This window comes from Cellulomonas phragmiteti, assembly GCF_016862775.1.
GTDB lineage: Bacteria > Actinomycetota > Actinomycetes > Actinomycetales > Cellulomonadaceae > Cellulomonas > Cellulomonas phragmiteti.
In genome coordinates this window covers 108,670-166,340 of the sequence record NZ_BONP01000004.1, presented here as the reverse complement: position 1 = coordinate 166,340, position 57,671 = coordinate 108,670, and the positions used below count along the sequence as shown (strand labels likewise).

Here is a 57,671-nt window from a genome sequence, read left to right as displayed (position 1 = left end):
ACTGACCGGTGCGGCCGGTGAACAGATCGAGGTCGGCCTGGACGTGGTCGGGGGTGAACGCCATGAACTCGACGACGGCGTCGAACTCGAGGTCGCCCAGTACGGACCGGACGGACTGCGGGTCGCGGACGTCGGCGTGCAGGACGCGCGCACCCTCGGGGACGGCCCGTGTCGAGGACCGTCCGCGGTTGAGCAGGGTGAGCTCGACGCCGTCGGCGACCGCCCGCCGGGCCGCCTCCGTGCTGATGATGCCGGTCCCACCGATGAACAGTGCGCGCAGTGCCATGACTCGCAGGATACGGAACGGCAGACCCGCGCCCCGAGACCGTCGAGCTGTGGCTGCCGCACAACGAGCTCGCGACGCTGGTCGAGCTCCGCGCCGACGCCCCGCGCGAGCCCGTCCCCGCCGACGGCCGACCCGTCTGGCTGGACCACGGCTCGTCGATCAGCCACGGGTCCAACGACTCTCGCACTCTCGGCAGCACGGTCAGGTCCGTCCACGCGTGGCCGGGGCAGGGTAGCCGCGCGCGGTCCCGACCTGACGAGCAGCACCTCGTCCACCTTCGCCGTGGCGCTTCCGTGTCCGCGCGCATCCTCGGCCCGCGTCCGGCGTCGCGTTCGGGTGGCGGCTCGTTGGCTCAGCTGAGCGAACCGGCCGCCCGAGCTGCCTCCTCGACCTTCGACCGGTGCGCGGCCCAACCGGCCTCGTCGAGTGCTGACGCGGTCGGCGTCCCCGCGCCGACGGCGCCGTCGATCTGCTCGCGCAGGATGTCTGCGTGCCCAGCGTGGCGGTTGGTCTCGGTCAGGACGTGCACCATCACGTTGAACAGCTTCGCGTCGGGCTGCGGCCACCACGGCACGGAGCAGGCGGCATCGATCGGCAGCGCGTCGATCGTGGCGTCGGCGTGGCGACAGGCCCGCTGGTACCCGTCGATGACCTCGGCGTACGACTCCTGCTCGGTCACCCACAGGGAGTCGCGGTTGGCGAAGTGCGGGTCGTCGAACCGAGGCACGCTCTGCGGGAAGGGCCGACCGAGGACGTCCCCGAGGTACCGCGCCTCTGAGACGGTGAGGTGCTTGACGAGACCGAGCAGGTTGGTACCTGTTCTCGTGAGCGGCCGTCGGCGGTCGTACTCCGACAGGCCCTCCACCTTGGCCAGGATCGAGCGACGCGCCCAGCGCAGGTCCTCGTGGAGGTAGGCCTTGGCGAAGTCGTCGATCATGCGCACCAGCGTGGCACGGCGCTGAACCGGTCACCGATCCCGGTAGACGCTGCCCTCCACGACCTGGGACACGTCCCGTCCTGGGGGCGTGTCGCGAACGCGCCGTCAGCCACGGGGGTCAGCACGCAGATGCCGAGGGCAGACCGTCGAGGAACACGCTGAGGTCGTGCGCAGTGCGGTAGAGGTGTCCGCTCATGCCCAGCGCGACCGCGGCGTGCACGTTCTCCGGGCTGTCATCGACGAAGGCACAGCCAGCCGGCGCCACGCCCAGGCTGGCGCAGGTGCGCCTGAAGACCTCCGGATCGGGCTTGGCGACGCCCAGCTCGGCGCTGGAGAAGACCGCGTCGACCTCTGAGTCAAGGCCGAGCAGGGCCAGGTCGGCGTGCAGGCGGGTGGTGGCGTTCGTCAGCACGGCGACTCGCCGCTGCTGCCGTTGCCGGCGCAGCAGGTGGAGCACCTCGGAGTCGACGCGTCCGCACGGCCGGGACCACTCCGCGACGGCACCGGTCGCGTCGACGCCGTGCTCGACGCTCAACCGCTGGGCGATCCGTGCGCGCCACTCCTCATCGCTGACGTGCCCGGTGAGGGCGGGACGGAGCAGGCCCGGGTCGAACGCCGCCGCGTGGATGGAGCCAAGGGCCAGCCCGTGCCGCTGCTCCGTCTGCGTGGCCAGCTCCGCACCCCAGTGCCGCAACACGCCATCCAGGTCCACGATCAGCACGCTCACCATGGGCGGGAGTTTGCCAGCCACCCCGCTGGACGACACCGTCGTGCTGCCGCGCACCGTCGGCTGAGCGCGGGTTCCGCAGGCCCCGGGGGGCGCGCGATGATGGCCGCCCACCCCGGGGGAGGAGCGGCATGGAGCTGGCGCTGTACATCGTGGCCGCCCTCGTCGGCGGCCTGCTCGCGTCGGCCGTCCGGCTGCCGCCGCTCGTCGGGTACCTCGCCGCAGGCTTCGCCCTCGGAGCGCTGGACGCCCCCGCGCCCGACGGTCTCGAGCACGTCGCCGAGATCGGCGTGGTCCTGCTGCTGTTCGCGATCGGTCTGAAGTTCGACGCGCGCACCCTCCTGCGCCGCGAGATCTGGCTCACCGCGTCCGTCCACATGGTGCTCTCGACGGCGGTCGGGCTCGGGTTCCTCGGCCTGCTCGCCGTGATCGGCCCGGCCCTCGTCGCCGGCGAGCCGCTGGGCGGCCTCGCGCTCGTGGGGTTCGCGCTGTCGTTCTCCTCGACGGTGCTCGTCGTCAAGGTCCTCGAGGACCGGTCGGACGCGACGTCGCTGTACGGCCGGATCGCCGTCGGGCTGCTCGTGGTGCAGGACGTCGCGGCCGTGGTCTTCATGGCGATCGCCGGCGGGAAGGTGCCGAGCCCGTGGGCATTCGCACTGGTCCTGCTCGTCCCGGCCGCACGACCACTGCACCGGGTGTGGGACCGCATCGGGCACGGCGAGCTCCAGGCCCTGTTCGGCGTGAGCGTCGCGGTGGCGGTGGGCTGGGGGCTGTTCGAGGCGGTCGGCGTGCACGGCGAGCTGGGCGCCCTCGTCATGGGCGTGCTCCTGGCCAAGAACCCCCGGGCGTCGGACCTCTCGCGGTCGCTCATGACCTTCAAGGACCTCTTGCTCGTCGCGTTCTTCCTGCAGATCGGCCTGCACGGGATCCCGGGGCTCGACGAGGTCCTCGTCGCACTCGCGCTGCTCGCCGTCCTGCCGGCCCAGGTCGCGTTCTACGCCGTGCTGCTGTGGGCGATGCGACTGCGCAGGCGCACGGCGTTCCTCGCCGCGCTCGTGCTCGCCAACTTCTCGGAGTTCGGGATCATCGTCGCGGCGGTCGGCGCGTCCGTCGGGCTGCTGGGTGACCGGTGGGTCGTGGTCATCTCGCTGGCCGTCGCCATGAGCTTCGCCGTCTCGGCCCTCCTCAACCGCCGCGGAGTGGAGCTGGCCGCCCGGATGGTCCGGCTCCTGCCGCACCACAGCACCGCCCAGCTCCACCCCGACGACCGGCTCGTCGACGTCGGCAGGGCCGACGCGCTCGTGCTCGGCCTCGGCCGCATCGGCGCAGCGACGTACGTCCGGCTGCGCGACGGGTACGGGCTGTCCGTCGTGGGCGTCGAGCACGACCCCGCCCGTGTCGCCGAGCTCGGTGAGCAGGGGTTCGAGGTGCTCCGCGCCGACGCGACCGACGTCGAGTTCTGGGGTCGCGTCGAACGAGCGGGGCAGGTGCAGGCCGTGGTGCTCGCGATGCCGTTCCACAACGCCAACCTCATCGCGCTGGCACGCCTGCACGCGGCCGGCTTCACGGGCAAGGTCGCTGCCGTCGCCCGGTACGACGACGACGTCGCGGAGCTGCGCCGGCACGGCGCGGACGCCGTCTTCCACCTGTACGGCTCGGCCGGCACCGCGCTCGCCGACCACGCGGCCGAGGTGCTCATGTTCCGCGAGGGGGCCCCGCACGCACCGGACCCGGACGCCACGCAGGGCCTGCCACCGGGCTGACCGCGGCGTCGGCGCGGTCAGGACAGGCACCTGCCGAACGACCCGAGGGTCATGACGTCAGACCGTGATGCCGAACAGCTTCTCAGCATTGCGGAACGCGATCTTCTCCTTGTCCTCACGCGGCAGATCGACCGCTCGGAACCAGTCGGTGCCCTCCTTGATGCCCGCGAAGGGGTAGTCCGTCGCGAACAGCACTCGATCAACACTGATGTACTTCAGCAGGAGATGGAGCAGGTCGTCCTGGAAGAACGCGCTGGTCGTGAACCAGAAGTTGTCCTGGAAGTACTGCTCGAAGGGCTTCTCGAGCGAGTCCTCGGTCGGCTCGCCCATGTCCTGGGCGATCCGCTCGTAGTAGAACGGAAGACCTTCGCCCATGTGGCCCACGATGATCTTCAGCTTGGGGAACCTGTCGAAGACCCCGTACGCGATCATCCGGATGCACTGGGTCAGCACCTCCTGGTGCCAGCCGTATCCGGATCCGCTGAAGATGTAGTCCTGGTACTCCTTCGTGTACTCCGAACGCGTCGTGCTGTAGTAGGTCTGGAAGACCTCGTCGGTCGGGTAGCCGGGATGCAGGTAGATCGGCACGTCGAGTGCCTCGGCACGCGCCAGGACGGGCTCGAACTCGGGATGGTCGAGGTACTTCTTCGCGATGTGCCCGTTGGTCAGTGCGCCCAGGAACCCGTCGTCCCGCACCGAGCGCTCCAGCTCGTCCGCCGCTGCCTCCGGGCTCTGCAACGGCAAGGTCGCGAAGGCCTGGAAGCGTCCGGGATAGCTGGCCATCGGCCCGTCCACGAGCCGCCGGTTGAGAAGATGGGCGAGGTCGATCCCCTCTTGCCCCGGGACGTTCTGCACCGACGGCGTGTGCGCAGACAGGATCTGGACGTTCAGCCCTCCCTCGTCCATGTCACCGATGCGGCGCTCGCCCAGATCTGCGAGGCCGATCTCCTCGAGGAACGCGATGTGGTCCTCGTTGATGGAGTTCAGCGTCAGCAGCTCGGGAGTCGTGAAGGTCTCCTCCGCACCGATGAACTTCAGGTCCTGGTCACGGAGCGAGATGTCCTGGCCCCTCGGGGCGGCGGTGCACGACGCGAGTGCCGTCGCGGACAGTCCGACGCCGGCGCCGAGTGCGACCGCGCCTGCGAGAAACCCGCGGCGCCCCATCGACGGTTGCGCTGGTCCTCGTTCGATCGGATTCATGTGTGCAGGTCCTCCCGTGGTGTGGTGTGCGGTGACCGTGAAGACCGACAACCGGGGTCCTCGCGTACCCGCCCGGGTCCGCGACGCTCACATCGACCGGCATGCGTCGTCAGCGTCGGATGACATCGCTCTCGCAGCTGCCGCTCGACAGCTGTGCAATCTGGACGACCAGGCACCAGAACTCCGATGACTGGGTGGTGTCCACCACGATGACGCCGGGCCGCGGTCGCCACGTACTCCTCCCGGAGTCGCCGCGTACTCCTCCCGGAGGTGACGCGTACTGCCGCGGGCGAGGCGACTTCTCCAGGGGCGGCCCTGTCCCAGGCCCGCGCGGTCGAGGGCTGGGACACGCACGCGCGTCGGCGCCGCGTCGGAGCGTGCGCGATACCGTCGGCCTCGTGCCTGACGTCGACGCAGGGTGGGTACGGCTGCTCGCGCTGGGGCAGGAGCTCGAGGACGCTGAGGTGGACGACGAGGCAGCGGCGCTGGTCGCACAGCTCCAGGTCGAGGCGGAGGAGTCCGTCCTCGAGCTGGCTCTGAGCGCGCTGTCGCACGACGACCCGTGGCACCGACAGGCCGCTGGGTGGGTCCTCGGACAGTTCGGGTACCCGCAGGGACGACCCCACGGCGCGCGCGTGCTCCCCGAGGTGCTGCGTGCGGCCCGCGCGGAGCGGGACGACGACGTCCGCGGGGACCTGGTCGGCGCCCTGGGCAAGGCGGAGGACGCCGCGTGGCTCGACGCGCTGCTGTCGTTCGCGGGGGACCCGGCTCCCGGCGTGCGGCTGGCGGTGGCGATGTCCGTGCCGGGCATGTCGTACGGCGACCGTCCGACCGAGCAGGGTCTCGGTGCCTTGATCACGCTCTCGTCGGACACCGACCCCCGGGTACGTGACTGGGCGACGTTCGGCCTCGGCTCTCCGTGGTCGCAGGACTCGCCCGCAATCCGTGCCGCCCTGATCGCGCGGCTGGACGACGAGGACCCCGAGACGGCAGCGGAAGCGCTGCTGGGGCTGGCCCGCCGGGCGTGTCCCCCGAGGCGCTGGTCCGAGTCCGGGCCCGGATCGAGGAGCCGGACCAGCCCGTCGAGCTGGTGGCGCTCGAGGCGGCGGCAGAGCTCGCGGACCCCGTGCTGCTGCCGGCGTTGGAGGCCCTGGCGCTGGCGTGGGAGGACGACGAGGACGAGTACACCCAGGCCGTCGCGTTGGCGATCGCCAGGTGCGACCCTGGGGCGGCTGAATCAGCGAGTCAGATCGAGCAGCAGCTCGTCACGGCGGTCGACGAACGCGTCGCCAGCACGGGAGGACGGCCAGGCACGTGAGCTTCATCGCCCGGGGTCACCCCCGGACCCCCCACCCGTCGCCGCGAGCAGTCGCTCACCGAGCCGGCGTGTCGTCTGGCGCAGCTCCGGCCCGCCGACGACCTCGAAGCCCACGGGGATGACCGTGAGCTGCTCGGCGTACCAGTACGGGTTGCCCGTGGTGCCGGTCAGCCGCGTCGCCGTCCCCCCGGACGGCTCCAGCCGCCCGAGGGACCGGGGCAGGTACTGCCGGACGGCATCGACCTCGGCATCGATGAGGACGTCCACGTCGTACTCCCACCCGACGGCGAGGTGCTCCTCGAGCATCCTCACCGGATCGAGGTCCGCGGGCGGGTCGAAGGTGTCGGGCAGCGTCGTCGTCGAGCGCACCCGGTCGACGCGCAGGGTGCGCACGGCGCCGCTGCGGTGCGACCAGCACAGCAGGTACCACCGCCCGTGCCGCACGACGACCGCCCAGGGGTCGGCGTCGAGGTCCCACTCCGATCCGGCGTCCGAGCGGTAGCGGAGCCGGACGCGTCGGCGCTCCGCGCACGCCTCCACGAGCGCTGCGGTCGTCGACGGGTCGGGACGGACGGCCGCCAGGTCGAGGGCCGGCGCCGCCGCCAGGCGCAGCGCCTCCACCTGGGTCGCGACGCCGTGCGGCAGGGCGCGGACGATCTTGCCGAGTGCGCCGGCGACCGGACCGGACCCGTCACGGACGTCGTGGTGACCGTCCAGCACGGCCATGACCAGGTGGAGCGCCTCGGTGGCGCTGAACATCAGTGGTGGCAGACGGACACCGCGTCCTGCCCGGTAGCCGCCGAACCGCCCGCGCAGCGACTCGACGGAGATGCCGGCCTCGCGGAGGACCGCCACGTAGCGCCGCGCCGCGCGCTCGGAGACGCCGAGCCGTGCCGCGAGCGCGTCGGCGGTGATGCCGGGACAGGCCTGGATCGCCTCCAGAGCCAGGAGCGCTCGGGCGGTGGGACTCGACTCGCGCGCCATCTCCTCATTCAACCCGGAAGGGCAACGTCCGGATACCGTCGTAGCCTCCCCGCATGACGCACAACCCGCCCGTGAGCACGACGATCGACGAGCCCGCAGACGACGCCGGGGAGGTCGAGATGATGCTGTTCGCCCTCCAGCGCAGCCGAGCCCAGTTCGCCTGGAAGGTGGGCGGGCTGGACCACGCCGCTCTCCATGCGGCCCAGCCACCGTCGGCGATGACTCTGGCCGGGCTGATCAAGCACCTGTCCCTGGTGGAGGCGCAGCGCACGGCCGAGTGCTTCGGCGGCCCCGGCTACGGGCGCCAGTGGGCCGGCTACGACGGCCCCGACTGGGAGTGGCGGTCGGCGGCCGACGACACCCCGGAGGAGCTCTACGCGCTCTGGGCCGACTGCGTCGCCCGCTCCACCGAGGCCTTGGACCGCATGCTCTCGGCCGGAGGCCTCGACCAGCCGACCAGGGCGGCCGACGGGCCCGGCCCGGGTGGCAACCTGCGCCGCGCCCTGGTCGACCTCCACGACGAGTACGCGCGGCACGTCGGGCACGCCGACCTGTTCCGTGAGGCGATCGACGGCCTGGTGGGCGAGGACCCACCGCTGCCGACGCGCCCTTCACGCACCACCCGGACGTGAGCCGGAGCCATCCCCGGTGCCCGCCGGCATGCCTGACGCCCGGAACAACCGGCAGCTGCCCAGCCACTCCACGTCCCACGCGCTGTAGCGCCGCCGACCGGCCGCATCCCGCCGGACCGGTCCGGTGAGCAGGCCCTCCCGCTCGTACAGACGCAGCGTGTGGATGCTGAGACCGCTCCGCCGGGCGACCTCGCCGATGCTCAACCCCTCAGGGACGCTCACCACGACACGACCGTACGGCACGTCCGGTGCCCGTTGACCTCGACCGCGGTCGAGGTCAAGGTCGAGGTCGAGGTCGAGGCGTCCGCGACATGACCTCCGACGCCCCCGCGCTGCCCACCACCCCAGGACGACCGACCGCACGCGAGGTGGTCGACGGCCTCGACCTCCGCGGCCGGCTCGCCGTCGTCACGGGCGGCTACTCCGGCCTCGGCTTGGAGACGACCCGCGCCCTGGCCGCGGCCGGTGCGGACGTCCTGGTTCCCGCCCGTCGGCCCGCCGTCGCCCGGGCCGCCCTGTCAGATCTCCCGGACGTCCAGGTGGACGAGATGGATCTGGCCGATCTGAGCAGCGTCGCGGCCTTCGCCGCCCGGGTCGTGCGCGCGGGGCGACCGGTCGACGTGGTCGTGGCCAACGCAGGGATCATGGCCTGCCCACTGACCCGGGTCGGCCCGGGCTGGGAAGCCCAGTTCGCCGTGAACCACCTCGGGCACGTCGCGCTCGTCCACCACCTGTGGCCGGTCATCACCGCCGCCCCCGGAGCGCGCGTGGTCATGGCGACGTCCGGCGTCTCGCGGATCCGCTGGGACGACATCCACCTCACCCGCGGGTATGACAAGTGGGAGGCCTACCTGCAGTCCAAGACCGCCAACCGGCTGTTCGCGGCCCAGCTCGACGCGCTCGGGTCACCCGTCGGCGTGCGTGCCTGCTCCGCGGCTCCGGGGTACATCCTCACTCCCCTGCAGCGGCATCTGACCAGCGCGGAGATGCGTGCGGCGGGGTGGGTCGGCGTCGTCGGCGCCCAGGTCCCGCTGCTCGACATCGTCGTCGGTCTGCCGGCTCGCCGGATCGAACCGGTCAGGAGCGCCCGTCGTCCGAGTCCGCAGGGACACCGTCGTTGGGGTGCCGACCCAGCCGGATCGCTGCCTCGTGATACGCGGCCAGGTCGGCGCGCTCGCCGACGGCGACGACCTCGGCAGCCAGCACCTGCAGGTTGTCCTCGCTGGTCACGTGGTACACGAGCCGGAAGCGCGGCTTGTCCTCACGCCCGGGGGCGTCGAAGTAGCACTTGCGACAGTCACGCAGGTCACCCGTTCCAGCGCGGTACTCCAGCGGCTTGCCCTCACGTCGGCCCTGACGGATCTGACTGATCGTGTCGATCGCGGCGCGTTGCGCAGCCTCGTTCGGCAGTGCCCGGATGTCGCTCACGACGTCCGGGTGCAGCTCCAGCTTCACCGGTGCGCTCAGAGGTCGAACTCAGAGCGATCGAACCCCAGCTCGTCGATGGCCTCCTCGAGCGCCACGCGCTCGCGGCCGTCGTGCATCCGCTCACGCAGCACAGGGGCAATCTGAGCGTCTTCGATCGCCGGCAGGACGGCCTCGTACAGCGCCCACGGCATGACCACCGCCTCGGCCCGGCGGTGGCTGCCGAAGACCAACGGGTCAGCGTGGAGCCCCTCGCGGCGGAAGCGCTTGAGGGTCTCGGAGAGCGCCGCGCGGGCAACGCTGGTGGGCTCGACCGGCTGGATGATCGACATGAAAGCAAGTCTGCGCGCGTCGCGCCGTCAGGTCAACTAGTTGAGCGAGACAGTGTACAACTTTCCGTACACGTGTCGGATGCGCACGTGGTCGCTCGTCGCGCGGCGCCCGCCTAGTCCCCGGGGCCGCGTCCGCCGGCCTCACCGGGGTCGAGCAGGCCGTGCTCGTGCGCGAGCACGACGACCTGCACCCGGTCCCGCAGGGCCAGCTTGCGCAGCACGGCACCGACGTGGGTCTTGACCGTCGACTCCGAGGCGAACACCAGCCGGGCGATCTCGGTGTTGGACATGCCGCGGGCGACCGCGTCGAACACCTCCCGCTCCCGCTCGGTGAGCGTGTCGAACCCCGGCGGCGGCGGCGCGGGCGCGCGGAACTGTCGGTCGAGCAGCGCCGACAGGTCGCGCGGGGCGAGCACGGCGTTGCCCGCGTGCACCGTCCGGATCGCGTCGCGCAGCATGGTCGGCGTCGTGTCCTTGAGCAGGAAGCCGCTCGCACCGTGCCGGATGGCCGTGGCGGCGCGGTCGTCGAGGTCGAACGTCGTGAGCACGATCACCCGCACCGGGGACGACCGCGCGGCGACCCGCGCCGGGGAGCAGATCTGCCGGGTCGCCTCCACGCCGTCCATCTCCGGCATGCGCACGTCCATGAGCACGACGTCCGGCGACAGCTCGTCGACCAGCCGGACCGCCTCGACGCCGTCACCGGCCGAGCCGACGACCCGCATGCCCTCCTGGGCGTCGACGATGACCCGGACGCCCTCGCGGAACAGCTCCTGGTCGTCCACCAGCAGCACCGAGATCTCCGTCACCCGTTCATCATGCCGTCCTCGCGCGCACCGGCACCCAGGCGGTGGCGATGAAGGTGCGACCCTCGGGCGACTCGCCGCGACCGACCTCCAGCCGCCCGCCGACCGACTCCAGACGACGCCGCATGCCGTCGATCCCCCGGCCGGCGCGCTCGGGTGCCGGGGCGTCCGGCGGGCTCCCGCCCTCGACGTTGCGGACCTCGATGCGCAGGTCCTGGCCCGCACCACCGTCGGGCCAGCGGCGCTCGACCACGACGGGCGCCTCCCGCGTCCCGTGCCGGATCGCGTTGGTGAGCATCTCCTGCAGCACGTGGAACGCGACGACCTCGAGCTCCGGCGGCATCGGGCGCGGGTCGCCGAGCTGCTGCGAGACCACCTCGTGGCCGCTGGCCCGCACGCCCTCGACCAGCTGGTCCAGCCCGCCCGGGCGCGCGACCGGTGGGCTCGTGGGACTCAGCACCCCGCGCACGTCCTGCAGCGACGCGCGGGCCGAGGTGGCGATCGTGGCCATCGTCGCCTTGAGCGCCGCGGGGTCGTCGGGCAGGAACTGCGCCGACTCCGCCTGGGCGAGGATGACCGCCAGCGAGTGGCCCACGACGTCGTGCACGTCGCGCGCCAGGCTCGCCTGGTCCTCGCGCAGCTGCGCGATCTCGCGCGCCTGCGCCGTCTCGCGCTGGGCACGCAGCGCGTCCTGTTCGGCCGCCGCCTGCGAGTCCTCGGACCGCCGGGCGCGCGCGACGGCGCGCAGCGTGAACCCCGCCAGCCACGGCAGCACGAGCAGGAGCACCCAGAGCAGCGCGATCCCCACGACGGTGTTGCCGACGCGGGAGGCGGACGCGACCAGGTCCCGCAGGATCCCGACGTCGCCGACGAAGCCGTACCACCCGCCTGCCAGCAGGATCCCCGCGAGCCCGGCCGCGGCGGGGATGGAGACGCCGCTGGCCACCACGGTGGCCCGCCCGCCCCAGCGGGCGCAGCCGAAGGCCACCACCGCGACCGCCACCTCGATCCCGAGCACCGGGACCGCGATCATCACGTGCGCGACGGCCACGACCCAGACGACCGCCAGCGACGCACCCGGGGCCCTGCGCACCAGCAGCACCGCGGCCGCCAGACCCAGGACGGGCAGCAGCGCGGCGGGCCGCGCGTCCTGGGCAGCCTGCAGGTCGCCCAGGAGCAGGACGGCGACCGCGCCGCCCCCCTCGGGGGCCCAGGCCCGCCAGCCGTCGGCGCTCACGCCGGCACCCGGCTGTGCGCCCGCGGCTGCAGCGCCCGCGGCTGCAACGGCCGCTCCACGAGGTGCCAGCTCAGCGCCGCCAGGCCGAGCGTGAGGACGAGGGCGAGCGCGCCCGCACCGTGCTCGACGTGCGGGCGCAGCCACACCGTCAGCGGGTAGTTCCACAGGTAGGCGCCGTACGACACGGTGCCGAGCGCGACGAGGGCGCGCAGGGCCGGTGGCCTCACCTCGGTCCAGGTGCGCCACGCCAGCAGCAGCACCGCGGTGAGCGCAGCGATGGCCGGACCTCCCGCCAGGTACGTGAGCGCGTGTCCTCTCAAGGGAACCACGCTGAGCACCGCCAGGGCGACGAGCGCCACCGGGACGGCCCAGACCGGCACGACGACGCGTTCCTGCAGCACGCGGGCAGCCGCGCCGACCACGAAGCAGATCGCCCAGCTGGTCGGCAGGCTGTAGGCCAGGTCCGGCTCCTCGGCCAGCCAGACGACGGTCGACACGCACGCGAGGGCGCACACGCCGGCGACGACCAGCAGCGTCACGCCGACGCGCCGCCGCGCGAACCCGAGGGCGAGCACGGCCGGCCAGAACAGGTAGAACTGCTCCTCGGTCGCGAGCGTCCACAGGTGGAACGTCGCGTCGCTCGCGTGACCGAAGGGCAGGTTGCCCGTCCACGTCAGGGCGACCGCGACGGTCTTCGGCAGCTCGTCGCGGTCACCGAGCGGGTCGAGCAGCAGGGTCACCAGCACCACGCCGGCGACGAGCGCGACCAGCGCCGGCACGAGCCGGCGCGCGCGGCGCCGGTAGAAGCGGCCCAGGTCGACGCGACCGGTGCGCTCCAGCTCGCCCAGCAGCACCCCTGTGATGAGGTAGCCGCTGAGGGTGAAGAACATGACGATCCCGACCACGCCGGCGCCCGCGAACGGCTCCGGGAAGGCGTGCCGCAGCAGGACGAGCGCGACGGCGATGCCGCGGAGCAGGTCGATCGCCTCGATGCGCCCGCTCATGCGAGCACGTCCCGCACCAGCAGGTCCAGCAGCTCGGGGTAGGACGTGCCGCCGGCCGCGAACATCCGGGGCACCTGCGAGTGCTCGGTGAACCCGGGCATGGTGTTGACCTCGTTGAGCACGGGGCCGTCGGCGGTGAGGAAGAAGTCGACCCGCGCGACGCCCGCGCAGCCGAGTGCGTCGTACACGGTGACCGCGGCGGTCCGCAGCGCGTCGCGCTCAGCGTCCGTCAGGGGCGCAGGCACCCGGAAGCACGCGGTGCCGTCGTACTTGGTCCCGAGGTCGAACAGCCCGTCGACCACCACCTCGAGCGCCGGCGGCACCACCCGGGAGCCGTCGGGGCGCCCGAGCACCGCGACGTCCACCTCGCGGCCGACGACGACGTCCTCGACGAGCACCCGGTCGTCCAGGGCCAGCGCGGCGGCCAGGGCAGGGGCCAGCTCGTCCGGCGTGCGGACCAGCGAGACCCCGTGGCTGGAGCCGGCGGCGACCGGCTTGACGACGACGGGGTGCGTCCAGGCGTGGTCGGCCGCCGTCGCGGCGGTGAGCAGGACACCGGGTGCGGTGGCGACGCCCACCGCCTCGGCGACGAGCTTGGTCACCCACTTGTCCATGGCCAGCGCTCCCGCCCCGACGCCCGAGCCCACGTACGGCAGGCCGGCGAGCTCGCACAGCGCAGCCACGGTGCCGTCCTCGCCCCGCGGGCCGTGCAGCGCGGGCACGACGACGTCGCACGTGCCGAGCACCTGCACGGCGCCGGCGAGGCCGAGCGGGCGGTCCTGCGCGTCACGCCACTCCCCGTCCCGGTCGATCGTCAGGGCGACCACCTCGTGGCCGACGGTCCGCAGCGCGGCGACGGCCGCGGCAGCGGACGCCAGGGAGACGTCGTGCTCGCAGTTCTGACCGCCGCCCACGACGGCCACGCGCGCGCCCATCACAGGCCCCTCGGGCCCGCGGGGCACACGGTACGCAGCAGCCGCGCACCGAGGCCCGTGACGACCTCGTGCTCGATCGTGCCGGACCAGGCCGCCCACTCCCGCACCGTGGGCTCGCCGTCGTTCCCCGGACCGAGCACGGTGACGACCTCACCCGCACCGGTGCCGTCGGCACCCAGGTCCACGACCGCCATGTCCATGGAGATCCGTCCCACGACGGGGCGGCGACGGCCGCGCACCAGAACCTCCGCACGCCCGGAGGCGGCCCGCGGCAGGCCGTCCGCGTAGCCGAGCGGGAGCAGGCCCAGGCGCGTCGCCACCGGGGCGCGCCACGTGTGGCCGTACCCGACGGGACACCCGGCGGGGACGTCACGCACGTCGACGAGAGGCGCCGTCAGCGTCAGCGGTGACCGCAACGCGGTCGTCCCGGACGGGTCGATGCCGACGAGCCCGGCCCCGACCCGGGACATCGTGTGGTGGCTGCGGGGGTCGAGGAGGGTGGCGGCCGTGGCGGCCAGGTGCCGGTCCACCGGCCGCAGCCCGGCTGCCCCGGCGGTCGTGACGGCCCAGGTGAAGCGGTCGCGCCCCGCGACGTTGGCCGGGTGCGCCGGCTGGTCCGCGCAGGCCAGGTGACCCATCACCCCCACGACGCGCAGCAGGCCGCGGCGCTCGGCCGCGCGCGCGGCCCGGCACAGGTCCGCCCACCGGCTCGGCTCGGCGCCGTCCCGTGCCATACCCGTGTCCACCTGCAGGTGCACCCGCGCGCCCGGCGCCGCGCGGACCACCGCGTCGAGGTGCTCGCGACCGGGCACCGCGACGTCCACCCCGAGCTCGAGCACCGCGGCCCAGTCGGCGTCGACCGGGTTGAGCCAGCTGAGCACCGGTGCGCGCAGTCCCGCCGCCCGCAGCCGCCCGGCCTCCTCCAGGCTGGTCACGCCCAGCCGGGTCGCACCGGCCGCGAGCGCCGTGCGGGCCACGTCGACCATGCCGTGCCCGAACCCGTCGGCCTTGACCACCGCCATCACCTCACCCGCCGCGCGCCCGACGAGGAGCGCGGTGTTGTCCGCGACCGCGCCGAGGTCGACGGTGAGCGTCGGGTGGCTGCCGGTCCGGGGCGTCGCGTACGCCAGCGCGCTCACGCGACGGCCCTCGCGAGGTCGACAGATCCGTGCAGCGCGGCGTCGGCGCCGGTCAGCAGGGCCCAGTACCGGTCCCCCCACGACCAGTGCCACCACTCGGTGGGGTAGTTGACGAGGCCCGCCGTGCCCAGCACGTCGCCCAGCAGGGCCCGGTGGGCCCTCGCCGCGGGGGAGATGTCGGGGGCCGCGGTGAAGCACCGCCCCTCGGACTGCTCGGGCGTCGCGTCCACCGGCGTGCCCATGTCGAGCTCCCGGCCCTGGTCGTCGACGAGCGTGAGGTCGACCGCGGAACCGGCCACGTGCGGCGCGACGGCGACCGGGGCGACGAACCGGCTCGTGAGCCGGGACAGCTCCGCGGGGGACAGCCCTGGCCGTGCGGCCGCCACCTCCGCGGAGTACCGCGCGATGATGGCGCGCTGGGACGCCACCGGCCGGTGCCCCTCGAGCACGCGCAGCCGCACGCCCACCGGCAACCGGGTCCGCGCGGCGGCGAGACGGAGCGCCACCCCCTCGCGCACCAGCGCACGGGCCGGACCGAAACCCGGGTCCAGGGCGACCAGCGGCTCGCCGTTGTCGTGGACGGGGACCGCGGCCACGCGCGGGTCCGACAGCAGGATCGTCATGAGAGCACCGTGCTCGGTCACGGGTGGCGCGAGCGTCCGCCGCAGGTGCCGGTCCGTCGTCCGCAGGTACCGGGATCCTGGCCGCGGGGTGGAGGTGCGCGTCGTCGGACCGGGCCAGGCTGGTGGTCATGATCGCGACGACCCCGCACCCCGACGCCCGCGAGACGGCCGCACGTCCTGCCGCCCCGGCGGTCTTTCCGGCGGTGCCGGCGGCCCGCGACTCCGCGGCGTCCCTACGGTCCACGGTGGCCGCCGCCGCGGTGGCGTTGGCCCTTGGCCTCGCGGTGGGTGTGGCGACGTCCTTCCTGCAGACGTGGCTGCCCACGCCGTTCACCGCACTGGCCAACGCCGTGGCCCCGTGGCTCGTGGCGCCCTTCCTCGTGGGGCTGCGGCTCGCGCGCGGCTGGTGGGGCGCCACGCTCCTCGGTCTTCTGGCCTGCCTCGCCCAGGTGCCCGGCTACTACCTGACGGCGGACCTGCGCGGCTTCCCCGTCGGCACCACCTTCGTGCTCGTGTGGACGGTCGCGGCCGTCGTCGGCGGGCCCGTGCTCGGCGCCGTCGGCCGGCTCCACCGGACGTCGACGGGACGGCTGGCCGGGCTGGCACCCGCGACCGTGGCGGCCGTGTGGTTGGCCGAGGCGGTCGTCACCTACGCGCTCGTGCTGGGCTACTACGGCGAGGCGGCCGTGCACGCGACCATCGGCGTCGTGCTGCTCGTGCTGCTCGCGCGGTCCCGGGGGCAGCTGCGTCCGGCGCTGGTGTGGGCGGTCCCGGTCCTGGCGCTGGGCGCGGTGGCGTTCCACGCGCTGACGGCCGTGACCGGCAGCGGGCTCCCGATCCTGTGACCGCCCGGTCGTGCGCCCCGACGCGCGCACCGGCGCGGGTGGCGCTAGCGTCCGGAGGACCGACGAGGGAGGAGGAGCCATGGGACTCGTCTCGACCCTGTTCAAGGGAGCCCTGCTGAAGCGCGTGCTCGACGCGCTCACCGGCCGCCGCCGCCGGGCCTGACGCCTACGGAGCACCACCGCCCGACGGACCGCGGCGGACGCACGACGTGAGCCCGTCACCCTCTCCCGGGTGACGGGCTCTCGCTCGTGAACGGGGCCGTGACGGACGGCTCAGGGACCCGGGGGCCGGTGCTCGGCGCGCCGACGTCGTCGCGCGCGGAACTCGTGCGCGGTCAGCAGCGCGAGCAGGAGCGCCGTCATCGGTGCCACGAACCACACCAGGGCCGTGCTGAGGACGGGCAGGGCGTCGTGGTCCGCCGCGGCGAGCAGGAGGTAGGCGATGTACGCGACGTAGTACGCCAGGAACGCCACGGCCTCCCACCGGCTGATCTGGGCCCCGGTGAACACGACCGGCAGCACCACCAGCGCGACGACGACCATGACGGGCAGGTCGAAGCGGATCGCGGCGTCCGCCACCGGCACGCCGTCGGGAGCGATGAGGGCCGTGAGCCCCAGCACGGCACCGATGTTGAAGATGTTGCTGCCCAGGACGTTGCCGATCGCCATCTCCCGCTCACCGCGGACCGCCGCGATGACGGACGTGGCCACCTCGGGCAGCGAGGTCCCGATCGCGACGACCGTCAGGCCGATGACCAGGTCGCTCAGACCGACGGCCTGCGCGATGGTGGTGGCCGAGCCCACGAGCAGCCGCGCCCCGAGGACCAGCAGGGCGACGCCGGCGAGCACGAGCCCCACGTCACGCAGGGGCCGCGGGCGTGGCGGCGCGTCGTCGTCCGTGGCCGGCGCCGCGGCGGCGTCGTCGACCGGCGCCTGCTCCCCGGGACGCCGCGCGATCCGCAGCGACATGACCACGTAGGCGACCAGGGCGGCGAGGAGCACCACCCCCTCCGGGCGGCTGACGGCGCCGTCCCACGCCGCGACCAGCGCCAGCACGGAGAAGACGACCATGACCGGCACGTCCACGCGCACGAGCTGGCTGCGCACGGCGATCGGCAGGACCAGGGCGGCGAGGCCGAGCACCAGCAGGATGTTCGAGATGTTGCTGCCGACGACGTTGCCCACCGCGATCCCCGGCGCCCCGGACACCGCGGCGTCGACGGAGACCGCGAGCTCGGGTGCGGAGGTGGCGAAGGCGACGACCGTCAGGCCGATGACGAGCGGCGAGAGCCCGACGGCGCGGCCGAGGCCGCTGCCCCCGCGCACCAGGAGCTCGCCGCCGACGACCAGGAGGACCAGCCCCAGGACCAGCAGGGCGACGGTGAGGATCACGCGGGGTCCATCCTCGGGAAGCCGGGACGCGAGGTCAGAGCGACGAGGGAACCGTCACCGCGACCGAGCTCGTGAGGTGCCATCGGGGCAGGATTCTTCCACGCGCGGATCGGGTGCGGCCACCGGGGACTGCCGCTCAGCCGCCCTCGACCGGCAGCCAGAGCTCGACCGTCGCGGTGCTGAGGTCGTCGGCCCGGTCGAGCACGGCGACGACCTCCGGGCCGGGCCGCAGACGCCACGGGTGGGAGGGGAACCACTCGGTCGCCGTGGCCGCCCACACCGCCTGGAGCGTCTGCGGGTAGGGGCCTGCCGCCCGGAAGACGGCCCACGAGCCGGGCGGCACGTCGATGACGTCGAGGTCCCGCGGGACCGTGACGTCGGGGGTGACGGCCACGCCGTGCAGGTACGTCAGCTCGGTGCCCTCGGTGCGGTCCGGGTCGATGTCGGTGCTGACGGCGAGCAACCCGTGCGGCTCGGAGTCGCCCAGAGCCTTGAGGCGACGGTGCTCCTGCGGGGCGAGGGCGGCGACGTGCTCCTGGATCGCCGGGTTGACCCCGTGGTGGACGAGCGGGACGCGGGTGGCGTGGCCCACGAGCCGGAACCCGGGCCGGGAGACGATGCGGACGTCCATGGGTGCTGCTCCTTCGACGGTGAGGCGGAAACGGAGGCGTGGCTGACTACGGAGGGGGCCGCCGTCGCGCCGGGCCTGGCCGGGGGTCACGCCGTGGACGGCACGGAACGCCCTGCCGAAGGCCTCGGCCGAGCCGTAGCCGTACTGCACGGCGATGCCCAGCAGGTCGCCGTTCCCCGAGACGACGTCCGCGGCGGCGACCGTCATGCGCCGGCGGCGCACGTACTCCGACAGCGGGAGTCCGGCCAACGTCGAGAACATCCGACGCAGGTGGTGCTTGGTGGTGCCGAGGGCGGCGGCGAGCCGGTCGACGTCGAGGTCCTCGGTGAGGTGCGCGTCGACGTGGTCGACGAGCCGGTTCAGCCAGGTGATCACGGTGCTCCCTTCCGGCTCCCACCCTGCCGCCCGGCAGGCGCGCGGGACCCGATCATCGCGGTCCGACGTGATCAGGCCACCGTCGCGCCTGACCGGGACATTCCTCGCAGAACTCGCGAACAGGCCCGGAAGAACCGGGACCTCGGTCCCAGCAGAACCGGTTGACGAAAGGTTTCTTGCCCTGCCTGCGCGGCTGCTCGACACATACGTTCGGACGCCCTGCCGTATCTGATCCGTCCCGGTCGAGGTGACCCCATGAGATCCACCGTTCTTCCTTCCGCCCCGCGCTCCGCCGCCTGGCGGGTGCTCCTGTCCGTCCTGGCGGCGCTGGCGGTGACCTTCGCGATGCTCACCGTCGCACCCGCCCCGTCCGCCCAGGCGCACGGGTGGATCTCCGACCCGCCCAGCCGGCAGGACCTCTGCTACACCGGCGCCATCACCAACTGCGGCCCCGTCCAGTACGAGCCGTGGAGCGTGGAGGCGCGCAAGGGCTCGATGCTCTGCTCCGGTGGAGGCCGCTTCACCGAGCTCGACAACGAGTCCCGGGCCTGGCCGCGCCAGAACCTGTCGACCAACCAGACGTTCACCTGGGACATCGTCGCGAACCACTCCACGTCGACGTGGGAGTACTTCGTGGACGGCCGCCTGCACACCACGATCAACGACAACGGGGCGCTGCCGCCCAAGCGGTTCACCCACACCATCAACAACCTGCCGACGGGCAACCACAAGATCTTCGTCCGGTGGAACATCGCCGACACGGTGAACGCGTTCTACCAGTGCATCGACGCGTACATCACGCCCGGCGGGACCCCGGGGCCGCAGCCCACCACGCCGGCACCCCAGCCCACGACCCCGGCCCCTCAGCCGACGACGCCGGCGCCGCAGCCGGGCACCGGTGCCTGCACCGCCACCGTGCGGGTCGCCAACTCCTGGGGCGGCGGCTTCCAGGGTGAGGTCGTCGTGACCGCGGGCAGCGCGGCGATCAACGGCTGGAAGGTCACCGTCAACGGTGCCACGATCACCCAGGCGTGGAACTCCACCGTCAGCGGCTCCACGCTGACCAACGCGGCCTGGAACGGGAACGTCGGCGCCGGCGGCTCGACCACGGCCGGCTTCATCGCCAACGGCACCGGGAGCGGCCTCAGCGCCACCTGCACCACGGCCTGACCGGGCCCGGCCGGCGCAAGCGGCGCAGCTGACGGCCGGCCGGGGCGAGGATGCCCCGGCCGGCCGTGTCACGCACCTTGTCGTTGTCGAGTTGAGCTCAGGAACTCACATTCCGAGCGTGTTCACAGCGTGGGTGGCCTGCTCGAGAGTGAACTGCGATCCGTACTCGCTCGTGAGCTGGTCGATGAGTCCCTGTCGCGACATGGGAAATACCTCCTGGTACGACTGTGCCGCCTCGACCGCCTCGGCCATCCAGTCGACACCGCCCTCGGCCTCCAGGCGGGCGACGCCGAACTCGGCGTCTTCGACCAGGAACTTCCCCCCGTACTCACTCGTGAGTTGCCTGAGCAGTCCAGCTCGGGAGAAGGGCATGCCGTCGACGTAGGCCTTGGCCTGGCGGTAGGCGTTCTGCTGGACCAACGTCCCCTGTCGAGCATCCTCGGCTGCCAGCGCCTCTTGTGCGGCGACGGCCTCGGCAATGCGCTGCTCCTCCTCGAGGCGCGCTTCCTCGGCCTCGGCTGCGGCCTCGGCTTCCACCTGGGCGGCGTCCTGCGTAGCCGTGCTGCTGTTCTCGCGGACCGACTCCGGCGTAGCTGTACTGCCCGCCACTGGGGAGCTCCCGTCAGTGTCCCCACCGCCGCCCAGCGCCCCGATCAGGATGATCAGCAGGACGAACGCTGCGGGGAGGGCGAAACGCTTCCTCTTGAACCACGGCCGTGGTGGCCGAGGCTCATCCGGCTGCGGAGGGAGCGAGGTCGGCGGCCCGGCCGGCAGAACCCTCGTCGACCCGGGCGCGCCCTCGACTCCGTGCGCGGGGTCGACTCGCTCGTCGATCCACAGCTGCCAGCCCTCCGGAACCGGCCCCCAGGACGGGTCAGGCGTCCAGCCGGGAGGCGGCGTCCACCCGAGCGGGGCAGCGGGCCAGTTCGGCGGAGGGTTAAATTGCGCAGCCATGAGCATGCTCCAGGACGACATTCTGACTTTCGCGGACATCATCCAGTCTTGCAGCACGACGGATCGACAAACCGAACAGAGGCTTCGACATCTGTTACCGAGCGGGTGAAACACTTCCCGATCGACGCCGATACCCCCTCTTTCCTCACAATCCTCGTTCGCACCCCCGTTCATGCGTCGCCGGCGCAGTCCTGGCCGACGCCTTGCTCCCTTCCTCGTGGCGCGCCACCCTGGAGCCCCGTCCGACCGGAGGAACTCATGGGCAAGCTGATCTACGCGGCCAACGTCTCGCTCGACGGCTACCTGGAGGACGAGACGGGTGCGTTCGACTTCTCGGTCCCGGACGAGGAGGTGCACGCGTTCTGGAACGAGCACGAGCGGGGCATCGGCACGTCGCTGTACGGGCGCCGCATGTACGAGACGATGCGCGTCTGGGAGGACGACGACTGGCTGGCCGACCAGCCCGCGGTCGTCCGCGAGTACGCGGGGATATGGCGCGACGCCGACAAGGTCGTCTACTCCACGACGCTCGAGGCCGTCTCGACGGCACGCACCCGGATCGAGCGGCGGTTCGACCCCGCGGCCGTGCGTCGACTCACGGAGGAGTCCGACGCGGACCTGAGCGTGGGCGGCGCGACGCTCGGCGCCGAGGCGTTCCGGCACGGACTCGTCGACGAGTGCGTGCTGCTGCTGTGTCCGGGCACCGTGGGTCGCGGCAAGCCGGCCCTGCCGCAGGACGTGCGGCTCGACCTGGAGCTGATCGACCACCGACGGTTCTCCGGCGGCGCCGTCCTCCTGCGTCACGCGGTGCGTCGAGCCGGCTGACCCCGCCGGGCGGCTCGGGCCGGCACGGCAGCGGACGTCAGGCCGGCGGCGGGAGGTGCCAGGTCCGCCACGGGGACGTCTGCGCGCCCCGCAGCGTCGTCGTCGCGAGCCGACGCACCGGGCCGACGCGCAGCGCGACGGCGAGCACGAGGTCCCGCGGCGGGCCGAGCGGCACGAGGCCGGACTGGAACGTCGGTGTGAGCAGCCGCGACCACCAGCGGGAGTAGCGCAGGTGGGCGCGGCGCTCGGTCGCGTACTCCGCGAGCGCCTGCGCGAGCGTCGGCTGCCGGTCCAGGGCCTGCGCGAGCGTCCACGCGTCCGCGAGGCCGAGGCTGGCCCCGGCACCGAGCTGCGGGCTCATCGCGTGGGCGGCGTCGCCGACGAGTGCGGCGCCGTCCGCGACGGGCGAGTCGACGACGACGTCGCGATAGCGCGCCGGGCGCAGACCGGCGGCCGCGACGCGGTGCACGAGCGGCGCCAACGGGCCGGCCAGCGGCGCGACGTGGTCGACGAAGGCCTCGGGTCCCGCCGCCAGCAGGGCGGGCATCCGCGAGACACGGGCCGACCAGAAGATCGACGCCTGGCCGACCCCGGTCGGCAGGACCCCCAGGGTCGTGCGGGTGTCGCGCCAGCGCTGGACGAGGGCGTCCCCGCTCAGGCCGTCCGGGTCGGGGACGATCGACCACAGCGCGCCCCACGGGTACGGGCGGTCCAGCCGGGTGCGGACGGTGTGGCGCCGCACGGTCGACGCCGCCCCGTCGGCGCCGACGAGCAGGCCCCGGCTCTCGTGGCGCCGTCCGGCGGCGTCCGTGACGACCCACCCGCCCTCGCGGCCGGGGCCGACGTCGGTGCGGCGCACGGCGGTCACGTCCCAGCCGGGTGCGATCCGGGCCCCCGCGTCGAGCGCGGCGGTCCGCAGCAGGTCGAACAGCGTCCCGCGGTGGACGCCCCACGCGGAGCTTCCGGGTGCCACCTCGTCGTAGGTGAGCTGCATGGTCCGCAGCCCGCCCACCGTGCGGCCGTCCACCCGCCGCACCGGCGCCGAGGACGCGCCCAGCGCCTGCCCGATCCCCAGCTCGTGGCACACCTCCTGCCCGAGGTGCTGCAGCAGGAGTCCGGCGCCGACCGGGCCGAGGTCCGTCGCCCGTTCCAGCACGGTGACCTCACGACCGGTCCGGGCCAGCAGGGCCGCGAGTGCCAGCCCGGTGATGCCGGCGCCGACGATCGTCACGGTGGGGGCGGTGGCCGGAGGCACGGCGCCAGCGTGCCACCTGACGGCTCACCCCGGCGACCACCGCGTCGACGCCGACGTCGCCGTTCGTCGCGCGCGGACGGCCCGGTCAGGGGCGCGCCGCGCGCCGCTGCTCCCACTGCTCGCGGGTGATCTCGTACCGGTGGCCGCCGAGCTCGGCGCCCTCCACGGCCAGCATGTCGTCCGGCGTCCCGAGGTGCTCCACGACGGCCATCCCGACCTTCTCCATGACGCGCTGCGACGGCGTGTTCAGCGCCATCGTCGCGCCCCAGACGGTGCGGACGTCGAGACCGGTGAATGCCTTCTCGAGCAGCGCCGCGCTGACCTCGGTGGCGTAGCCGTTGCCCCACGCGGCCTGCCGCAGCCGGTACCCGAGCTCGACCTCGTCCAGCGGCCCGCCCGGCTCCGGACGCAGGCAGAACCACCCGATGAACGCTCCGCCGTCCGTCTCGTGGGCCGCGAACACCCCGAACGCGCCGGACCACCGCTCGTAGCCGGTGAGGATGCTCGGCAGGATGCGCTCACGGACCACCTCGGGCGCGGTCGGCGCGCCCCCGGACAGGTACCGCACGACCGCGGGGTCGCTGTCGAGCTCGATCAGCAGGTCGGCGTCGTCGGCACCGAAGCGACGCAGCGTCACCCGGTCGGTCTGCAGGTACGTCTCCACGGGGCGCAGCATGGCGCAGGCAGTCCGGCGGGTCCCCTGAATATCCGCCGGGCCTGCGGCGTCGACGGCCGTCACCGCGGCGCGACGGCGGCGGGTGCCGGCCGTGCGGCGCGGGTGCATAGTGGCGCCATGCGCCCGCAGCCCGTGTCAGCGAGCCCGCCCGGGCTGACCGGCCGGGCCGTCATGCGGCAGTGGTGGCGCGACCTCACGTTCGTCCACTGGCGCGTCGAGCCGGAGGTCCTCGCACCGCTCATGCCGGCCGGCACGCGACCGGACGTCCACGACGGCTCGAGCTGGGTCGCCCTGGTGCCGTTCCGCATGGTCGGTGCAGGCGCGGCACGCGGGCCCGGCATCCCCTGGATCGGCACGTTCCCCGAGACCAACGTCCGCCTGTACTCGGTGGACGAGCAGGGTCGCCGGGGCGTCGTCTTCTTGACGCTCGAGGCGTCCCGCCTGGCGTTCGTCCTCGGCTCGCGGGCGGTGTTCGCGCTGCCCTACACCTGGTCGCGGATGCGCGTGACCGAGGCGGACGGCGTCCTCACCTACACGTCGCGGCGTCGCTGGCCCGGACCGCGCGACGCCACGACGCGCGTCGTCGTGCGGCCGGGCGAGCCGCTCGCGCCCGGCGACCCGCTGGCGGACTTCCTCACCGCGCGCTGGGGACTGCACACCCGCGCCTTCGGCCGCACGCTCTACGTGCCCAACGAGCACGAGCCCTGGCCGCTGCGCACGGCCGAGCTGCTCACGCTCGACGACCGCCTCGTCGCCGCGTGCGGGCTCCCGGGGATCGCGACCCGCCCCCCGGACTCGGTGCTGTTCTCCCGCGGAGTCCGCACGCGGTTCGGTGCACCGCTCGACGCCGGGCGGCCCGTGCCCGCCTGACGTCGGCCGCCCGCCGACGTGGTGGCCGCGACGACCGGGCCGGCCGTGGGGCCGACCCGCCGTCAGAGCGGACGCGCCGTCGACCGCGGCCCGGCGGAGCGTCGCCGCCCGGCGCCCCACGCCCCGAGGACGCCGAGGCCCGCGGACGCCGCGAGCACGCCGGCGACCAGCGGCGCCGTCGGGACGGCCTGCGCCGCCGGACCGGGTGGTGGGGCGGACAGCGTCGCGGCCGTGGCGACGAAGCTCGGCGCCGGGTGCTCGGAGGCCGGTGCGGTGTCCGCCCAGTCGTAGGAGCCGGTGGTGCACTCCTGCCGGGTGGGGAAGGTGAACGTCTGGCCGACGGTCCCGGTCACGCGCACGTCGAGGGTGTACTCGGCGCGCTGCCCGTCGGGGACGGGTGTGCCGTGCCAGCCGACCGTCCGCGCGGTGAGGTCGGCAGACCACCCCGGTGGCTGGTCGGCTGCGAGCGCCTCGACACCGTCGGGGAGCGTCACCGTCAGCGCCCGGGTCGGTGCCCCGTCGCAGCCGTGGTCGAACACGAGGGTCACGGTGGACGTGCCGTCGCCGTGGGGCTGGACGGACTCGATGAGGACGTGCGCCGCGGCGCCGGACGCACCGGCGAGGACACCGGCGGTCGCGACCAGCGCGACCAGGGCGGCGCGGCGCCCGTGGCGTCGTCGCGCCGCCGTGCGCGAGACGCGTGCGGGAGCGAGGGCGGGGGTCATGGGGTCACCTCGACGGGGATCCGGGCGATCGGGTTGTCGTACTTGGAGGTGCGCACGCTGACCTCGAGCTCCCAGGCGCCCGGCAGCGGCAGGTCGAGCGTGGCCTCGTAGCGGCCCGGCCCGGTCGCGGTGAGGGGACGCGTGAGCGGCCCGAGGCCCACCGCGGGCAGCGAGACCGCGACCTGCGGCGTCTCGACCGGCTCGATCGGTGCACCCTCGGCGTCGAGCACCTCCAGCTCGAGGGCGTTGACCCCGGCCCGGCCCGGGCTGACGCGCGCCCGCAGGGTCCCGTCGCCCAGCGGCACGGCCGTCTCGACCACCTGCGCCGCGGTGCCGGCGGCAGCCTGCGCCGACACTGCCGCTGCCGGCGGCTGCTGCGACACCAGGGCACCGGTCGCGGCCAGCACCAGCCCGAGCAGGGCGGCCTCGCCCGCGACCGTGCGGCGGAGCGTGCGCCGTGACGCGTCGGCCGTCGCACCGCGCACCGCTCCGGCCTCCGCGGCGGACCGGACCGCCGGGACCAGCCGGAACCGGTTGTACGCCGCGATGCCCACGATCACGACGGCCACGGCGACCTTGACCAGGAGCGTGCGCCCGTAGCCGGAGGTGACGAGTGCCTCGAGCGTCCCGACGACGCGCCACCCGAGGACGGTCCCGGTCAGGGCCAGTGCCGCGACGAGCCAGGCACCGAGCGCGGAGAACCGGGCGACGGTCGCCGCGGCGCGTCGCGGGTCGACACCCGCGGACCGCGACAGGGTCGCCACGAGGCCGACGACGCCGCCGAGCCACACGGCACCGGTGGCCACGTGCAGCGCGTCCGCGCCCAGGACGAGCCACCCGGGCCCGAAGGTGCGGGTGTGCCCGACGACGAGCAGGGAACCGAGCGCGGCCGCCGCGGAGGCCGTCGCCACGCCCGCGGGCCACGCCCGCCGCGCGTCGTGCCCCGCCCGGCGTGCCGCGACCGTCGCCACGACCACGCCGACCACGGCCAGCAAGGAGGCGACCGCGGTGTCGGACGTCAGGCCGCCGGTCCACGTCCCAGCCCGCGCGAGGGCGTCGAGTCCACCGCCGGCCTGCCACGCGACCGTCAGCGGGACCGTCAGCACCGCGGTCGCCGCGGCCAGCGCCGCACCGGCCGCACGGGTCACGTGCAGGCGCCGGCGCAGCACCGGCATGGCGCCCGGCGAGGCCTGCAGCACGAGCAGCTCGAACACCACCAGACCCGTGACCCCGAGCACCGCCACGTAGAGCAGCGCCTGGCCGGCGGCGCGCGCCACGACCAGCGCCGTCGTCGGCTCCGGGACGGACGCGGCGACGCTCGTGGCGCTCGGCTCACCGACGGAGAACGTGAACGCCCCGGCCACCGGGTGGGTGTCCAGCGAGATGACGCGCCAGCTCACGACGTAGGTGCCGTCGGCCAGCACCGACGCGGGCGTGAGCACGAGCGTGTCGTCGACAGCGGCGACCGCGACCTCGAGGGGCGTCCCGTCGGCCGCCAGGATCGTCGTGCCGTCCGGGACGCCGCGTACGGGCTCGTTGAAGGTCAGGACCAGCTCGGTGGGGGGCGCGTCGACGACGCTGCCGTCCTGCGGGTCGGTCCCCACCAGGACGGCGTGCGCCGCGGCCGGGCTGCTCGCAAGCACCACGAGGAGCAGCCCGACCACGGCGACGACGACACCCGCCCCCGCACGACGCAGCGCGTCGGGGTGGCGCACGGTGCCCTCAGGCCTGGCGGCGGCGCGTGCGCAGCAGCGCCAGGGCACCCAGCACGAGACCGCCCGCACCGAGGGCCAGCGCGGCCCAGGTCGCCGCCGGCGGAGCCGCGTCCGTCGTCGTCGCCGACGCCGAGGTCGACCCGGAGTCCGCCGACGCGGGGGCCGCGGCGGCTGCGTCGGAGACCGTCTCGGTGCTTGCGTCGTCCTCGGTGGCGGCGGTGATCTCGAACCTCGGGGCCGGGTACGGCAGCTCGGCGGAGTCGTCGCCGTCCGGCGGCAGCTGCGCCCAGGCGGTCTCACCCTCCTCGCACTCCTGGAGCGCGGGGAAGACCAGCTCCTCGCCGACGGCGTCCGGCAGCTTGAGCGACAGCACGAACGCGTCGCGGAACCCGTCGGGCAGGGGGGTCCTGGCGGTGTACACGATCTCCGCGACGCGCTCGGTCCGCTGGCCGCCGTGCCCGTCGTCGATCGGCACGTCGAGGTCCGCCATGACCTTCTCGACCTCCCAGCCGGGGTTGATCGACGGTGTCACCGACGTGATCAGCTCGGGGATCTGGATGGACACGCGGGTGGTGGGCGAGCCGTCGCAGCCGTGGGGCACGCCCACGGTGAGCAGGGTGTACGCGCCGGCGGTGGTGGTGCTGGGCTGCACGGTCACGTGGGCGGAGGCCGAGCCGGCGCCGAGCAGGACGAGACCGCCGGTGAGCGCGGCGGCGGCAGTGGCGCGCAGGGTGTGTCGCAGGTGGTGTCGCACGGTGGAGCCTTTCGAGGACATGAGGGGAGGAACGCGCGGCCCGGCAGGGCACGACGACGTGCCGCGGGCGCGCGGGGACGGCGCGGGCGCAGGGGCTCGCGCGTCGGGGTCAGACGAGGGCGGGCGGAGCGCGGGCGCGGACCGCGTCGCTGCGGTCCGCGGCGTGCGCATTCCAGAGATCGCCGTGCGCGCGCACGGCGGGCACCTCGAGCTGCACGGCGGGCACGTCGGTGAAGCGTCGCCTCGTCAGCCAGGCCCACATGGCCCACAGCAGCGCATCTCCGTGCCGCACGACCAGGGCGACGACCAGGGTGGTCGCCGCGTGCGCGGCGAGCATCCCGCCGTCGGACGCCGCGCCGTGGTGGTGGTGGACGGCGGTGGTCGGCGCGAGCGCGGCGAGGTGCCCGAACGCCACGTGCAGCCCCACCTGCCCGATGCCGAGGACTACCAGCAGGCGCGGCAGGCCGATCCTGCCCGCGGTCAGCGGGACGACGAGCGCGATCGTCAGGCCTGTGAGGACCAGCAGCGGCACCGCGGCGGGGCGGGTGCCGCCGGCCAGCTGGTGCGACACCACGGACAGGCCGACCAGGACGGCGGCCAGGGCGACCACGCGCACGGCGCGCAGCGATCCGACCCCGGGTGACGACACGTCCGCACCCTACGTCCCTGGTGTCGGCGTCATCGAGGTGGTACCGGGGCAAGGGGAAGACCGAAACGCTTCAGGCCCCGTGGACCCGGTCTCGACGCCGTCGCCGCCGGGCCGCGGACCGGATCCGCGGCACGGCGGCGGGCGACGTGGCCGTCAGTCGTCGTCGTGGCAGATCTGCGCCTCGACGCGGCCGTCGTCGACCTCGACCTCGAGGTCGAGGACCTCGTCGGCGCTGCGCCGGAAGTCGATCTCGACCTCGTCCGCGTCCTGGTCGTCGACCCGGGCGGTCCACCCGTCCGCGGCGGTGACCTCACCGAGCACGAGCGCGCCGTCCTCGAACGTCACGACGGCCGTCCCCGCGTCGTACACCGTGTAGATGCCGTCGTCCGGCACCGGGATGTCCACGCAGCTGTCGCGCTGGGGTCGCGGCGGCAGGCCGGACATGTCGTCCTGCATGGCGTCGTCGTCCGACGCCCCGGCGTCCGGTGACGGGTCGGGGGCGGGCTCGGTGGTTGCCGCGACCGGGGGCGGGGTGGCGTCGCCCTCACCCCCCGTGCACGCTGCCAGCACGAGGGCCGACGCTCCGACGAGCAGGGCGGTACGGGACGTCCGGATACGCAAGAAGCCTCCAGGGTTCGGCGGTGGCCTGCCGGGGCTCAGGTCGTGCGCCCGCGGCAGTACGGTCGGGCCGCCTCGGCGGCCCGTGCCAGTCTCACCTCCCCGCGGCGGGTCGGCACGCCGGGAGCGGCTCCCCCGTCAGGCCACGCAGACGACTCCCCGGTTGCCGTCCTGGTCCGCGATCACCGTGAGCGACGGCGCGTGGCTGTCGTCGACGACGGTCCCGCCGGCGGCGACCGCAGCGGCGACCCGCTGCTCGACGACCTCCTGCGGCACGTAGACCTCGACGTGGAACCGCTGCCCGGGCGCCGCCTGGCCGTCGAGGTCCCCGAACCACAGGTTCGGGACGCGTCCCGTCGCGTCCCGGACCTCGTCGCTGGGCGAGCCGCGTCCCTGCGACGCGGCGTCGCCCGTCAGCAGCGCCGCCCACACCGGGGCGATCGTCGCGGAGCGTGCCGTGTCGAGACCGAGCTCGACGACGCTGACGGAGCCCGGGTCGGCGGTGAGGCCGTGCTCGGCGGCGACCGCCGTGATGCGCCGGGCGAGGTCGACGTCCCGCTGCGTCACCCACTCGACGACGTGCGCGGTGCCCTCCCCGTCGCGGTAGACCGCGTCGGCGCTGACCAGCTCGAGGTCGACGTGCCCCGGGCCGATCATCACGGCGGGGTGGTGCCCCGCCGCGTCGCCCGCCTCACCGACGGCGGTCACGAACCGCGCCGCGGCACCGAAGTCGTCGACGAGGTAGCGGGCGTGCAGACCCTGCGCCAGCTTGCGCCAGTCGGTCAGCGCGGCCGCGGCGATCTCGTCGCCACCCAGCATGTCCATGCGTGTGCCCCCGTCGATCGTCGGCCCTTGTGCGACACCGTGCCGGGCGCGACCGCCGCCCCATCAGGCACGGTCGCAGAAACCCGTGAGAACACCGTAGACAAAAACTGGCCGCAGATGTTAGATGACGATTACTGAGGTATTAACTTCACTAGACACCTCGTGGCGAGGTGGATCCGGGGGGATCAGCTCATGGGCCAGGCCATCTTTTTCAACATGACCTCGATGCCACTCACGCTGGAGGTCAACGGGGCCCTCAACTCGCCCGAGACCATCGACCCGATGCCGTCGACCCAGCCGTACACGCCGAACCACTCCACCGGCGTCTACAAGCGCTACAACACGGACGACCCGCAGTCCGGGCAGTTCGGCACCACCAACACCGTCCTGTACGTCCTGGACAGCGGCGCCGGCGGCAAGGTCGGCGTCACGGTCGACGTGAGCTTCACGGCCTACTCGGCGAACCAGGACCTGCTGTTCTTCCTGTTCAAGGAGGCGTGCGTCGCGACCTGCCTGTCCGACAACAACGCCTACCTCGGCCACTCGGGCGACACGATCGTCATGAGCCCCACCGGGTCCGGCCTCCGTCTCTGATGGGCGGACCCGGGTCGACGGCCAGTGTCACGGCGGGTGCGTACAACTTCTCGACCGCCGTCCCGGGCCAGCAACCCTCCCTCGTCTACGCCCCAGCCGGTACCGGGACCACGCCGTTCGGCGTCGCCCTCTACCTCGACGACGTCTTCGCCACGGCACCCGAGGAGGCCGTGACCGCGGGGATGTTCACGCTCTGGAAGACCCCGGACGGCGACAAGCGCCCCGGGCTGCCGTGGAAGGTCGTCGTCTCGCCCGACGTCTGGACGTTCGACGACTCCCCGGTGCGCCCGGCGCTGCACGACGGGTTCCTCGACTTCCTCGTGGCCCTGGAGAACGCGGACGGGTCGGCCGGGACGCACGCGCTCAAGCCCGGCCGGCTGCGGCTCGTGCAGGCGTACCTGGCCCAGGCGCTGCCGCAGACCTTCGCCGAGTCCCTGTTCCTGCGGTACGGGCTGGACCCCGCCGCACGCTGCGTGGACCTGCTCCCGGGGACGCGGTTGCGGCTGGAGTACCAGGCGCACCAGGCACTGGACCCGCAGCAGAACCCCCTCAACGGGTTCGTCGGCTCCGGCAGCACGGTCGTCGACGTGGGACTCGTCGGCGGGACGGCCGACCTCACGCTCGGCCCGTACCTGGCGCTGCAGCAGGGCCTGTCGGTGGCACCCAACACGGGCGGCGCGGGGGGCACCGTCGACCTGGTGGGCGCCGCGTTCGCGTACCCGTACCTGCGTCTGGTGTACCCGCAGGACCTGCCGTCCAGCGACTCCGTGGGGTTCACCGGTCCCCAGCAGAACGCCACGATCATCGGCGCACCGACCTTCGCCGGTCTGGTCGCGGCGACCCTCGCCTACCGGCAGTCCGGCACGGTCGGGGTCGGTGCCGTCGCCACCTTCTTCCGCGGCCGTGCGGTCGCGGTCCCGCAGATCCCCGTGCTGGTGCAGGGGGTCCGCGAGTTCGTCCAGCTCGGGACGACGATCCGGGGGCTGCTCGCCGGCATCACCGCGGTCCCCTGGTTCGGGCCCGGCCAGGTGAGCGTGCCCTCCCAGTTCTACACGCGGCAGCGGACGAACCTGAGCGGCGGCACCACCCCGCCCACGTGGCTGTTCCAGCCGTCGCAGAGCGCCACGAGCCCACCCGTGACGCTCACGTCGCAGGACGGTGGCTACACCTCGTACGGGCCCACCCTCGACAGCTTCGACCTGCCCGTGCTCGGCGGCGACAGCCTGTCGATCTCGGTCCCGCAGTCGGCGTCCTGAAGGGAGCCCCGTGGCCCCGACCTTCACCCGGGTGGTCCCCGGGTACTACGCGCTGACCGTCGCCCTGCCCGACGGTGCCGCCGGCGCGCAGGTCGCCTTCGCCCCGACGGCGCCGGACGGGGCGCCGGACAGCCTCACCCTCGCGCAGACGTGGCAGGACCACCCGGGCACCTACCTGTTCCTCGCCCGGGCACCTGCCTCCCCCACGGGGTTCCTCGCCGAGCTCCGCACGTTCCTCTCGACCACCCCCGGCACGGCCGCCCTGTGGCTGCCCGACCCCGACGTGCCGGCGACCGCCTGGTCCGGCAGCCGGCTCGCCTGGTCCGGCACGGCCCCCGGCCCCCGGGCCACGACCGGGCTGTCGCAGGTCGCCCTGCGCAGCCTCGCCCTGTGGGTGCCCGGCGGGGCCGCGGTCGACCTGGCCCCGACTCAGGACGCCCTGGTCGTCACGCCGGGAGTGGCCAGGGCGACCCTGACCGCGGGGTACGGCGCCACCACGCTCCCGGTCGACGGGCCGGTCACCCTGCCGTTCACCGACCTCGTCGCCGGGACGCTCACGCTGGGGACCACGCTGGAGAACACGGGCGCCACCCACGCCCCCGACGTCGACCGGCTCGACCTCGGCATCCGGTACTCGACCCCGGGCGCCCCCGCGGTCGTCGGAGGCGTGCCGACATGGACCACCGCGTCGTACCGGTACCCCTTGCTGGTCCCGCCGCCGGCGACGCTGCCGCTGGCCGTCACCCTCGACCCGCTGCACCCGACCCTGGCGTCCCGGACCCTCTTCGCCCTGGCCGCGGGGACCGCCCTCACCTCGTCGCTGGTGACGACGACCGGGCGGGCGGTCACGCTGGTCGCCGGGGCCGACCCGGCGGCGCCCTGCGGGTTCGTCCCTGCGGTCCGCGCCCTGACGGTGCCCGCCCGCGACACCGACCCGTACACGCTCGTCCCGTCCGGGGCGTTCACCGTCGCGGACACCGCTGCGGGGGCCGGCTCACCGCCGCAGCTGATGTGCGGCGGGTCGGGCGTGGAGTACCTCACCACGACCGCGGTGCCCGGCAGCACGGTGCACTTCGTCCCGGGGCAGCCCGCCCACGCCGCATCCGGGCTCACCGCGGACGTGACGACGTCCTGGGTGTACGTCGTCGGCCCTGAGGCCTCCTCGGCCGTCTACCACGCCCAGGCCGACGCCGCGACGCTCTACCACCCGCCCGCGAGCGACGGGCGAGCTCCGGACGCGCGCACCGGCGCGACGGACCCGACGATCCTCGGCTACCTCGAGCTGGCGGGCACCGCGCTGCCCGCCGGGTTCGACCCGGCAGCCACACCGCCGACGCTCTTCCCGATGGTCGGGCTCACCGGGCTGACCGGCGACGACGGGACGGCCGCGCAGACCCTCGAGCAGCTCGCGATCTGCCCGGCGCGGCGACTGGCGATCAGCGCCGTCGCCGCAGCGCAGCCCGTCGGACCGGGCAGTCCTCACGGGCAGCGGCAGGGCGTCGCGCTCGCCGGCGCCGTCACCGCCGCGACCACCCCGCAGGGGCTGTACGCGACGTTCGACGACGCGGGGATGTCTCTGCTGCTCGGCCAGTCGCAGGCGGGGTCCCGCCGGCTCGTGCTCGGTGACCTGCAGCCGCCGCTCGTCGAGGCGTTCCAGTCGAGCCAGCTGTTCCTCGTCGCCACCGACCGTGAGGCGCTGGGCCGGCTGGCGACGCTCACCGAGGACGCCGGCAGGCTGACGATCGCGCTGAACGACTCCGACACCTGGACCTTCGACGTGCTCGCGGACGGCTGGGCCGCCCGCGGGACGGCCCTGATCCTCAAGTTCGCCGGACGCTCCCTGCTCGACCTGCTCCAGGACACCGGCGCGTGGGCCCTGGCCGAGACCCTCAACGGCGGCGACGCTGCGGCGCTGGCGGCCCAGCAGCAGCGGCTGCTCGATCTCGTCCGCGACGCCCTCACCCGCGCCGACCCCGCGGGAGGCGGCGACCCCGACCTCGCGCCGTTCGCCGCCCTCGCGACGGACCCCGCGTGGAACGGCGTCCTGGTCCTCGGCTGCAGGATCCCGCTCGACGGCCTGCCCGAGCAGATGAGCGGGATCGCCGCGGGCATCGACCCCGCGCGGTTCGTCGCGCACCACCTCGGCATGACGGTCACGCCGGTCCAGGCCGTCGGCGAGGCCCTCACCCCGCAGGACTCCTCCCTCTTCGGGCTCGTCGCCTACGACGACCCGGCGGACCTCGTGGGCACCGGGGCGGACTACCGGTTCAAGGTCAACACGCTCACCGTGCGGTTCGCGGCGTCGACGGTCGTCAGCTTCGCCAGCCGGATCGAGCTGCTCGTCAACGCCCTGTTCGGTGATCCGGTCACGCTCGTCGGCGGGGCGCACGGCAACAACGTGGTGCTCGACGGCGTCTACCTGCAGCAGGGGTCGACCAGCAGCTACGTCTTCTCGACGGCGGCCGACAGCCCGTTCACGGCGCCGACGAGCGCCGTCCTGGCCGGGGTCGACATCACGCGCGCGCAGTTCGTGACGGTCCTGCCCGCCGACCGGGCCGAGGCGCAGCACGTCCCGGCGCTCTCCCGGTTCCTGTTCTGGGGCACCTGCCGGTTCCGACCGGGGCCGTTCGACCTGTTCTCCTTCGGCGACGCCGCCGACGGATCAGCGGCGGGCGCCCTGACGTTCGCCGACGTCGCCGTCGACCTCAGCTACGACCCGAGCGACCCGGCCGCCAGCAGCGTCTACACCTTCGACGCCGGCCGGCTGACGTACGACCTCGCGGCCACCTCACCGCGACCGGGCAGCCTGTTCGAGGCGTTCCCCCTGACCCTCACCGGGTTCGTCCACGCCCTGCCGCCCGCCGCCGGCTCCCAGGACGCGGCGACCACACCGTCGGGCCTGGGGTTCCTGCCCGTCGACGTGCCGCTGAGCCAGGGCGCGATGACGGCACCGTGGTTCGGCATGGTCGCCGACCTCGCGCTCGGCACGCCCGGGGCGCTCGCCGCGCAGGCGGGGTTCACCGCGTCGCTCCTGGTGGCGTGGTCCCCGGGGGTGGGGACCGACGTCGCCGTCGGGCTGAAGCTGCCCGGCACCGGGGGGCCGCACCGGATGCTGAGCCTGCAGAGCGTGCTGCGCCTGAAGATCGCCGCCCTGGCGCTGCGCAAGGTCGGCGCCGCGTACGTCCTGGCGCTGCACGACATCTCGCTCAGCCTGCTGTCCCTGTCCTTCCCGCCGTCCGGGCAGACGGAGATCCTGCTGTTCGGTGACCCCGGCGGGCAGTCTCAACCGAGCCTCGGCTGGTACGGGGGCTACGCGCAGGACCCGCCGAAGCCACCGGCCCCGACGCTGCAGCAGGTCCCGGGGGCCGCGCCGTGAGGCCGCTCAACCGGGGCGCCCGCAACGCGTACCCGTACAACATCAACATGGCCAGCATGGCGACCCTGACCGGGTCGCTCCAGAACTACACGCTGGCCTACAACCAGGCGGCGGTGACGAACGTCATCGGCGCGAACCCGGACATGGAGGACCAGCTCGACTACGTCTGGCTCACCGTCACGAAGGCGGCCGCCGCCCAGATCGTCGCCCCGGCCAACCTGCCCGCCCGCACCGCTGCCAAGCCGCGGATCGTCGAGCGGAACGGGGACGAGTACCGACGCTCGGCCAACGACCTCATCGCCAACATGGGCCGGTTCTGCGCCTACTGCGAGAAGCCCAACCCCTCGCCGCTGGCCGTCGAGCACATGGTGCCGAAGGACAACTTCCCGCTCTTCTCGCTGTCCTGGACGAACTTCCTGCTCACGTGCACGGTCTGCAACACGGCCGGCACCGGCAAGGGGACAGGACCCTCGCGGGCCACCGTGGTCGGGTGGGGCGGGGGCGCGCCCGCCGACGAGCTCGGGTACTTCACCCGCTGCCGCAACCGGTACCTGTGGCCCGACATGCCCGCCGCCTACCAGGACCTGACCCCGCGCCTCGAGTACTTCAGCATCAGCACCAACGCCTGGCAGCCGGTCCCGGCCGCCGAGTCCGTGCGCTGGGGCATCGTCGAGCTGAGCAACACCTACGCGACGCGCGAGGTCCGCGCGAGCATCTTCCTGGACGCGACGGCCCAGCAGTACGCGCGGCGCGTGCGGGTCCGGTACGTGCCCGCGAACGCCGCGGCGACGCGGGCACAGACGTACTTCGGCCTCGACCAGCCCGGCGGTGGCGGGGCGAACCCGACCACGTCCGACGGCCGCGAGTTCGACCGCACGCGGGCCTGGCTGGCCGTGGTCGGCGACATCGGCGCGCTCACCGTGCTCCCCCTCGCGTCGTGGGCCAACTACTGGGCGTACCTGCCGACCCGGGCGGCGAACCTCGGCCACTTCTCCGTGTGGGTCCGGGTCCTCGACCAGCTCAACATGGTCGACCAGCAGAACCCGCCGCAGACGATCCTCGACCGGTTCCTCGCCACCTGCGTCGGCGCCACCGGGTTCCCGGGCACCGACCTGACCCAGGTGCCGTGACCGCCGTGCGCCCCTTCACCCGACCCGCCTGGGACCCCGCCTGGTCCCGGCACGTGCTGGTCGACGTCGTGTACGACGCGATGGGCCGGTACTGCGCGGCCTGCGAGCGCCCGCTCACCGTGGGCGCCTCCCTGTACGACCCCGGCACCGGCGCGTTCCTCGGTGGCACGGCCCGCGAGCAGCCGCTCGCGGTGCTCCTGCCGCTGTGCGACGGGTGCGCGATCGCGACCGGTGGCCTGCCCACGCCGGCGGACGTCCTGCACCCCGCCACCGACGTCACGTTCACGCTCACCGACGACTCGCCGCTGCGCTACGAGCCGCGCACCGTCGACGTCGACGGCGTGCCGACCCGTGTCGTCGTCGCCGTCGGCGCCACCGCCGCGGGCCGCGCGACGGTCCGGCACTACGGGCTGAACGGCGCGGCCGACCGCGCGGGGGCCGCGCCGACCCGTCCGCGCCTCCTGCCGGACGACGGGCTGCTCGCCGACGACCCGCGGCCGGACCTGCGGACCCGCACCTGGGACCTGGCCGAGGGGTTCGTGCCGCTGCTCGCGCTGGAGGACCCCGTGGCCCGAGAGGCGATGGTCGGGCGGGCACGCACCGCGCTGACGCACTCCGGCTTCTGGTCGGTGTGGGCGACCGTGCTGGGTGCCGCGTTCCCCGGCTCCGACCTGCTCCCGCGGCTGCTGCTGCCCCCGGCACGGGTCGCCGCCGCCGGGCGGCTCGCTGCGGCGGCCCGGCCGCCCGGGCCCGCGCTGGTCGGCCACGCCGGGGCGTTCCCGGGCACCCGCACCGACTGGCTGCCGCCCGGGTGGCTCCCTGCGCTCCTCGGCGCGGTGCCCCGGTGAGCGGCGACGTGGTCGCCGCCGCGGCGCTCGACCCGACGCTCGCCGCCCTGCAGTCGGCGCTCGCGGCGAGGCCGGGCGGGGTCGTCCCGTTCGACACCGCGACGCTGGGCACCGCGGGCGCGGCCCTGGTCACGCTCATCGGCGACCAGCTCGGGGTGGGTGCCGTCGTCCTCGCCGGCTCGGCGACGATCACGCCCGACGCGACCGCGGACACCCTGACGGTCGTCGGCCCGAGCACGACACCCCTGCTGGGGATCGCCGACCCGACCGTCACCGCGGTGTTCACCAGCACGACCGACCCGGCCCACCCGGGGCAGCGGGTGCTGCAGGTCGATCTCACCGTCCCCACGGGCAGCGGCTGGACCCTCGGCACGACCTTCCCGATGCTCGCGACGTCGGCCCTGAGCGCGCTGACCCTCGTTCCCGCGAGCGCGGTCCTGCGCCTGCGCTCGCAGCCCGGGCCGGCCGACGCGTTCGGGGTGGTCGAACCGGTCGGGCTGAACCTGGAGGTCTCGCTCGTCGTCGCGTCCTCGCCCCCGCTCGCGTCGGCGGTCACCCTGGTGCCGGGCTGGGCCACGGCGACCGTCGCCGTGAAGGGCTCGGCCACCACCGGGACGGGCGGCGAGTCGCTGACCCTGCGCGGACCGTCGCCGGACCCCGCGCTGACCGTGCCGCTGGCCGTCGCGGGACTCGCGAAGGTGACCCTGGGCGGGCTGGCGCTGTCGGTCGCCGGCTCCGCCGTGCTCGACGAGGACGGTGCCCCGAGCAGCAGCGCGTCGGTCGGCGTGTGGGGCACCGCGACCCTGGCCGGGACCACCCTGCCCGTCGCGGTGAGCGTCCCCCTGGTGACCGGGCCGTGGACGATCGGGCTGCTGCCCGGGCACGCGGCGACCCTCACCCAGGTGATGGCCATGCTCACCGGTGTGCCGCTGCTCGGCATCGTCCCGGACGCGGTGAAGAACGCGGTCTCGCTGCCGGTCACGGAGCTGTCGGTCTCCCTGGACGCCGACCGCACCACGTTCCGCGGGCTGTCGGTCGTCGTGCGCAGCGACCCGGACCACCCGCTGGCCTGGGCCCTGGTCCCCGGCGCCGTCGAGCTCACGGCCGTCGGCGTCGGGCTCCAGGTGACCACGGTCGCCGGCGGGGCGCGCCGCACGTCCGGGTGGGTGTCCGGGGCGATGGCCCTGGGCTCCGGGGTGACGGTCGGGGCGATGGTGACCCTGCCGCTCGGCTCGGGGCCGATCACCCTGACCTCGGAGCCGGACCTCGACCTCGCCGACCTGGGCGCCCTGACCCGCGTGATCGGTGGCGGTGGACTGGCCGAGCTGCTCCCGGCCGGAGCCGGCAGGCTGGCCGGGGGCTTCCGGCTGACCTCGGTGTCGGTCACGATCGACCTGTCGGGCGAGCTGCTCAGCGACGTCGCGGTGCAGCTGCAGACCACGACGCCGTGGCCGGTGCTGCCCGGGCAGCTCGTCGTCGACGGCCTGATGATCGCGGTCGACGTCGCCCACCCGCTGACGGCGCCCGCCGTCAGCGGGCAGCTCGTCGGGACGTTCGCGATCGGCTCGGCGCACGTCGGCATCGCCGTCCAGAAGGCACCGGGCGGCGACTGGACCCTCGCCGTCCAGGCCGACCACGTGCCGCTGCCCACCGTCGCCGACCTCGCCACGCTGGCCGGCACCGACGTCGGGGCGACCCTGCCGCCGACCCTGGCCACGGCCGCGTTCGAGATCGGGGCGCTGGGGCTCGACGCCAACCTCTCCACGCCTGCGCTCGAGCGGTTCGCCCTCACCGTCGACACCGTCCAGGCGTGGACGCTGGTCCCCGACTACCTCGTGCTCGAGTCGGTCACCGCCGGTCTGCTGCTCGACTGGCGGTCCGGGACGCTCGCGGTGACGGGCTCCGTGATCGCCCGGCTCGAGGTCGCCGACACGCTGTTCCTCGTCGTGTCCGCCGAGCGGCAGCTCACCGGTGCGTGGATCCTCACCGGCGCGCTGGCGCAGCCGCTGAAGGTCGGGGGCCTCGTCCACCGGTTCTTCCCGGCCACGGCCGTCCCCCAGCAGGTGGCCGGGCTCGAGATCACCACGCTGTCGCTGACGGCGGACACCGGCGACGGCTCCTACACCTTCGACGGCGCCCTGACCTGGCCGTTCACGCTGGGGGACGTCGCCTTCCGGATCGACGCGTCCGCCACGGTCAGCCGCTCCCCCGACCCGGCCACGCCCGGCGCCCACGTGTTCGCGGGCCGGCTCGCGGGCAGCCTGCAGAGCCACTTCGGCAGCGACCAGCTGAAGCTGGGGATCACCTACGCGTTCGCGGGCGGCACGGCCCCGGTGTACGGGTTCGTGCTCGGCTTCGACCAGCTCGCCCTCACCTGCACGCTGACCACGAGCACGGCGGGCGAGAGCATCCTGACCGCGGCGCTCACCGGCGTGAGCTTCGGCGACGTCGTGACGTTCCTCGTGGACCTCGTCGACCCGTCCCTGGGCTTCCACCTGTCGGCGCCGTGGGACGTGCTCAACCAGATCCGGTTCGACGACTTCTCGTTGGTCGCCAACCTCACGCGACGCACCATCGGGCTGACGTACCACGTCGGCAAGGACCTCGGCCTGGTCGACCTCGAGACGATCTCGTTGACCTACGTCCACGTCGGGGGGCGGGCCACGGTCGAGGTCGCCCTCACCGGGCGGTTCCTCGACCAGACGTACACCACGGACAAGCCGCTGACCTGGGACCTGCTCGACGGCAGCCCGCCCGCGGTGCCCGGCACCGGCAGCAAGATGCTCGACCTGAAGTACCTGGGCGTGGGCCAGCACGTCGTGCTCGTCGACCCGCAGGCCACGACGATGCCGGCGGTGCTCGCGGACCTCGAGCAGACCGTGCTCGCCGCCGCCGACTCCGCGGTGCAGCCCTGGGACCTGCTCGCCTTCGACGCGTCGTCCGGGTGGCTCGTGGGCGCCCGGTTCGTCGTCATGGACACGGTCACGCTGGGCCTGGTCTTCAACGACCCGGTGCTCTACGGGGTGCAGATCTCCCTGGCCGGTGCGGACGCCGGCGTCTTCGCCGGGCTGGACTTCCAGATCCTGTACCGCAAGGTGTCGGACAGCGTCGGGGTCTACCACATCGAGCTCAAGCTCCCGGACGCGATGCGGCACCTGGAGTTCGGCGAGGTGTCGGTGACGCTGCCGGTCGTCGTCCTGGACATCTACACCAACGGCGACTTCGCGATCGACTTCGGGTTCCCGTACGACGACGACTGGACCGTCTGCTTCGGCCTCGAGGTGTTCCCGTTCGTCGGGGCCGGCGGGTTCTACTTCGCGAAGCTGTCCGCCGCGACCGCCACCGGACTGCCGCAGATCACCAACGGCTCGTTCACCCCGGTGATCGAGCTCGGGCTGGCCCTGGCGATCGGGGTCGGCAAGAACTTCTCCGCGGGCCCGTTGTCGGCGGGGCTGTCCGTCACCGTCCAGGGGGTGCTGCAGGGCACCGTCGCACCGTTCAAGCCCACGGGACCCGGCCCCGACGGCGACCGCTACTACCGGGTGCTGGGCAGCATCGCGATCGTCGGCAAGCTCTACGGCACCGTCGACTTCAAGATCATCACCATCCAGATCTCGGTCGTGGCGTACGCGAGGGCCACGCTGGTCGTCGAGGCCTACCAGCCGATCCTCATCGAGCTCAGCGTGGGCGTGAAGGTCACCGCCAGCATCAAGATCCTCTTCATCCGCGTGCACTTCTCGTTCGAGATGCACCTCGACGCGTCGTTCCTCATCGGCGAGGCGAGCACCCCGCCGTGGGCACTGGCCCCCGGGTCCGGCTCGGCCTCGACCGTCGGACCCTCCACGCGCCGGCGCCGGTCGCCCGCGCCGGGGGCGGTGGCCGCGCGGCACCCGCGGGCGCTCGCCCGGCGCACGGCCGCCCTGGGAGCCGCGGGCGGGCTCGACTGGGCACCCGTGGCCGTCCTGGCCCACGCCCCCGTGCCCGTCGACGTCCGGGTGGTTCCCGTCCTCACCGTCTCCGGCGGTCCCGAGCTCGACGTCCAGGGGGTGCTCGTCCCGTTCGTCGCGACCGCGGCGACCTCCGAGCCGGCGACCGCCGACCAGCTGCGCCAGGTCGTGGTCCCGCCGGGCGCCGACGTCGCCGACGTCGCGTTCCACCGGCTGCTCGAGGCCCTGCTGCGCTGGGGTGCCCACGCGCTGCTCGGGCGGAGCACCGGTCCGGTCACCGCGGTGGACCTCGGCATCATCGCCGAGGACCTCGCGGCTCCCCCGGACGGCGACGACGCGTTCGGGTACGCCAACCTCTCGGCGTTCCTCGGCGCGAACGTCGTGTGCTGCCTGACCGGCCCGGGCGACGGCGGCGCGCCCGACACCGGTGGGGCGGCGCTGCCGATCATGCCGCCGCTGCAGATGACCGTCGGCGGCGCGGCGCCGGTGCAGTTCTGGGCGGTCAACCCCGTGGACGCGGCGTACGAGCAGCGGATCGCGGCGATCCTCGCGGGCCTTGCCGTGCCGATCGACGACGCCACGGCGCACGACCCCGCCGCACCCCCGGCCCCGGCCCGCGCCCTGCCCGGCGACGACGCGACGACGAAGTCCCTGCCGACCCTCGTGTTCGACGACGCCTGGCGGCTGCTCGCCAAGGCCGCTGTCCAGGCGGGCGCCGACGCGCTGCGGACGTCGACCCGCGCGACGACCGCCACCGACAGCCTCGCGACGCTCGCCGCGGACGCCTGCCCGACCGTCGCGTACACGGTCCGCACGGGCGACACCGCCGCCGCGATCGCCACCGCGTTCGGCATCCGCGCCGCCGACCTCGTCGAGGCCAACCCGACCGTCCCGTTCGACCGTCCGCTGCTGCCCGGCCTGTCGCTGACCGTCCCGCCGCCGACGACGCTGCTCACGTACGTCCTGCTCCCGGCGGACGTCGCCGTCGGCACGGTCCTGGCGACCCTCGCCGCCCGGTTCGTCGTCGACGCGGCGGCGCTGCAGGCCGCCAACCCCGGCCTGGACCTCGCCACCGCCACCGCCGGGACCGCGGTGGTCGTGCCGGTCCCCGAGGCGGTCGTGGGGATCGCGGACGCGAACCTCACCGTCCCCCTCGCCGCCGGCGTCACGCTCACCCTCGGCGGGCTGACCTCCCGCGTGCGTGCCGGCGACACGCTGGCCTCGATCGCCGCACGGTTCGGGTTGCCGGACCCGACCGGGCCGGCGGTGGCGAACCAGGACGACGCCGGGCTCCTCGCGACCGGGGCGACCATGGTGGTCGCGCAGGCTCCGGGCGGCACGCCGGGGACGACCTTCGGCTACCTCGTGGCCCCCGGCGACACGCTCGAGCTGATCACGGCGGTGATCTGGGTGCGCAACGCCGGCGTGACGACGCTCGAGCACGCCGGGTGGTTCGCCAACGCCGTCGCCGCGGCCAACCCCGGCGTCGACCTCACCACGATCGGGACGACGCCGGTCACCCTGAGCATCCCGGGCGTCGAGGTGACCGACCACGGGCTGCAGCCGACCGGGGACCCGGTCGCCTACCTCACCAAGCCGGGCGACACGCTGACCCTGGTCGCCGGGTACGCGGCGGCCCTGCAGACCGCGCCGGGCGTCCTGGCACCCCTGCAGGCCGCCATCGCCGCGCTCGACCCGACGATCACCCCCGGCTCGACCATCCGCATCCCCGCCCAGTCGCACGTCGTGGTCGACGGCGCGACGCTCGCCTCGATCGCCGACCTCTTCGGCGTCACCGTGAGCGACCTCGCGCTGGTCGGCGCGGACGCGCAGGTCCTCGCCCCCGGCGCGACCCTCGCGCTGCCGCCCACGGTCCCGCACACGACGACCGCGACGGACACCCTGCCGTCGCTGGCGACGTCCTACGGCTGCACCGTCGACCACCTGGTCGCCCAGCTGGCCCCCGTCACCGGGGTGCTGGGCGCGGCGGTGACCGTCCCGGACGCCCGGCAGGCCGACCTCGACGACCTGGTCGCGACCCTGCGGTCCTCCGGGGCCGCGACGCACGCCGCAGGCATGCTGAGCCGGTTCCTGCTGCACGGCCTGCAGGTGCCCGACCCGGCGGGCGGGACCGAGCCGACCGTGCCGCTGGCCACGCTGACGGGCCAGCAGTTCCCCGTCGCCACGGCGCCGATCGGGCAGCCGAGCGCCGCGATCGACATCACCCTGGCGACCCCCGCGCCGGTGCCGTGGCTCGCGCTCGTCGTCGAGCACGTCACCGTCCAGGGGGACACCCTCGCCGGGATCCTCGCGCAGTACGGCCTGCCCGACGCGACGCGTCTGGCGCAGCTGAACCCCGACGTCGACCTCGACGCGCTGCCCGTGGGTGTCACGCTCCGGGTCCCGCAGCCGAGCATCGACGCCGACCTGACCGTCGACCTGCAGACCCGCCAGTGGCCCGCGGGGACGCTCGACCCGGAGCTGCTCAGCGGCCCGGCGCGGCTGCCGCTGCTGCAGACCGGCCCGGTCCGGCACCAGCTCGGCACACCCACGCCGTGGCTGGCCGCCGTCCCTCCCGTCCTGCCCGTGACGGGCACCGCGCCGGTCGACGCCACCCCGTCGCTGTGGCCGTTGCCTCCGGACCTGCTCGCGCGCGTCGCCGCCTCGCCCGACCCGCACCCGTACGACCTGGTCGCGGGCGTGCCCACACCGACCGGGGTCCAGCCCACTCCCGTGGCCGCGTACGCCTGGGGTACCCGGGTCCCCGTCCAGGTCCGCCGGGTCACCGGGCCCGCCGGCTACCTGCCGCACTCCTACGCGCTGCTCGGCGTCCCGCAGTCCGGCCGCGACAGGCTGCTCGAGCTGTGGACCCGGGTGGTGGGCTCCGGCGACACCGCCGCGGTCGCGCTCCTGCACGACGCCCCGGCCGGCTCGGGCACCGGGCAGCAGTCGGACGCGCTCGACCCGACGCTCACGGCGGTGCTGCGGACCAACCTGTCCACCGACACGCACAGCGGGGCGGCCGTGGCCGCCGTGGCCGACGGCCCACCACCGGCGGGCTCCGCGTACGCCACCCTGGCCGCCCCCGGGGCGTTCCTGCAGCAGCTCTGGGAGTGCAGCGTCACGGCCTCCGGCGGGTACGTCCTGACCTACGTGACGACGGGGGGCGCGGGCCTGCCCGACGCGGTCTTCGCCGCCGGCGACACGGCCACGCTGTCGCTGGTCGTCCTGCTGGGATCGCACACGGGCGCGACGCCCGACCGCACCCTGCACCCCTTCACCGACGTCGCGGTGGTCCTGGACGCCCTCGACCGGAGCCGGGTCTCGGTGTACGCCGAGGCCTCCGACGGCTCGGACACCACCCGCACGTCCACCGTCCCCCCGGGCAACGTCGGCGTCGAGCTCGCCCGGCGCAACGCGAGCCTCGAACCGCCCGACCCGGGGCAGCGCACCCGCAGCCTCGCCGGCCTGCTGGGGTGGACGCTCACCGCCGGGGGCGGGTTCGACGCCGTCGTGGGCCTGGCCGTCGGCCCGACGGAGCTCAGCCCCCCGCCCGGGGACGACCCGCGCCCGGGCCGCGCCGCGTTCCCCCTGGTCGGGTCGAACGACGACCCGGAGGTCTGGCACTTCCAGCAGGTCGTCCCCGTCGCACGGTTCGCCTCGCCCCGCCCGCCCGCGATGCCGGCCGGGCTCCCCCCGGCGGCCGCCGACCCGTACGCCGGACTCGGCGGCGAGGCGACCTTCGGCCTCGGGTTCCGGGACGTCTTCGGCAACGACGTCGGGACCGCAGCACCGCTCGACGACGTGGTGGTGCCGGTCGGCTACACCGACGAGCTCGTCGCGGTCGCCGGCTGGCCCGGCGCGACCGTGGACTACACCTTCGACACCGCGGACGGCGCCGCGCGGCTCACCGTGGCGGCGACCTTCGGTGTCGCCCGGTTCCTCCCCGGCCCGGGGCAGACACCGACGAGCGCGGCGCGCGCGGCCGCCGCGGCCCTGGTCCGGTACACCGGGGTGCACTACCAGGTCCGGCGGCCGGACCTCACCGCCGTCGTCACGACGTCCCTCGACGCCCCGGGCAGCCCGGCGGGCGCCGGCCCCGCGGTGCTCGCGCCGCTGCAGGGGTTCGCCGACGCGGCGTGCCTGTTCCTCTCGGTCGCGCGGTCGCTGCAGCCCGTGGACGCGACCGTCCCGGACGCCACCACCACCCTCGCCGACGTCGGCAGTGCCTACGGGGTGACGCTCGACGCCCTCGCGCAGGTGAACGCCGGCACCGACGCCGACGCGCTGGTCGCCGGGCCGCTCACCGTGTGGTGGCAGCATGTCGTCGCCGCCGGGGACACCTTCGACGCCATCGCCGCCGCGACCGGGGTCCCGATGACCCGGGTCGTCGGGCTCCCGCAGAACGCCACGCTGCCCCTGGCGCCGGGCGTGGTGCTGACGACCGGGGTCCGCACGGTCGTCGTCCGGGCCGGGGACACCCTGGCGTCGATCGCGCTGCTCGTCGACACGACCGTCGGGACCCTGGCGACGGCGAACGCGGCGACGCCCGGGCTGCTCGTCGCCGGGTCCTCGGTGACGGTCGACCAGGTGACGCTCGGCGTCGACGCCGGCGACGACCTCGCGTCGCTGGTCACCCGGTTCGCCGCCCGGGGCGTCACGACGACCGTCGTGGCCCTGGCCGCCGCGACCGCCGCACTGCCGGGCCTGCTCGTCGTCGGAGCGGTGCTGGCGGTCGCCCCCGTCGCGGCGGCGGCCACCGACACCCTCGGGGTCCGGACCGCCACGGTCGGTGCCCGGGACACGCTCGCCTCGGTCGCGAGCGCCCAGCGGTGCACGGTCGCCACGCTGGCGGCCGCGAACGCGCAGCGGACGGGTCTGCTCGTCGGCGGCGTCACCATCACGCTGCGCGGCACGTCGGTCGAGGTCCCCGACGGCGCCACGCTCGCCGACCTGGCCGCGTCGTTCGTCGCCACCGACCTGCCGGTCGGGGTGGCCGACGTGGCCGCGGCGGCGGCGACCCTGCCGGGGCTGCTCGTCGAGGGAGCGACCCTGGCGGTCGTGGAGATCGTCGTCGCGGGGGGCGAGATCCTGGCCGACGTCGTCGCCGCGGTGCCGAGCCTGACCACGGACCGGCTCGTCGACTTCGCCGGGCCAGGACCGGCGGGCGTCTACCCCGCCGGCACCGCGCTGACCTACGGCACCGGGACCGTGCAGCCGATCCCCGGTCAGACGCTCGAGGCCGTCGCCGCGGCGGTCGGCGCGACGGTCTCCCAGCTCGTCGTCGCGAACGCCCTGACGCCCCTGCGCGAGGGCGCCGTCGTCGAGATCCCGGGGGCCGTGCGGGTCGACCCGGACCTCACGGCCCGGGTCGCCGGGGTGAGCGCCGGCCCGGGGGCGACGCTCGCCTCGGTCGCGGCCCGGCTCGGCACCGACCTCGGCGACCTGGCGGTGACGAACGCGACGATGCCGGGCCTCGTCGTCCCCGGCGTGACCCTGCCCACCGAGCCGCCGGTGACGACCGCGGCCGGCTCGACGTTGGCCTCGCTGGCCGCCGCGGCCGGGGGGATGAGCGTGCCCGCGTTCGCGGACGCCGTCCGCGACGTGACCGGCCTCGTCGCCGCGGCGGCCCTCGTCGTGACCGACCTGCCGCTCGTCGGCACGCGCACCCTCGCCCGGCTCGCCGCCGACCTGGGCGTCGGGCTGGACGCCCTGGCCCGGGCGAACGCGCCGCTCACCGGGCTCGTCCGGCCCGGCGCGGTCTTCACGGCCGGGAGCGGCGGGACCCCGGTCACGGTCACGGCGACCGCGCTGGACACCCTCGCCTCCGTCGCCGCCCGCTTCGCCGGCCACGGCGTCGCGGTCGACGCCCCCGGGCTCGCGGCGGCGAACGCGACCGTGCCGGACCTGCTGCAGCCGACGAGCCCGGTCGTCGTCCCCCCGGGCACGGCCACGATCGCCCTGCCGCTGCCCCACCCCGTGGTCCCCGCGCCCGTCTTCCCGCTGGAGGTCACCCTGACCCTCAGCCGGGACGCCGCCCTGGTCGACCCGGAGCTCGCCGACGTCCCGGCGGTGCTCACCGCGAGCACGCCGGTCACCCCCGCGACGACCTCCACCGGTGGCGACGCCCCGAGCCTCATCCCCCTCGCCACCGCGTTCCGGGCAGCCTTCGCGGCACAGCGGCTCGAGCTGGCGTCCGGCCCCGCGCCCGACACCGGGTCGCGCCAGGTGTGGGTGCTCGACCTCGGCCCCGACGGGTTCTCCCGGATCGCGGCGGACGGCAGCCGGGCGCGCTTCTTCGCCCTGGCGCCGCTGAGCACCGCACCCGTCTCGGTCGCCCACGTGCCGATCGCCCCGTACGACCCGGCTACCGGCACGCTGGGGCAGGCGACCGACCACGCGTTCCAGTCCGTCGACGTGGACGCCTGGCTCGCGACGCTCCTGGTCGCGGTCGACGACTTCCTCACGCCCGCGTCGGCCACGGCCGCGTTCTCGCTCGGCGCCCAGAGCTCGCTCGAGGCGGTCGTGACCGCCAAGCAGACGATCGCCGGGGCGCTGCGCGGCAGGGTCGCCGAGATCCTCGTGCCGCCGGGGACCCGGGACGACCCGGCCGGGGACCCGGCGCTGGCCGCCGCCCGCGAGGCGCTGTACCAGAGCATGCTCGTCGCGCTCGGCACCGCCGTGTCGACCGACGCGGTCATCGACGTCCCCGTGGACGTGTCGTCGCCGTTCGGGCAGCCGGTCCCCGTCGGGCCGGCGGACACCTTCACCACCCTGGCCGCGGCGTACGGGGTGACCCCGCAGGGGCTGGCGCTCGGCCTCGCGGACACCGCGGGGCTGCTCGTCGTCGGCGCGACCGTGGCGTACGGGTCCCGGACGCACCAGGTCACCGCCGCGGACACGCTCGGCACGCTCGCCACGGCCCTCGCGGTCGCCGTGACCGACCTGCCGACCGGGCTCTCCGTGGAGGGCGGGGGCCCGCTGTTCGCCACCGGCACGATCGACGCGGTCGCGATGCGCCGCACCCCGGGACCGCTCGACTCGTTCGCGACGGTCGCGCGGTACCTCGGGGTCGACGTCGCCGCCTGCGCGGTCGCGAACGCCCAGGTCCCCGGGCTCCTCGTCGCCGGGACCGTGGTGAGCGTCGGGGGTGCCACCCACACGGTGCTGCCCACCGACACCCTGGCCGACGTCGCCGGCGCCCTCGGCAGCACGCCGGCCGGCGTCGCCACCGACCCCGGCACCCGGGACCGCGCCGGGATCCTCAGCCCGTCGGTGACGCTGCACGTCGTCTCCGGCACGGACCCGATCGCGCCGCGGGTCTCCGGGCAGGGCGCCACCCGCCGCTACCGGGTGCCGGCCGGCGCGGTCCTCGCCGACCTGGTCGCGCACTACGGCGTGGACGCGGGGTACCTGGCCGGGTTCCTCGCCCACCGGACGGGGCTGCTGGCCACCGGCATCTCGCTCGGGTTCGGCACCGCACCACCGGTCGTCGTCGCGCCCGGCGACACCCCGGCGATGCTGGCCGCGCACTTCGGCACGACCGTCCTGGACCTGCTCGCCTCACCGGTGCTCGCGCCCGGCGTCGCGCTGTTCGCCGCGGACGCGGTGCTGCCGCTCGTCGGCCTGAGCCGCGTCCCGGACGCCACCGACTCGTTCACGTCGGTCGCCGCGCGGTTCGGGACCACCGTCGCCGACGTCGCGACCGCCAACCAGGACGTCACCGGACTCCTCGTCGCGGGCTCGGTGGTCCAGGTCGGCGACGACCACCACACGGTCACGGGGACCGACACGCTGGCGAGCATCGCCGCCGCCCTCGGCCTGGACGCGCCGACGCTCGCGGTGCAGCCGTCGGTGGCCGCCACGACGGGGTGGTTCGACCCGCAGCGGCCGTTCCACGGGCTCCAGCCCACGCCCGCCACGTCGGTCTCCACCGCGCGGACGTCGCTGCACGACGGCGGCTCGAGGGCCACCTTCCTGTTCTCGACCTCCGCCGACTCCGCGTTCCGCAACCTCACCGTCGAGCTCGACTACCCGATCGAGGAGATCGAGTTCCGCGTGCACGACGTCGCGGCGGCAGGCGGCTACCAGTCGTCGTCCTGGCTGCGGCCGGTCCTGCCGATCGTCTCCGGGGACGACGGCGGGGCGATCCGGACCGACCTGGGACCGCTCGTCGTCCCGCTGCCGCTGCGCGGCACCCCGACGCTGCCGCTGACGCCGGCGCAGACGGCCGACGCAGCCGTGACCGCTCCGGCCGGCATCGCCGAGGCGAAGGCCTGGCAGCTCGACCTGACGTTCACGCAGGACGCGGCCGCCCAGGACGACGTGTACCTGCAGGTCGCCTTCGGCGGCGCCCCCGGCGCCGCGCGGGCCGTCAGCGACGAGCTCGTCACGCGTCTCGCCCAGTTCGCCGAGGTCTGGCCCGTCCTGCAGCCGGACGTCGCCCGTCTGCAGGACCTGCCGCTGGGCGTCGCGAACCCGGTCGGGAGCGCGACGGCCACCACGTTCGCCGCGCTGGTCGGCGCCGTCGCGGCGGCCATGAGCGCCGATGAGGTCGACCTGGACCTCGCCGTCGACCCCCCGACGGTCACCTTCCGGGTCGACACCACCTACGACGCCGCGACGGACCCCGTGACCCTCGCCGAGCTGACGTTCACCGTGGTGCCGCCGAGCGGCGGGCAGGGTCCCTCACGCGCGGACCTCGCCCGGGCCGGCGCGCAGCCGGACCCGGACGCCGTCCCCTGGCCGGACGTCTACGTCGCGGCGACCGGCGACCGGCCACGACGCGCGCTGACGCCCCGGGACCCGGTCGGGACCAGTCGCACGTACGTCGTCCCGCCCGGCGTCGCGGCCTTCACCACGCTGGACCTGCAGGTCGTCGTCCCGGGAGCCGGGCAGGCCGGCGGAGGGCTGGACGCCGCGGCCGTGCAGCAGGCCGTCGCGTCGGTGATGCTCACCCGCAACGAGCGGCTGGTGGTCACAGCCCCCACGGCGCCGGAGTTCGTGTCCCGCACCCCGTGGGTCCGCCCGCAGAGCCCGGCCGTCCCGGCTCTCACCTGCTCGCAGCGCCTGCCGGTCGGCTCGACGACGGACGTCGCGGCGGCCGTCACGACGATGCTCACCGAGCTGCTGAGCCCGCCGGGTGCCGGGCCGGCGCCGGCCACGGTCACCCTGGGGTGCCGGTACGCCCAGCAGCTGGCCGCGACGACGCCCCCGCTCGTGAGCCACCTGCCCGTGCTGCTCGTGCCGCACACCGCGGTCGACGACGCGGCGGGGATCGACGCGCTCGCGCAGCTGGTGGCGGCCCGGGTCGCCGCCTGGGAGTCGACCACCGTGCCGCGCGCGCTGCCCGGCGACGCCTACGTGTTCGAGCTGTCCCTGTTCGGCACCTCGACCGCCGAGGTCTCGCGTCCGCTCGTCATCCTGACGCGGATCGAGACCGCGTTCCCGTGACGGACCGGGGGCGCCGACCGGCGCTCACCACCGGGCGCCGGGCATCCGCTCCACGGTCGGCTGGCCCTGGCGCACGCGCAGGCACTGCTGGAACGCGGCCTGCGCGGGCGGGAGCTCGCGCCACACCCTGACCTGCCGGTCGACGTCGACGGCGGTCCCCCCGGAGGCCCCCATCTCCTGCGGTGAGACGAGCATCCCGTTGTGGTTCGACTCGACGCCGGACGCGAGCGCCGCCTCGACCTCCGCGGCGATCTCCGGGTCGGCGCACCAGTCGGTCGGCACGGCCGCGGGCTGCGCAGCGGCGTCGGTCGTCGGGTCGACGGCCGGCGGCGCGACCGTCGCAGCGGGCGTGACCGCGGGTGTGCCGGCGGTCGACGCCGGCGGCGTGGCCTCACCGACCGGTGCGCACGCCGCGAGCAGGAGCAGGCCGCCGGCGAGAACGGGGACGAGCGTGGCGCGGGCGCAGGCGGACGGCATCCCGGGATCGTCCCAGGCCCGGGCCACCGCGCGCCAGGACGGCACCCCCGACACGTCCGGGCGACATCACTTGACGCGGAAACCTTCGAGGACGATAGTCACTTTCCGAGGCAACCGTCCCGCGGACGGCCGGTCGCCCCGGACGCCGCCCACCCCGCCATCCGCTGACCGTCGCCCGCTGCGGGCGCCTGCCGAAGGGACCACCCGTGAACGTCGCCTTGTGGATCGTCCAGGTCCTGCTGGCCGTCGCCTTCCTCGCCGCCGGCGCCATGAAGGTCGCCCGGCCCCGGGACGAGCTCGCCCGCACCCTGGCGTGGGCCGCCGACTACCGCCCCGCCACCATCAAGGTCATCGGCCTGCTCGAGGTCCTCGGCGGCCTCGGGCTGGTGCTGCCCGCGCTCACCGGCATCGCCCCGGTGCTCGTGCCCCTGGCCGCCGTCGGGCTGGCCGTCGTCATGGTCGGCGCGGTCGTCGTCCACGCGCGCCGCGGCGAGCAGCAGATGATCGGCGTCAACGTCGTCCTGCTGCTGCTCGCGCTGTTCGTCGCGTGGGCCCGGTTCGGCGCCCACGCGCTCTGAGTCAGCCGCCGGCCGCACGGACGCCCGCGCACCAGCCCGGGGCGCGGTGCCCCGCGGGAGGCTCGACGGACCTCACACCGGCGCGGACCAGCACCCACGCGACCACGGAGTTGGACGTCCACATCTCCCCCGCGCCCGCCTCGTCGCGGCCCCAGGTGCGCCGCGGCACGTCCGCCAGGGCGTCGAGCACGTCCGGCGGGACCGCGACGTCCGGGCTCACGCGCAGCACCCCGGGCACGGCACCCGGCCCGTCGGCCACCCGCACCTCGTACCGGAGCAGTGCGCACCTGGCCAGGTGCCGCGACCCGACCGGCCCGGTCGCCACGACGCGTCGCGTCCCCGCGTCCCGCCCCCAGGTGGGACCCATGTCGACCCGGGTCGTGGTGCCGTCGACGACGACCTCGAGCACCGCGTGGACCAGGCGCTGCGGCGCGCGGCGCTCGCGCGCGGCCACGGCGCGCTCCCACCAGGCGCTCGTCCGGCGCGCGACGTGGCCCTCCGCCCCGACGGCCGCCCACCGCACCCGCGCCACCGCGTCCACCGGCCCATCCCACCGCGGCCGCCGTGGGCACGCACGGGGCGATGGTCCCGCGAGCGCGGTGCGGCCAGGGCCCGCCCGGGCCGTCCGCTCAGATGAGCTCGACGCGGTCCGCCTGCGGTCCGCGGTCGCTCTGGCGCACGTCGTACCGGACGCGGTCCCCCTCGTACAGACCGTCGGGGTCCTTCACGACGGACACGTGGACGAACAGGTCGTCGCCGCCGGCGTCCGGGGTGATGAACCCGAAGCCGCGCTCGGGGTCGTAGCGGGCGACCGTGCCGGTGCCCGCACGCGCCGGCGCGCCGGACGAGCGCGGCGCCGCTCCGCGCGGTCGCTCCGCCCGGTCGCGCCCGGCAGGAGCCGCACGCCGTGCCGTGCCACCCACGAGCCGTACGTCGTGCGCCTGCGGGCCGCGGTCGCTCGCGGCGACGGTGAACGAGATGCGGTCACCCTCGGACAGCCCCGTCGCCCCGACCAGCGCCTTGGCGTGGACGAAGACGTCCTCGCCCCCGGCGTCCGGGGTGGCGAACCCGAAGCCCTTGTCCGCGTCGTAGAACGTCACCGTGCCGTCGGCCCCGTCGGACGGGACGCGCGGGGCCGCCTGCGCGACCAGCGGCAGCAGGTGCTCCGCCTGCGGCCCCTTCTCGCCCGGGACGACGAGGAAGGCGACCCGCTGACCCTCCCGGACGACCCCGCCGCCCACGATCGCCGAGCTGTGCACGAAGATCTCGGCGTCCCCGCTGTCCGGGGTGATGAAGCCGTAGCCCTTGGCGGGCTCGTACCAGCTGACCGTGCCGAGCACGCCCAGGGGCGTGTCGGCGGGGAGGTCACCGGTGATCCGGACGCGGCGCGCCTGCGGCCCGCGGTCGCCCTCGCCCAGCTCGAACTCGACCTCCTGGCCCTCGCGGAGCACCTTGCGGCTGTCGTCGCCGACGATCTCGGACGCGTGGACGAACAGGTCCTCGGCACCCTCCCCGAGGTCGAGGAAGCCGAAGCCCCGCTCGACGTCGAACCAGCGGACAATTCCCTGCGGCACGGTGGACTCCTCGTCGAAGCATCAGTTGCTGAGGTCCAGTGTCCCCCCTCGGCGGCCCGGCGCGGGAGTCGGCGTCACCGCCCGCCGGGCGGCGCGGCGTCCAGGGTCTTCTGCAGCAGCGTCGTGCCCAGCCACCGGTCGAACTTGCGCCCCACGCGCTCCAGGCGGCCGGCGTCACCGAAGCCGAGGCGGCGGTGCAGGGCGAGCGAGGCCGCGGTGTCCCCGTCGGCGACGACCGCGATCACCTCACGGGCGCCGGCCGCGGCGGCGGCGTCCAGGACGGACGCGAGCAGGCGGGTGCCGACGCCGCGGCCCGTCGCCGCGGGGTCCAGGTACACGGTGTCCTCGACGGTGTGCGCGTACGCCGGCCGGGGCCGCCACGGCCCGACGTACGCGTAGCCCGCGACCCGCCCGTCGAGCACCGCGACGTGGAACGGCCACCCGGCGCCGGTCAGGCCCTCGATCTTCTCCGCCCACGCCGCGACGCCGGGCGGCTCGAGGTCGAACGTCGCCGTGGACGTCCGGACGTAGTGGTCGTAGATGCCGGAGACCGCCTCGGCGTCCGCCGCGGTGGCGGGCCGCAGCGCGACGCTCACGGCTCCACCCGGCCGACGCCCGCGTCGCCCGCGCGGCCGTGCAGCACGCCGGTGGCGAACCCGACGCCCGCGCCGACGCCGAGCGTGACCGGCTGCGGACCGGCGGAGCTGCCGCAGCACGCGCCGGCGTCGGCCTCGAGGTCCGTGGAGCAGACGCCGGTCTCCGGCAGGTCGAGCTCGACGGCGTCCGCCGCCGCCCGGTCACCGGCGAGGGCCGCCGCGACCGAGCGGACCTGCTCGTACCCGGTGGCGAGCAGGAACGTCGGGGCGCGCCCGTACGACTTCATGCCGACGAGGTAGAAGCCGTCGTCCGGGTGCGAGAGGACCGCCTCGCCGTGCGGGGGCACGGTCCCGCACGAGTGGAGGTTCGGGTCGATCAGGTCCGCGAGCCGCGCCGGCGACTCCACGACCGGGTCGAGGTCCAGGCGCACCTCGCGCAGCATGTCGAGGTCCGGGCGGAACCCCGTGGCGTTGACGACCGCGTGCACGTGCAGGTCGAGGGCCTCGTCGCGTGCCCGGCCGAGCACCTGGACCGTCTCGCCGGCGGGCACGAGCTGCTCGATCGAGACGCGGGTGACCAGGGTCAACGACCCGGCCGCCACCGCCTCCTGCAGCCGGGTGCCCAGCAGGCCGCGGGCGGGCAGCTCGTCGGCGGACCCGCCGCCGAACAGGCGGCGCGCGGACCCGCCGCGGATCGCCCACGTGATCGTGGTGCCCGGGGCGGTCTCCGCGAGCTCCACGAGGCTCAGCAGGGTGTTGGCCGCGGAGTGGCCCATGCCGACGACCAGGGTGTGCCGGCCGGCGAACCGGGCGCGCTCGGCGCCGAGCACGTCGGGCAGGGGCCCGGTGACGTACGAGGCGGCCTCGCGCTCGCCGACGGCGGGCCAGCCGCTCGAGCCGAGGGGGTTGGGCGTCCCGTACGTGCCGGAGGCGTCGACGACGGCGCGGGCGAGCACGTCCTCGACCCGGCCGTCCGCCGTGAGCGTGCGCACGCGGTAGGCGCGGCGCTCGCGCCCCAGCGAGCGCGTCCGGTCGGCGCCGTCGCGGGCCACGGCCAGCACCCGGGTACGGGTGCGCAGCCGGGTCGCGATCGCCGGGATGCTCGCCAGCGGCGCCAGGTAGTCGCGCACGAGCTCGGCGCCTGTGGGCAGCGCGTCACCGTCCGGCTCGGCCCAGCCCGTGGGCTCGAGCAACCGGCGTGCTGCGGCGTCGACGTCGTGGCGCCACGGGGAGAACAGCCGCACGTGCCCCCAGGACGAGACGGCGGCCCCGGGCGCGTCGCCGGCCTCGAGCACCAGCGGCTCGAGGCCGCGCTCGAGCAGGTGGGCCGCGGCGGCCAGGCCGACGGGCCCGGCCCCGATCACCACGACCGGCAGACCCTCGCGCGCGACCTCGCCCATGACCACTCCTCGCATTGATGCACATCGATCGGATGACGGATGCAACGTATCCACATCCGCCGATGCATGACAAGATGTGTCCATGCCCGCGGCCCCCCTGACCCACGACGCGGCGCCCAGCACCTGCTGCGCGCCGCTGCTCCGGCCCGCGGCCGACCCCGAGGCCGCGCGCCGGCTGGCGCGCACCTTCAAGGCGCTGAGCGACCCGACCCGCGTGCAGCTGCTCTCGATCGTCGCCGCGCACGAGGACGGCGAGGCGTGCGTGTGCGACCTCACCGAGCCCGTCGGGCTCGCCCAACCCACCGTGAGCCACCACCTCAAGATCCTCGTCGAGGCCGGCCTGCTCACCCGCGAGCAGCGCGGGCGCTGGGCGTACTACGCGCTCGTGCCGGACGCCCTGACCCACGTCGCGCACGCCCTGCACGACGCGACGCGGTAGCCCCGCGTGCGGGCGGCACCTCGGGCCGCCCCGCGGTCGCTAGGGTGGCGGCCGTGACGACGACGGCGCGGCAGGTGGCGGAGCGGATCGCGGCGCACGTGGGGGTGCCGGCGCGCCCGACGACGGTCGACGGGTTCCTCGCCGGGGACCCGGACGCGCCCGTCCGCGGGATCGCCGTGACGGTGATGGCGACGCTCGACGTGCTGCAGCGCGCCGCGGCGCAGGGCCTCGACCTCGTCATCACGCACGAGCCCCTGTACTTCGACCACCACGGCGCGTCGGACGCGACCTACGCCGCCGAGGGCGACCCGGTGCACGCGGCGAAGGCGGCGTTCGTCGCCGCGCACGGGATGGTCGTCCTGCACCAGCACGACGCCTGGCACGACCGCGAGCCCGACGGCATCCTCACCGGCACCGCGCGGGCCCTCGGCTGGCTCGACGCCGAGCGACCGGGCGACCCGGGCGTCTACGACCTGCCCGCCACGACGCTCGGCGAGCTCGCGGCGCACGTCGCCCGGTCGCTCGGCGCCCGCGCGCTGCGCTACGTGGGCGACCCCGCCGCGCCCGTGCGGACCGTCGGCATGCAGCCCGGGTTCCAGGGGTTCACGCTGAACCGGCACCTGATCGCGCGGCCGGACGTCGACGTGGCCGTGATCGGCGAGGGCCACGAGTGGGAGACCGGCGAGTACGCGGCGGACGCGGTCACCGCGGGCGTGTGCGCCGGGGTCGTCGTCGTCGGGCACGTGCCGTCCGAGCAGGAGGGCATGGCCGAGTACCACCGCTGGTTGACCGACCTCGTGCCCGAGGTCCCCGTCGAGCTCGTCGTGGCTCCCGACCACTACCGGGTCGTCGACCGGTAGCCGACGGGCCGGCTCACCGCCCTCACCCTGCGGCGAGGACCTCGCGCAGCCGCGCCGCGAACGCCTCGGGCTGCCCGGGCATGCCGTACTCGTCGCCGAGGAACCCGCCGTGGTTGCTCGGGAACACCGCGACCTGCGTGCCGAGCCGCTCGGCCAGCGCGTGCGTGGTCCGCCACGTGATGATGCCCTCGCTCTCGATGCCCGCGGCGAGCACGACGCGCGTCGTGACGGACCGCAGCACCTCGACGTCGGGCTCGTACGCCGTGACCGGGGCGGACGCGCCGGACAGCAGCGGGTCGTCCCGCGAGCCGTCGTCCTGCGCGGGCATCCCGAACGCCGCGGGGTCCGGCAGCTCGGTGAGGAAGTCGGCGGGGAAGGGCCCCTGCCACGACGTCAACGCGATGAACGCGGCCATGCCGTACCCCCAGCCGCGCTCCTGGTAGGCCGCGTCGACCCGCGCCGACGCCGCCCGCGCGTGCTCGGCGTCGGGCAGCACGCCGAGCAGCGGCGGCTCGTGCGCGACGACCGTCCGGACGTCCTGCGGGTGGGCGCTCACCCACGCCAGCGCGGTGATCGCGCCGCCGCTGCTGCCGAACAGGTCGACGGGGCCGCCGCCGAGCGCGGCGACCAGGGCGTGCAGGTCCTCGGCCTGGACGAGCGGGTCGTGCACCGCCAGGCCGTCGTGGCGCGTGCTGCGGCCCAGGCCCCGCGGGTCGTAGGTGACGATCGTGCGGTCGGCGAGGTGGGAGGCCAGGGTCCCGAACCCGGTGGCGTCCATCGGCTGCCCGATGAGCACGAGGGGCGGCTGCCCGTCGGTGGCGGGCAGCGGCCCGCGGACGTCGTACACGATCGTCGCGCCGGGCACGTCGAGGGTGTGCTGCGTGGTGGTGACGGTCATGGGGTCCTCCGCGGTGGGGTGGGGATGCGCAGGTGCCGACCGCCGCCGCGCCCGGAACTCATCGGGCCCGGCGCGCGCCGTCCGACGACCGCTCCGCGGGGTCCTCCTGCGGTGGCGCCGACGGCCAGGTCGTGGCGTGCACCAGCCGCGCGACGACGGGTGCACGCTCCGCCAGCCGCAGCAGCCCGTAGCCGAGGGGCGCGCCCAGCGTGTTCGCGAGCAGGTCGTTCACGTCCGCGACGTGGCCGCCGCTCGCCACGAGGGCGTTGACGAGCTGCGCCGTCTCCATGAGCAGGCTGAGCACGAACCCCGCGAGCAGGACCCGCACCACCGAGCGCGTCCGCGCGACGAGCGGCAGCAGGACGCCGAGCGGCAGGAAGACGAGGACGTTGCGCGCCATGTCGGCAGGGTCGGTGCCCTGCAGCGGCGTCAGGTGCAGGAACACGTGCCACGGGACGTCGCGGGCCGGCTTGTCGAGGTAGATCGGCAGGACGGTGTTCGCGAAGATCCCCGCGACGTACACGCACAGCGCCACCGCGACGGCGACCCGCGGCCACGTCACCCCACCCCGTCGACGCAGCCGCACGACGAGGAGCGCGAGGGCCACGACCGTCACGG

The 57,671-nt window shown here is 74.8% G+C and carries 48 protein-coding genes and 1 pseudogene (2 of these 49 only partly in view); 17 read left to right on the top strand and 32 right to left on the bottom strand.

The window, feature by feature from the left end:
• The 3 genes from Cph01nite_RS05445 to Cph01nite_RS05435 all read right to left on the bottom strand — a co-directional run.
• A protein-coding gene (locus Cph01nite_RS05445) for an NAD-dependent epimerase/dehydratase family protein (RefSeq protein ID WP_203671905.1) crosses the window boundary here: on the bottom strand, positions 1-286 show its 5' portion. The gene continues 713 nt to the left of window position 1, outside the view; 286 of the gene's 999 nt are visible here — the first part of the coding sequence; its start codon is at positions 284-286; its stop codon lies off the left edge, out of view.
• A 352-nt stretch (positions 287-638) separates the two neighbouring features.
• Positions 639-1,223, bottom strand: a complete 585-nt coding sequence (locus Cph01nite_RS05440) for a DinB family protein (RefSeq protein ID WP_203671903.1) — start codon at positions 1,221-1,223, stop codon at positions 639-641.
• 118 nt (positions 1,224-1,341) lie between these two features.
• Positions 1,342-1,953, bottom strand: a complete 612-nt coding sequence (locus tag Cph01nite_RS05435) for an HAD family hydrolase (RefSeq protein WP_203671902.1) — start codon at positions 1,951-1,953, stop codon at positions 1,342-1,344.
• A 128-nt stretch (positions 1,954-2,081) separates the two neighbouring features.
• Between Cph01nite_RS05435 and Cph01nite_RS05430 the strand changes: the two genes are divergently transcribed.
• Entirely contained in the window at positions 2,082-3,713 is a 1,632-nt protein-coding gene (locus Cph01nite_RS05430; protein ID WP_203671901.1) for a cation:proton antiporter domain-containing protein, read from the top strand.
• 57 nt (positions 3,714-3,770) lie between these two features.
• Here Cph01nite_RS05430 and Cph01nite_RS05425 read toward each other — a convergent pair whose 3' ends face one another.
• Complete coding sequence (locus Cph01nite_RS05425) at positions 3,771-4,913, bottom strand: amidohydrolase family protein (RefSeq protein WP_203671900.1); 1,143 nt, start codon at positions 4,911-4,913, stop codon at positions 3,771-3,773.
• Between the two features lie 1,024 nt (positions 4,914-5,937).
• Between Cph01nite_RS05425 and Cph01nite_RS05415 the strand changes: the two genes are divergently transcribed.
• Positions 5,938-6,231: a hypothetical protein gene (locus Cph01nite_RS05415; protein WP_203671898.1), complete on the top strand. Its 294-nt coding sequence runs from the start codon at positions 5,938-5,940 to the stop codon at positions 6,229-6,231.
• Between the two features lie 3 nt (positions 6,232-6,234).
• Here the strand turns inward: Cph01nite_RS05415 and Cph01nite_RS05410 are convergent, their stop codons facing one another.
• Positions 6,235-7,215: a helix-turn-helix transcriptional regulator gene (locus tag Cph01nite_RS05410; protein ID WP_203671896.1), complete on the bottom strand. Its 981-nt coding sequence runs from the start codon at positions 7,213-7,215 to the stop codon at positions 6,235-6,237.
• A 53-nt stretch (positions 7,216-7,268) separates the two neighbouring features.
• On the opposite strand from Cph01nite_RS05410, the gene Cph01nite_RS05405 reads away from it, so the two are divergent.
• Positions 7,269-7,847: a mycothiol transferase gene (locus Cph01nite_RS05405; RefSeq protein WP_203671894.1), complete on the top strand. Its 579-nt coding sequence runs from the start codon at positions 7,269-7,271 to the stop codon at positions 7,845-7,847.
• On the opposite strand, the gene Cph01nite_RS05400 is transcribed toward Cph01nite_RS05405, so the two are convergent.
• Positions 7,827-8,069 (bottom strand): MerR family transcriptional regulator, encoded by a 243-nt coding sequence (locus Cph01nite_RS05400; RefSeq protein WP_203672031.1) that lies wholly within the window; start codon positions 8,067-8,069, stop codon positions 7,827-7,829. The genes Cph01nite_RS05405 and Cph01nite_RS05400 overlap by 21 nt on opposite strands.
• Before the next feature lie 89 nt (positions 8,070-8,158).
• Between Cph01nite_RS05400 and Cph01nite_RS05395 the strand changes: the two are divergent.
• Positions 8,159-8,773: pseudogene (locus tag Cph01nite_RS05395) on the top strand (SDR family NAD(P)-dependent oxidoreductase); the annotation flags it as partial.
• Between the two features lie 151 nt (positions 8,774-8,924).
• On the opposite strand, the gene Cph01nite_RS05390 reads toward Cph01nite_RS05395, so the two are convergent.
• From Cph01nite_RS05390 to Cph01nite_RS19030, 8 genes are all read right to left on the bottom strand, one after another.
• The gene (locus Cph01nite_RS05390) at positions 8,925-9,302 is read right to left on the bottom strand and encodes a hypothetical protein (RefSeq protein WP_203672059.1); all 378 of its coding nucleotides are present in this window, start codon (positions 9,300-9,302) and stop codon (positions 8,925-8,927) included.
• A gap of 8 nt (positions 9,303-9,310) precedes the next feature.
• Positions 9,311-9,604 carry a hypothetical protein gene (locus Cph01nite_RS05385; protein ID WP_203671891.1) on the bottom strand — a complete coding sequence of 98 codons (294 nt, stop codon included), beginning with the start codon at positions 9,602-9,604 and terminating at the stop codon, positions 9,311-9,313.
• Between the two features lie 113 nt (positions 9,605-9,717).
• Entirely contained in the window at positions 9,718-10,413 is a 696-nt protein-coding gene (locus Cph01nite_RS05380; protein ID WP_203671888.1) for a response regulator, read from the bottom strand.
• Between the two features lie 7 nt (positions 10,414-10,420).
• Positions 10,421-11,647 (bottom strand): ATP-binding protein, encoded by a 1,227-nt coding sequence (locus Cph01nite_RS05375; protein ID WP_203671885.1) that lies wholly within the window; start codon positions 11,645-11,647, stop codon positions 10,421-10,423.
• Positions 11,644-12,651 (bottom strand): acyltransferase family protein, encoded by a 1,008-nt coding sequence (locus tag Cph01nite_RS05370; protein ID WP_203671882.1) that lies wholly within the window; start codon positions 12,649-12,651, stop codon positions 11,644-11,646. Before Cph01nite_RS05370 ends, Cph01nite_RS05375 begins: the two co-directional genes overlap by 4 nt.
• Positions 12,648-13,586 carry a D-alanine--D-alanine ligase family protein gene (locus Cph01nite_RS05365; RefSeq protein ID WP_203671879.1) on the bottom strand — a complete coding sequence of 313 codons (939 nt, stop codon included), beginning with the start codon at positions 13,584-13,586 and terminating at the stop codon, positions 12,648-12,650. Before Cph01nite_RS05365 ends, Cph01nite_RS05370 begins: the two co-directional genes overlap by 4 nt.
• Positions 13,586-14,725, bottom strand: coding sequence for an alanine racemase (gene alr / locus Cph01nite_RS19035; protein ID WP_239069045.1), 1,140 nt, complete (start codon positions 14,723-14,725; stop codon positions 13,586-13,588). Before alr ends, Cph01nite_RS05365 begins: the two co-directional genes overlap by 1 nt.
• Positions 14,722-15,348, bottom strand: coding sequence for a M15 family metallopeptidase (locus Cph01nite_RS19030; protein ID WP_239069044.1), 627 nt, complete (start codon positions 15,346-15,348; stop codon positions 14,722-14,724). Before Cph01nite_RS19030 ends, alr begins: the two co-directional genes overlap by 4 nt.
• A 128-nt stretch (positions 15,349-15,476) precedes the next feature.
• Here Cph01nite_RS19030 and Cph01nite_RS05355 point away from each other — a divergent pair, with 128 nt between their 5' ends.
• Entirely contained in the window at positions 15,477-16,193 is a 717-nt protein-coding gene (locus Cph01nite_RS05355) for a DUF6518 family protein (protein WP_203671876.1), read from the top strand.
• 273 nt (positions 16,194-16,466) lie between these two features.
• Here Cph01nite_RS05355 and Cph01nite_RS05350 read toward each other — a convergent pair whose 3' ends face one another.
• Both Cph01nite_RS05350 and Cph01nite_RS05345 read right to left on the bottom strand, forming a co-directional pair.
• Positions 16,467-17,585, bottom strand: a complete 1,119-nt coding sequence (locus Cph01nite_RS05350; RefSeq protein WP_203671873.1) for a calcium/sodium antiporter — start codon at positions 17,583-17,585, stop codon at positions 16,467-16,469.
• Between the two features lie 136 nt (positions 17,586-17,721).
• Positions 17,722-18,591: an AraC family transcriptional regulator gene (locus tag Cph01nite_RS05345; protein WP_203671850.1), complete on the bottom strand. Its 870-nt coding sequence runs from the start codon at positions 18,589-18,591 to the stop codon at positions 17,722-17,724.
• Between the two features lie 255 nt (positions 18,592-18,846).
• Here Cph01nite_RS05345 and Cph01nite_RS19025 point away from each other — a divergent pair, with 255 nt between their 5' ends.
• Positions 18,847-19,761, top strand: coding sequence for a lytic polysaccharide monooxygenase (locus Cph01nite_RS19025; RefSeq protein WP_239069043.1), 915 nt, complete (start codon positions 18,847-18,849; stop codon positions 19,759-19,761).
• A 105-nt stretch (positions 19,762-19,866) separates the two neighbouring features.
• Here the strand turns inward: Cph01nite_RS19025 and Cph01nite_RS05335 are convergent, their stop codons facing one another.
• Positions 19,867-20,298, bottom strand: a complete 432-nt coding sequence (locus Cph01nite_RS05335) for an Ltp family lipoprotein (protein ID WP_203671848.1) — start codon at positions 20,296-20,298, stop codon at positions 19,867-19,869.
• A 675-nt stretch (positions 20,299-20,973) separates the two neighbouring features.
• Between Cph01nite_RS05335 and Cph01nite_RS05330 the strand changes: the two genes are divergently transcribed.
• A complete protein-coding gene (locus tag Cph01nite_RS05330) occupies positions 20,974-21,540 on the top strand; it encodes a dihydrofolate reductase family protein (RefSeq protein WP_203671846.1) in 567 nt (188 codons plus the stop codon).
• Between the two features lie 37 nt (positions 21,541-21,577).
• Here Cph01nite_RS05330 and Cph01nite_RS05325 read toward each other — a convergent pair whose 3' ends face one another.
• On the bottom strand, positions 21,578-22,795 hold the full coding sequence (locus Cph01nite_RS05325; RefSeq protein WP_203671845.1) for an FAD-dependent oxidoreductase: 1,218 nt from the start codon (positions 22,793-22,795) through the stop codon (positions 21,578-21,580).
• A gap of 85 nt (positions 22,796-22,880) precedes the next feature.
• Positions 22,881-23,459: a GNAT family N-acetyltransferase gene (locus Cph01nite_RS05320; RefSeq protein WP_203671844.1), complete on the bottom strand. Its 579-nt coding sequence runs from the start codon at positions 23,457-23,459 to the stop codon at positions 22,881-22,883.
• Positions 23,460-23,588: 129 nt separating this feature from the next.
• On the opposite strand from Cph01nite_RS05320, the gene Cph01nite_RS05315 reads away from it, so the two are divergent.
• Entirely contained in the window at positions 23,589-24,341 is a 753-nt protein-coding gene (locus tag Cph01nite_RS05315; RefSeq protein ID WP_203671843.1) for a YqjF family protein, read from the top strand.
• Between the two features lie 62 nt (positions 24,342-24,403).
• Here Cph01nite_RS05315 and Cph01nite_RS05310 read toward each other — a convergent pair whose 3' ends face one another.
• The 6 genes from Cph01nite_RS05310 to Cph01nite_RS05285 all read right to left on the bottom strand — a co-directional run bounded on the left by Cph01nite_RS05310 (position 24,404) and on the right by Cph01nite_RS05285 (position 29,627).
• On the bottom strand, positions 24,404-25,066 hold the full coding sequence (locus tag Cph01nite_RS05310; RefSeq protein WP_203671842.1) for a DUF1775 domain-containing protein: 663 nt from the start codon (positions 25,064-25,066) through the stop codon (positions 24,404-24,406).
• Positions 25,063-26,781, bottom strand: a complete 1,719-nt coding sequence (locus Cph01nite_RS05305; RefSeq protein ID WP_203671830.1) for a copper resistance CopC/CopD family protein — start codon at positions 26,779-26,781, stop codon at positions 25,063-25,065. Before Cph01nite_RS05305 ends, Cph01nite_RS05310 begins: the two co-directional genes overlap by 4 nt.
• Positions 26,782-26,788: 7 nt before the next feature.
• The gene (locus tag Cph01nite_RS05300; RefSeq protein WP_203671827.1) at positions 26,789-27,535 is read right to left on the bottom strand and encodes a YcnI family copper-binding membrane protein; all 747 of its coding nucleotides are present in this window, start codon (positions 27,533-27,535) and stop codon (positions 26,789-26,791) included.
• Positions 27,536-27,644: 109 nt separating this feature from the next.
• A complete protein-coding gene (locus Cph01nite_RS05295) occupies positions 27,645-28,184 on the bottom strand; it encodes a hypothetical protein (RefSeq protein ID WP_203671824.1) in 540 nt (179 codons plus the stop codon).
• 153 nt (positions 28,185-28,337) lie between these two features.
• On the bottom strand, positions 28,338-28,805 hold the full coding sequence (locus Cph01nite_RS05290; RefSeq protein WP_203671821.1) for a hypothetical protein: 468 nt from the start codon (positions 28,803-28,805) through the stop codon (positions 28,338-28,340).
• 135 nt (positions 28,806-28,940) lie between these two features.
• Positions 28,941-29,627, bottom strand: a complete 687-nt coding sequence (locus tag Cph01nite_RS05285) for a 4a-hydroxytetrahydrobiopterin dehydratase (protein WP_203671818.1) — start codon at positions 29,625-29,627, stop codon at positions 28,941-28,943.
• Positions 29,628-29,843: 216 nt separating this feature from the next.
• Here Cph01nite_RS05285 and Cph01nite_RS05280 point away from each other — a divergent pair, with 216 nt between their 5' ends.
• Genes Cph01nite_RS05280 through Cph01nite_RS05255 form a run of 6 tightly spaced genes read left to right on the top strand, consistent with a single transcriptional unit; the run spans position 29,844 to position 50,231 of the window.
• The gene (locus tag Cph01nite_RS05280) at positions 29,844-30,221 is read left to right on the top strand and encodes a hypothetical protein (protein WP_203671815.1); all 378 of its coding nucleotides are present in this window, start codon (positions 29,844-29,846) and stop codon (positions 30,219-30,221) included.
• Positions 30,221-31,477: a hypothetical protein gene (locus tag Cph01nite_RS05275; protein ID WP_203671811.1), complete on the top strand. Its 1,257-nt coding sequence runs from the start codon at positions 30,221-30,223 to the stop codon at positions 31,475-31,477. The genes Cph01nite_RS05280 and Cph01nite_RS05275 overlap by 1 nt, the downstream gene beginning before the upstream one ends.
• Positions 31,478-31,487: 10 nt before the next feature.
• Positions 31,488-34,853 (top strand): serine/threonine-protein kinase, encoded by a 3,366-nt coding sequence (locus Cph01nite_RS05270; RefSeq protein WP_203671808.1) that lies wholly within the window; start codon positions 31,488-31,490, stop codon positions 34,851-34,853.
• Positions 34,850-35,983: an HNH endonuclease family protein gene (locus tag Cph01nite_RS05265; RefSeq protein ID WP_203671805.1), complete on the top strand. Its 1,134-nt coding sequence runs from the start codon at positions 34,850-34,852 to the stop codon at positions 35,981-35,983. The genes Cph01nite_RS05270 and Cph01nite_RS05265 overlap by 4 nt, the downstream gene beginning before the upstream one ends.
• Positions 35,980-36,831, top strand: coding sequence for a hypothetical protein (locus Cph01nite_RS05260; RefSeq protein ID WP_203671802.1), 852 nt, complete (start codon positions 35,980-35,982; stop codon positions 36,829-36,831). Before Cph01nite_RS05265 ends, Cph01nite_RS05260 begins: the two co-directional genes overlap by 4 nt.
• Positions 36,828-50,231, top strand: coding sequence for a LysM peptidoglycan-binding domain-containing protein (locus Cph01nite_RS05255; protein WP_203671799.1), 13,404 nt, complete (start codon positions 36,828-36,830; stop codon positions 50,229-50,231). The genes Cph01nite_RS05260 and Cph01nite_RS05255 overlap by 4 nt, the downstream gene beginning before the upstream one ends.
• 24 nt (positions 50,232-50,255) lie before the next feature.
• On the opposite strand, the gene Cph01nite_RS05250 is transcribed toward Cph01nite_RS05255, so the two are convergent.
• Positions 50,256-50,708: a hypothetical protein gene (locus Cph01nite_RS05250; RefSeq protein ID WP_203671791.1), complete on the bottom strand. Its 453-nt coding sequence runs from the start codon at positions 50,706-50,708 to the stop codon at positions 50,256-50,258.
• A 206-nt stretch (positions 50,709-50,914) separates the two neighbouring features.
• Here Cph01nite_RS05250 and Cph01nite_RS05245 point away from each other — a divergent pair, with 206 nt between their 5' ends.
• On the top strand, positions 50,915-51,286 hold the full coding sequence (locus Cph01nite_RS05245) for a DoxX family protein (RefSeq protein ID WP_203671789.1): 372 nt from the start codon (positions 50,915-50,917) through the stop codon (positions 51,284-51,286).
• Position 51,287: 1 nt separating this feature from the next.
• Here the strand turns inward: Cph01nite_RS05245 and Cph01nite_RS05240 are convergent, their stop codons facing one another.
• The 4 genes from Cph01nite_RS05240 to Cph01nite_RS05225 form a co-directional block, all read right to left on the bottom strand.
• Positions 51,288-51,827, bottom strand: a complete 540-nt coding sequence (locus tag Cph01nite_RS05240) for a hypothetical protein (protein ID WP_203671787.1) — start codon at positions 51,825-51,827, stop codon at positions 51,288-51,290.
• Positions 51,828-51,915: 88 nt separating this feature from the next.
• Positions 51,916-52,860, bottom strand: coding sequence for a cold-shock protein (locus Cph01nite_RS19220; protein ID WP_203671785.1), 945 nt, complete (start codon positions 52,858-52,860; stop codon positions 51,916-51,918).
• A 74-nt stretch (positions 52,861-52,934) separates the two neighbouring features.
• A complete protein-coding gene (locus tag Cph01nite_RS05230) occupies positions 52,935-53,456 on the bottom strand; it encodes a GNAT family N-acetyltransferase (RefSeq protein ID WP_203671782.1) in 522 nt (173 codons plus the stop codon).
• Entirely contained in the window at positions 53,453-54,856 is a 1,404-nt protein-coding gene (locus Cph01nite_RS05225) for an FAD-dependent oxidoreductase (RefSeq protein WP_203671781.1), read from the bottom strand. The genes Cph01nite_RS05230 and Cph01nite_RS05225 overlap by 4 nt, the downstream gene beginning before the upstream one ends.
• An 82-nt stretch (positions 54,857-54,938) precedes the next feature.
• On the opposite strand from Cph01nite_RS05225, the gene Cph01nite_RS05220 reads away from it, so the two are divergent.
• The gene (locus Cph01nite_RS05220) at positions 54,939-55,295 is read left to right on the top strand and encodes an ArsR/SmtB family transcription factor (protein WP_203671780.1); all 357 of its coding nucleotides are present in this window, start codon (positions 54,939-54,941) and stop codon (positions 55,293-55,295) included.
• A 53-nt stretch (positions 55,296-55,348) separates the two neighbouring features.
• A complete protein-coding gene (locus Cph01nite_RS05215) occupies positions 55,349-56,155 on the top strand; it encodes a Nif3-like dinuclear metal center hexameric protein (RefSeq protein WP_203671779.1) in 807 nt (268 codons plus the stop codon).
• Between the two features lie 22 nt (positions 56,156-56,177).
• On the opposite strand, the gene Cph01nite_RS05210 is transcribed toward Cph01nite_RS05215, so the two are convergent.
• Together Cph01nite_RS05210 and Cph01nite_RS05205 are read right to left on the bottom strand one after the other, a co-directional pair.
• Positions 56,178-57,053 (bottom strand): alpha/beta fold hydrolase, encoded by an 876-nt coding sequence (locus Cph01nite_RS05210; RefSeq protein ID WP_203671778.1) that lies wholly within the window; start codon positions 57,051-57,053, stop codon positions 56,178-56,180.
• A 58-nt stretch (positions 57,054-57,111) separates the two neighbouring features.
• On the bottom strand, positions 57,112-57,671 hold the 3' portion of the coding sequence (locus Cph01nite_RS05205; protein ID WP_239069042.1) for a VanZ family protein. Its footprint extends 40 nt past the window's final position; only the last 560 of its 600 coding nucleotides appear in the window; its start codon lies beyond the right edge, outside the window; its stop codon occupies positions 57,112-57,114.

What these genes read in the sequence shown, in the direction of transcription:
- Cph01nite_RS05440 (WP_203671903.1), bottom strand. Translation starts at nt 1,223, where the DNA reads ATGATCGACGACTTCGCCAAGGCCTACCTCCACGAGGACCTGCGCTGG.
- Cph01nite_RS05435 (WP_203671902.1), bottom strand. Translation starts at nt 1,953, where the DNA reads ATGGTGAGCGTGCTGATCGTGGACCTGGATGGCGTGTTGCGGCACTGG.
- Cph01nite_RS05430 (WP_203671901.1), top strand. Translation starts at nt 2,082, where the DNA reads ATGGAGCTGGCGCTGTACATCGTGGCCGCCCTCGTCGGCGGCCTGCTC.
- Cph01nite_RS05425 (WP_203671900.1), bottom strand. Translation starts at nt 4,913, where the DNA reads ATGAATCCGATCGAACGAGGACCAGCGCAACCGTCGATGGGGCGCCGC.
- Cph01nite_RS05410 (WP_203671896.1), bottom strand. Translation starts at nt 7,215, where the DNA reads ATGGCGCGCGAGTCGAGTCCCACCGCCCGAGCGCTCCTGGCTCTGGAG.
- Cph01nite_RS05405 (WP_203671894.1), top strand. Translation starts at nt 7,269, where the DNA reads ATGACGCACAACCCGCCCGTGAGCACGACGATCGACGAGCCCGCAGAC.
- Cph01nite_RS05385 (WP_203671891.1), bottom strand. Translation starts at nt 9,604, where the DNA reads ATGTCGATCATCCAGCCGGTCGAGCCCACCAGCGTTGCCCGCGCGGCG.
- Cph01nite_RS05370 (WP_203671882.1), bottom strand. Translation starts at nt 12,651, where the DNA reads ATGAGCGGGCGCATCGAGGCGATCGACCTGCTCCGCGGCATCGCCGTC.
- Cph01nite_RS05365 (WP_203671879.1), bottom strand. Translation starts at nt 13,586, where the DNA reads ATGGGCGCGCGCGTGGCCGTCGTGGGCGGCGGTCAGAACTGCGAGCAC.
- Cph01nite_RS19030 (WP_239069044.1), bottom strand. Translation starts at nt 15,348, where the DNA reads ATGACGATCCTGCTGTCGGACCCGCGCGTGGCCGCGGTCCCCGTCCAC.
- Cph01nite_RS05355 (WP_203671876.1), top strand. Translation starts at nt 15,477, where the DNA reads ATGATCGCGACGACCCCGCACCCCGACGCCCGCGAGACGGCCGCACGT.
- Cph01nite_RS19025 (WP_239069043.1), top strand. Translation starts at nt 18,847, where the DNA reads ATGAGATCCACCGTTCTTCCTTCCGCCCCGCGCTCCGCCGCCTGGCGG.
- Cph01nite_RS05330 (WP_203671846.1), top strand. Translation starts at nt 20,974, where the DNA reads ATGGGCAAGCTGATCTACGCGGCCAACGTCTCGCTCGACGGCTACCTG.
- Cph01nite_RS05315 (WP_203671843.1), top strand. Translation starts at nt 23,589, where the DNA reads ATGCGCCCGCAGCCCGTGTCAGCGAGCCCGCCCGGGCTGACCGGCCGG.
- Cph01nite_RS05310 (WP_203671842.1), bottom strand. Translation starts at nt 25,066, where the DNA reads ATGACCCCCGCCCTCGCTCCCGCACGCGTCTCGCGCACGGCGGCGCGA.
- Cph01nite_RS05285 (WP_203671818.1), bottom strand. Translation starts at nt 29,627, where the DNA reads ATGGACATGCTGGGTGGCGACGAGATCGCCGCGGCCGCGCTGACCGAC.
- Cph01nite_RS05280 (WP_203671815.1), top strand. Translation starts at nt 29,844, where the DNA reads ATGACCTCGATGCCACTCACGCTGGAGGTCAACGGGGCCCTCAACTCG.
- Cph01nite_RS05275 (WP_203671811.1), top strand. Translation starts at nt 30,221, where the DNA reads ATGGGCGGACCCGGGTCGACGGCCAGTGTCACGGCGGGTGCGTACAAC.
- Cph01nite_RS05250 (WP_203671791.1), bottom strand. Translation starts at nt 50,708, where the DNA reads ATGCCGTCCGCCTGCGCCCGCGCCACGCTCGTCCCCGTTCTCGCCGGC.
- Cph01nite_RS05225 (WP_203671781.1), bottom strand. Translation starts at nt 54,856, where the DNA reads ATGGGCGAGGTCGCGCGCGAGGGTCTGCCGGTCGTGGTGATCGGGGCC.
- Cph01nite_RS05220 (WP_203671780.1), top strand. Translation starts at nt 54,939, where the DNA reads ATGCCCGCGGCCCCCCTGACCCACGACGCGGCGCCCAGCACCTGCTGC.
- Cph01nite_RS05210 (WP_203671778.1), bottom strand. Translation starts at nt 57,053, where the DNA reads ATGACCGTCACCACCACGCAGCACACCCTCGACGTGCCCGGCGCGACG.